Below are 57671 nucleotides of genomic sequence, written 5' to 3'. Positions count from 1 at the left end.
GGTGAAGTTGCGCAACCCGACGAACTTGGCTGCTGCCGGGTTGAGCAGGGAGTAATCATAGACGCTGTTGCGGGCCATGACGAGCAACGGCACGTACTGGAAGACCAGCAACAGGATCATGAACGGCGCAAGGAAGCCGGCCGCAAACAGCCAATCGCGCTTCTGCCGCTTCGTGGCGGGCTTTCGCGTCTTTGGTTTGGCCGAAGCCGTGGATAGGGTATTTGAGACCGACATTCTTGCGTCCAATGCTTAGCGATCGAGAACTCGCTGTACTTTCTTCTCGGCGTCCGCCATCAGGTCGGCTGGATTACCGCCGAAGGCCACGGCACGCAGAGCATCGGTAACGAGCTTGTCGTACTGGGCGAACTTCGGACCCGGAGGACGCGGCTGGCCCCACTCCTGCAGCTGGTCGACGAAGACCTTCATCGGATAGGAGTTGTAGGTCTCGAAACGTGGAAACAGGCTCTTCAGCGTCGGCAGGTTGCCGCGCTGGCTGACGTTCATGTAGGCGTATTCACCCGTGGACATGTCGACCACGAACTTTGCGGCGATATCGGGATGCTTGGAACGCGCCGTGGCGCCGATCGTGGTCGAGCCGGTATGAGCGATCGGGGTCTTGAAGTACGGGATCGGGGTGATGCCCCACTCGATCTTCGGATCCTTGATCAGCGCGCTGCCGGCTGCCGGCGTATCGATGTAGAAGCAGGCCTTGCCATCGAAGAAGGCGTTCGGAATGCCGACCTTTGGCGCGACACCTTCGGAATTGAACAGCGACTGGTAAAACTTCAGCGCTTCGATCGCTTCCGGCGTGTTCAGGTATCCCTCGACCGACTTGCCGTCCTTGGAGAGCGCCCAAAAGGTCTTGTAGGCGGAGCTCTCCGGATCGGCCTTCGGGTCGCCGGCTGAACGCTGGTAAATCAGGTCCTGATAGACGAGGCCGGGCTGGCCGTTGCCGAAGCGGGTCGGGCCGAGACCCCAAACGCTCGGTGCGCCGGCCGGGCCCTTTTGGCAGGCCTTGAAAGCAGCCAGTGCTTCCGGCCAGGTCCAGGCCTTGTCGAGCGTCTGCGGCGGCTTGATGCCGGTGGCTTCAACGAGCTTCTTGTTGTAGTACATGGCGACGGTGGTCTGCTCGATGCCGGGCGAATAGACTTCGCCCTCGTAGCTGTGCTCGGCCTTGGTCGCGGGCAGGATATCCTCGTCCCAGCCCTTCGGCAGGTACTTGGTGATGGGCAGCAGGATGCCGGAGGCGGCGTAGGACTGGGTGTTCGGACCGTCGTAAACCAGCACGTCAGGCGGATTGGAGCTCGCGGCCTGAACGGAGATCGTGTCAGCAAGCTGGGCGAAGGGAACTTCGTTGATCTCGAACTTGACGCAGGGATTTTCCTTCTGCCAGGCCTCCATCGGCGCTGGATAGGGGTAGTTTCCCGGCGTGCGCAGAATGCGCAGCGTCACGGTCTCGCCGGTACAGGCAGCGCTGTCCTGGGCAAATGCGCCGGTGCCGCCAAGCGCGGTGGCGCCAAGCAGGCCGGCGAGAAAGAGTATGCGGGCATTCATCAGCTGTTCTCCTTGGTTTTATGTCGTCATGCAGGCGGTGGCCGCGTCAGATGGCGCGGCCGGTATTCGGGTCGAAGAGGGACATGCGATCACGGGCGATGCGCAGCGACTGCGCCTGCCCCTCGGCGGCGGCGAGCTCCGGTGGCAGCATGGCGGAACAGGAGACGCCTTCCAGCGTGAAATGAACGAGCGTCGTCGGGCCGAGCAGTTCGGCCATGTCGACCGGTGCCGAGATTTCGGTTGCGCCGTCGGCCAGGAAATGTTCAGGGCGCAGACCGATCTCGACACGGCGGCCGGCGAAGGCCGCCAAGGCTTCGAGCTTGTCGGCGGGAGCGGCCAGCGTGGCGCCCGCGAACTTCAGCGTCGGCGTCTCGCCTTCCATAACGACGTCGGCCGGCAGGAAATTCATGGTCGGGCTGCCGATGAAGCCGGCGACGAAGCGGGTTGCCGGACGTTCGTAGAGTTCCTGCGGCGTTCCCTGCTGCTCGATCAGGCCCTTGTTCAACACCACCACGCGGTCCGCCAGCGTCATGGCCTCGACCTGGTCGTGGGTAACGTAAACGGTGGTCGCCTTCAGCCGCTTGTGCAGGCGGCGGATTTCCGCACGCATCTGGCCGCGCAGCTTCGCATCTAGGTTGGAGAGCGGCTCGTCGAAGAGGAAGACTGCGGGATCGCGAACCATCGCGCGACCCATGGCGACGCGCTGGCGCTGGCCGCCTGAGAGCTGCTTGGGCCGCCGCTCCAGCAGGGCTGAGATATCCAGGACCTTTGCTGCCTCCTCGACACGGCGGCGAATCTCTGCCTTATCCATGCCCGAAAGCTTCAAGCCGAAGCTCATGTTCTGCGCCACTGTCATGTGCGGATAGAGCGCGTAGTTCTGGAAGACCATGGCGATGTTGCGATCGCGCGGCTCCAGTTCGTCAACACGCCGGTCGCCGATCCAGATTTCGCCGTCCGTCAGTTCCTCAAGGCCCGCCAGCATCCGCAGTGTCGTCGACTTGCCGCAGCCCGACGGGCCGACAAGCACCACGAACTCACCGCTGCGAATGTCCAGGTTCAGGTTCTCGATCGTGTTCGCCGAGGCGTTTTCGTAAGTCTTCCCCACATTCTTGAGGGACACATCTGCCATGAGGATATTCCAGCCGTCTGTTTCAGGTGTCGTTCGTGCCCGAAGGCGTGAATGTGACATTATGTCATTTCAGTATTCGCGCAATAGATATTCGTATACACAAAATACGTTTTCTTAAATAAATGCGATATTGCCGATAAAATGGACTTCGTGCCTTTTCGATTTGCAAAGGTTGCGAATAAATTCCCCAAGTCGCTGATAGTGAGCAAAAAATTTCGATATTTTAGCAATGCACCTATGGACATGATGATAAATCGGCGTATGCAAGAAAGCGAAATATGTATTCACACAGGAGATGCAGGTGGAACTTAATCTTGCTGGAAAGACGGCGCTGATCACTGGAGCCTCGCAGGGCATCGGTCATGCCATCGCGAAGGTGCTGGCCGCTGAAGGATGTCACCTTCACCTCGCTGCGCGTAACGGCGCGGCGATGGCGGAGCTGAAGGCCGAACTGGCGCAGTATCCGGTAAACGTTACCGTGCATGAAGCCGATCTCGGCACGACCGAGGCCATGGTTGCGCTCGACAGGGCCTGCGGCGACTACGACATCCTGATGAACAACGCCGGCGATATCCCGGCCGGTTCGATCGAGGACGTTACCGACGAATCGATCCGCCGCGGCTTCGATCTCAAGGTGTTCGGCTACATCACGCTGGCACGCGAATTCTGGAAGCGCCGCAAGGGCCAAGGTGAGGGCAAGGGTGGCGTCATCATCAACGTCATCGGCAATTCCGGTGAAAACTGGGACGCTGCCTACTTCGCCGGCTCCACCGGCAATGCCGCTCTGATGAGCTTCACCAAGGCGCTCGGCGGCCGCAGCATGGACGAAGGCATCCGCGTCGTCGGCGTCAATCCGGGCCCGGTCGATACCCCGCGCATGTTCAAGATCATGAAACGCAAGGCCATCGACATGCTCGGCGACGAAAGCCGCTGGGAAGAACTTTACGACAAGTATCCGGGCAAGCGTCCGGCAACCGCCGAGGAAGTCGCCGATCTGTGCGTCTTCCTGGCATCGCCCAAAGCCGCTTATATCAGCGGCACTGTCGTCACGATCGACGGCGGCATTGCAGCGCGCGGCTCGGTGATCTGATCCATGGCCGACGCACGCACCCGCAACCGCTACTTCGACGATCTGTTCTCCACGCCTGACCTGGCGTGGATGGGGCAAAACACCAACCACGTGCCCGCCCATCCGGCGGTCGCGGAAGCCATGATCCGCTCGGTCGAAGCCGGCGAGTTCAATGCCTATGCCCCACCGATGGGCTTTGAGGCGCTGCGCAGCGCGATCGTTGCCGACCTCGGCGTCGCCGGAACCTCGGCCGAAGCGCTTGTCACCGAAGGCGGCGTCAATGCGCTTGCCATGATCTGCAAGGCGCGCGCAAAGCCGGGCACCACGCTTGTCACCACCGACCCGACCTGGAAGTGGCCCTGCATGTTCGCCGAACAGGCCGGCGCCGAAGTGGTGCAGATTCCGATCTACGACGCCTCGGTCAACTACAAGCTGACGCCGGACGCGCTGCGTGCCAACGTCGATGAGCGTTGCGCTATCATCTACATCGTCGATCCGAACAATCCGCTCGGCATCCGCTATGAGCGCGAAGAGATCGAAGCCTTTGCAGAAATCGCGCGCTCGGTTGGCGCACTTCTGATCCACGATTGCACCTATCGCGATTTCGCCGACGGCCATACGCCGGTGTTGCAGGTCGCGCCCGAGGGCACGGTGGTTTCGCTGTCGTTCTCCAAGTGGCTCGGTCTCGCAGGCATGCGTATCGGCGCTCTCGTCGCGGAGCCGAAGCTCGTCGACGAGTTCTCGGCCGCCTCCACCTCGGTGCTTGGCGCATCGGTCGTGGCCCAGCGCGCTGCGATGGCCGGGCTCTCGGTGAAGAATGAGTGGATGAAGGATGTGCGCCGCATCGACAGCGCCAACAAGGCGATGATCATCGAAGCGGCGAAAGCCACCGGCCTTTCGGTTCCGATCCCGGTCTCGCACGGCAATTTCCTGGTTCTCGAAACCGCCTCTACCGGCGTTTCTCCCGAGGCCATCGTCGAGGCTGCCCGCCGTAAGGGTGTAATGATCCGCCAGGGTCGCTATCACACGGCTGCTTTTGGCGATCGCTTCATCAAGGTTTCGACCTCGGTCCCGTCGGCTTGGGCCGAGCGTTTCTGCGAGGGCCTGCCGCGCTATATCGAGACCGCGCGCACGCTTAACGACGTACCGGCCCTTTTCTAGGGCCGGCATATCCATCGACGATACGAGGCAAGAGGCTTTCAGATGTACGCGACCGCCAAGGATGGAACAAAGCTTTACTATGAGACGGCAGGAGAGGGCGGAACGCCGATCCTGTTCATCCACGAGTTCGGCGGTAGCTACGATGCCTGGGAACCGCAGATGAGCTTCTTTGCGCGTCGTCACCGCTGCATCACCTATGCGGCCCGCGGCTATGCGCCATCCGATATTCCTGCGGATATGGAGATGTATTCGCAGGCCAACGCCGCCGACGATGCAGTTGCCGTCCTCGATGCGCTCGGCATCGAGAAGGCCCATATCGTCGGCCTGTCGATGGGCGGCTTCGCCACCCTGCATTTCGGCCTTCGCACGCCGGGGCGCGCGCTGTCGCTGACGGTTGCCGGTGCCGGCTACGGCACCGAGCGGGAGACGGCTGATTACTTCCGCAATACCTCTCTGAAGGTTGCCGATAATTTCGAGAAGGATCCTGCCGGGTTCTCAAAGATCTATTCGCTCGGCGCCAGCCGGGTGCAGTTTCAGAACAAGGACCCGCGCGGCTGGGCGGCCTTTGCCGAGCGCCTGTCGCATCACTCGGCTATCGGCGCCGCCAACACCATGCGCGGTGTCCAGTGCCGCCGTCCCTCCTTCTGGGATCTCGACGATCAGTTGAAGACGATGATGGTGCCAACGCTGGTCATGACCGGCGACGAGGATGACCATTGCCTGCAGCCTTCGATTTACTTGAAGAAGATGCTCCCGGCCGCAGGTCTCGCCATCTTCCCGAAAACTGGCCACACGCTGAACCTCGAAGAGCCGACGCTGTTCAATTCCCTCGTGTCCGATTTCATCGCCCAGGTCGAGCAGGACGCCTGGAAGGTGCGCGATCCGCGTGCCGATCCTGGTCAGGTGATGCGGACGGAATAAAAGACATGGCGCGGCCCGCAATCTCTCCCGATCGGCTCTGGACCCGCTTGATGGCGCTTGGCGAGGATGGCGCGCTGCCCGGCGGCGGCGTCAACCGGCAGGCACTGTCGGGTGAGGAGATACTGGCTTGGCGGCGGATCATTGCTTGGGGTGCCGAGGCTGGCCTCGAGCCTTCGACCGATCCGGCGGGCAATCTGTTTCTCACGCTCGAAGGATTACTTCCCCAACTGGCGCCTGTCGTCGCCGGCAGTCACATCGACAGCCAGCCGACAGGCGGTCTTTTTGACGGGGCCTTCGGCGTGCTCGCGGCCTTGGAGGCCGTGACCGCGATATCGGAAGCAGGCCTGACACCGGAGCGTTCCATCACGGTCGTCGGCTGGATGAATGAAGAGGGAAGTCGCTTCGCTCCCGGCATGATGGGCTCCGAACTCTTCGCCGGCCTGCGCACAACTGAGGACGTGATGGCGGTGCGCGATGCCGATGGCGTCAGCGTCGGCGATGCCCTTGGCGAGCTACGTGCAGCGTTCCCCGCGCTGCCCCGTCGCGCGCTCGGCTTTCCCATTCACGCCTATATCGAGCCGCATATCGAGCAGGCCGATGTGCTGGAAACGCAAGGCGCCGTCATCGGCGTCGTGTCCGGCATCCAGGGCAAGAAAACCTACGACATCACGATCACCGGCCGCGAGGCGCATGCCGGCACCGAACCGATGAGCCGCCGGCAGGATACGGTGCAGGCGTTCGCGCGCATGGCGACGCGGATGCATGATGCGATGGCTGACGAGGATGTAATCAAGTTCACCATCGGCCGTGTCGTGGTCGAGCCTAATGCGCCGTCAGTCGTCCCGGCCAAGGTCATCTTCCGCATCGATCTGCGCCATCCCGACAATACGGTTCTTGAAGCGTGCGGCGCCCGCCTCGAGGAAATCGCACGCGAAGAAGCCGGCGCCTGCCGGGTCGAGATCCGTCGCCTCGTCGATGCGCCTTCGAACGATTTCGACGAAGGGCTGAAGCAGGCGATCCGGGTTTCGGCGGACCGGCGTGGTTTGTCGCGCTTGGACGTTCTTTCCGCAGCCGGACACGATGCGCGGCAGATGGCGCCGCTGACACGGTCCGCCATGATATTCATTCCCTGCCGGGGCGGCATCAGCCACCACCCGGACGAATGGTCCGAACCGGATCATGTCGCAGCCGGGGCGTCCGTTCTTCTCGACCTGCTTCTGGAGGAAGCGGGTGTTTCGTTCAACCAAGGAGATGCATGATGAGCACAGCCAACGACATGGCCGAAATGCCGGTCCAACTGCCGCGTGAGCCTGCCAACGCGGCGGAGGCGCGCAGCCGCTATTTCAATTCCGGCAATGCCTTCAATATAAAGCTTCCGGCGGTGCCTGGGCACATCTTCATGGACGAGCCGGCTGAAGCGATGAAGATGGAGAAGACCGGCTTCATCAACTGCGACCAGTCCCAGAAGATGGAATGCGGTTTTGCCGCAACGACGCCGCTGATGCTGGCGCGCTATTGCGTGGTCAAGGCCGGTGAAACGCTGGATACGACGCTCGTGAATACGGCGTCGATCTGGTACGTCATCAAGGGCAGCTCCAGCCTCGTCGTCGGTGACGAGAAGGCGACGCTCGGCAGGGGCGATGTCTTTCTTCTGCCGGGTGGCGTCACGTCGGAGATCACCGCCAAGGATGATTGCGTCTTATGGGCTGTCGGCAACGATCCGCAGCTGAAGTTCGACACCTCCGCGCCGGTGACTGGCAAGGAAGCCGCGGTGCAGTTCGTGCATTATCCGGCCGATGAAATCACACATCAGCTCGATGTGGTCTACAGCTCGAACGCCAATGCCTCGACATCCGGTCACGCACTGATCTTCTCGGCCGAGAAGACCGAAGCCGCCCGCAACATAACGCCGACCATGACGCTCTCGCTGAACACGCTGAAGCCGAAGAGCGCGCAGCCGCCGCACAAGCACAATTCTGCCGCCATCACGCTGGTCGTTGCCGGCGATCCCGCTTACTCCCTGGTTGCCGAAGAGAAATGCGACTGGTCGCCCTGGGCAACGCTGGTGACACCCGCAGCCGCCAAGCACAGCCACCACAATGATGGCAACACCCGCGCCGAGTTTTTGATCGTGCAGGATGGGGGGCTCTACTATCATGCCCGCACCATGGGATTCGAGTTCTACTGATGCGGCTGATTATCGATACCGATACTGCAGGGGATGATACCTATTCGCTGCTGCTGGCGATGAAGACGCCGGGGTCGACGCTAGAGGCGGTCACCGTCTGCGTCGGCAACGTGCCCTTCGACCAGCAGGTGGAAAACGCGCTGGCGACCATCGAGGCCGCCGGCTTCTCCGGAAAGGTTCCGGTTTACTGCGGTGCGCGCCGGCCGATGGTCAAGCCGTGGGAAGCATCCACCATGCACGGTAACGACGGGATGAGCGGCGCCAACCTTCCGATCGCCCGCCAGCGGCCCGAGACGATGCATGCCGTCGATGCGATCATCGAGAAGGTGATGGCGGAGCCCGGCGAGATCGACATCCTCGCCCAGGCGCCGCTGACCAACATCGCGCTGGCGGTGATGAAGGAACCGCGTATCGCCAAGGCGGTTCGCCATCTCTGGATCATGGGCGGCACCGACAACTCGGTGGGCAACATCACGCCCTGCGCGGAATACAACTTCTTCATTGACCCGGAAGCGGCGAAGATCGTCTTCGAGGCGGGCTTCAACATCACGCTCTCGACCTGGACGCTCACCATGCGCTCCAGCCTGTTCGAAGCGGACCAGCTCGATGAAATCTTCGGCATGAAGACGCCGCTTTCGGAATTCTACCGCAAGGTTTCGGCCACACCTCGCCAGACCGCAGAGGCGCGGTATGGTCGCCCCATCAGCACGCATCCCGACTCCCTGACCTGCGCCATGGCGATCAATCCCGATCTGATCGAGATTGCGCGCGACGCGGTTGTCCGGATCGAGACCGCGGGCGAAATCACCCGGGGATTCTCCGCCGTTCATCCGCCGGTTCTCGGTAATCGTTGGCCGGAGTTCAAGGTCAACGCCCGCGTTGTCGAGAAGGCGTCGAACAATGGTTTCTTCGAGATGATGAAGCGGGCGCTCTCCTAGGTCCAGGCCTTCTTTGCCAACTTTCGAAGACCGGGGACGATTTCGTTCCCGGTCTTTTTTGGGCACCGGCAAATGATCCCTGCAAGCGAGCACGGGATCCGGTAGGGCGGATCGAAGATCCAGCGACGGGTCGATACGCCAAGACCTACGATTGGCTACAAGAGGCCAAGGCATCTCACCCTCCATAAGGCGAGCTGAACGTAAGGTGTAAAACACTACGGGCGCTCAACCCGTAAGGGGAGCGCCCGTATGTTGCTGCTAGCGACAAAAGCCAACTAAATGGCAGGTCGCTTGCCTCAGGCGGTCATGTATAGACCTTAACTTTTGAGCATCACGACCACCCGGAGCAGCTTCAATAGCTGAGGGTCCCACCCAAGGCTCTGAGCAAGTTCATCCGCAAGCTTGGCCTGCTGCCCGATGCGAAGTGGAACGGCGACGCCCTGTCCATTGATCCGGCCACGTTTCAGACGTTGAGGGCGATTATCGACGATCTGATCACACTGCCACAGACCGTCGAGATCACCGGCATCCCAAGGCATCAGTTCCGACCGGTAGCAAAAGCCGGTTTCATCCGAGAGTTCACAGGGCTGCCGATCAACGGAGTGGGAGGCCCCAAGTACCTCGTGAAAGAGGTGACCGAAATCGTCGAACGGTTCCGCGCGATGACGGCCGCAGCCTCCACAAGTGAGATGAAGACACTGATCGGTTATGCGAGGTTGAATTCTATCGACATCGGCAGCGTGCTCGCCTCCACGCTGCAAGGCGACATCTATCTCGCAGGTCTTGATCTTTCCAGAAACGGCCTACGAGCGCTGTATTTCGAGCCAGTCAAAGATCGGAAGCGAACATCGGAAATTTTGAACACAAGATAAAGCCATATTAATGAAATCGCTACGTTTTTCGAATTTACAACATCGGAAATTTCGCTCATCAGAAGCCAAAATTAAGATCGGAAGCGAACATCGGAAATTTTCTTGTAAAATGCGAGCTAAGGCTTTAAATTTATGACGGTTTCGGAGATGCCAAGATCGGAAATAAATATGGAAGAAGTCCCAACTCGAATTGAGCCAGCGTTCTTCGAGGAAAGCATCCCATCAAGTTTGTCTGATCTAGTCGTTGAAATCAAATCAGCTGTCAGCGGGTTAGGGAAAAATCTGCCTACGGAGTCAGTAGCTGAGTTGGCTGAACTTGTCCGCATTATGAACTGCTACTATTCCAACTTGATCGAGGGTCATAACACCCGACCGATTGATATCGAGCGGGCGCTGGCTGGAGCCAAGCTGGAAGAGGCGACCCGGCCACTTGCTCTGGAAGCAGCTGCCCACGTAGTTGTTCAACGGGAAATTGACCACCTGAGTTATGAGGGGACGCTTCCTGTCCCTACCTCCACGGAGTTTGTTTCTTGGGTTCATCGTCGCTTTTACGAGGAAATGCCGGATCAATTCCGCTTCGTGGAACACCACGATGGCAGCAAGGCTGAGATTGTCCCAGGTCAGTTCAGAACAAACGCAAAAGACGACGTGATCGTGGGTCGCCACAGGCCTCCCAAGTCGGACGTGGTCGCAACGTACATGCAATATTTCTCAAAACGCTATCAGGCTGCTCAAGCAAGCGCGACCAATCAGGTAATCGCAATTGCTGCCGCTCATCATCGATTCAACTTCATTCATCCCTTTATCGATGGCAACGGCCGGGTAAGCAGATTGATGTCGCATGCAATGGCGTCGCGGGCAGGAGTAGGTGGCAACGGATTGTGGTCGATCTCCCGTGGCTTGGCACGCGGCTTAACCGACAACGGCGAATACAAGCGAATGATGGACTACGCCGATTCAGAAAGGATGGGCGAAAGAGACGGACGTGGCAATCTGTCACAAAAGGCACTTCAAGATTATTGCGAGTGGTTTCTTGCGGTTTCTTTGGATCAGATCAACTTCGCAAAGGCAGTTTTCGATTTCGACACGCTGGAAGCACGGTACAGGAGGCTCGTCGAGGCAGTAAGCGACGACAAGTGGGCAGCAGATGTTATATCTGCGGTCTTACGCCATGGTTCGCTTGAGCGTGGCGACGTAAACTTGATCACGAAGACGACGGATCGAACCGCAAGGAAAACGACAAAGGAATTGGTAGATGCTGGATTTTTAAAATCGTCGTCGCCCAAAACACCTCTCCGTATCGCATTCCCGCTCAACTACCGAGAACGTCTTTTTCCAAACCTGTTCGCAGATGGAGAGGTGGTAGCTCCGAAGCAAACTATACCAACCTTCATCACTCGGATGCATCGGCAACAGGTCGAGGAGCCTTTTACCCCCGCAGAGGTTGTTGACATCGTCGCGGAAGTCGAGCGCCGGATCGAGGTTATTCCTAAGTTGGCAAAATCAACCGGGGCTGAGAAAGTGCTAGGGGACCATGCTGTAAAAGAGCTTGCTGAATTCGGTAAAGCAAAGGCGAATTGGAAGGCAGTCCACGAAAGAGCTATCAGCGAGGCTATTGGTCAGTTTGGTCGGTCACGCACCGAGGTGAAGATGGCTATTCATGAGCACAGCCCAGGTGCCGTCAGCGATGAGGACCGCGCTGAAGTAGCCAGGGCCGTGGATGAGATGGCTCCAGACTTGGTCCAAAAATACAATGCCAGTCTCCGGAAACCGAAGCGATAATTGTTTCGAGAAAAGCTGCTCAAATAGTAGGAGGGATCGCCCAAGAGGGCGGTTCTACGGCAAAAACCTCCAGCCGATATAGATAACCGAAAAGTACAACATTCCGAGCGCAATAGCGTCATTGCCAGACAGCCTCAGTGAGCCGGTCCGAACGAGGTTGTTTCGCAAGGCGAACGGGTAGCAAAGGATCAAAAAAACTGTCAGCGAAGATATGATGGAGACCGATCCGACCCCGGCCAGCAATCGATAAATAAAGGCAGCATTTCCAGCGAATTCATTCGGGCCGACCCACATTGCGAGACCTCCTGATATAGCTCCGAACATCCATAGTCCGAGAGCTATTCGAACCCCCTTGCAGCACAGGTGGTCGAGCGCCTTGGAAACTGTTGGTGAGATCATGACCGCTCCAGAATAGTGACACTTGTTACTATTGTGGCGGACAATTTCCGTCGGCTCAAATCCCCATTCCGCCTGGTTGTGAGGTTTCGTGACTCCATTCCGGCCCGATGTGGAGTTCATTCCGGAAAAAAGCCGCATCCCGGCACGAATTCAGCAGAAATTTCAACGATGACGATTCCGTATAGATGTGACGCTCATCATTAACCGAGTCGGGCAACCAACGTTTTGCAGCGCAGATATGCGCAGGCCGGAATGCTTAGTTTGCTGTCCAGGTAGGTGTCCTCTGCTTGGGTTCCCTCGCAGAGGGCTTAGCCTTCAGGAAATGGGGGCGGTCTTCTGAACGCGGCCCGGCCTTAGCCTCTTCGGCGTGGCAGCCGCTTTACCGGTCGGTTCGAGGACGATCGTCGCGGGGTTTGGGGTGTGGTCGAGATTGGCCCCAGTGGCCGCGTCAACGCCGATACCGATAACGCCGCCCAGGATGACGTTACCGTCATACCCTGCCGCTCCACCGCCTTGCACCTTCGTGGTGATTTCGACACTGCCGGTCTTGTAGCCTGGCTTTTCCGCAAAGGCGGTGAAGGCTGTTTTTCGCGCGACTGAGAAAGTGCATGGCGAAAACCTCGGCTCGAAGACGACGGCACACTGTCCCGGCGTATTTCGGTTAGGGTATAAGTCGAGCCCAACGTGTCGGCCGAATCTAGTATCCACACCAACGACGATCGGGTGCCTATCTCGTTCGACCTGGCATGTGTGCGCACCTGACCGGCGGCGGTACATGCGCTTGCTCGCCGGTAACCGTTCGCCGTTCCTGATTCAGCGCCAAGAGGTGGGCAATAATGGGCACTGGTTTCCGGCTCGTCCAATCATCCGGCGAAACAGTTGGATTATTCGGCCTCGATTTACGGGAGGCTGGATCACTCTGCCGCTGATCGCACACACGGGCCCAGTTGTCTAAAACGGGGGCGATAGTTGGTGAAGGTCCCACAGAGCTAAGCGCTGGGGGAGCTGAACGATAGCGAAGCCCACTTGATACTCATTCTCCTGTGGAGGTGAATGGTCGCCAATTTCGTTGGAGATGACGAGGCGTCGATGTGCATACGGCAGCGACCCGACCTGATCCCAGTCGGTCGCATAGGCCGCGACGACCCTGTCGCCCGATATCGTGACGCGGGTCGGCGACACCAGCTTCGACGCACATAACTCCAACGCAGCCTCAGTCATCGGACTGGGGACCATCAGGAACCTTTGCCTGAGACGTCAACTTCGAGGGAGAAATGAGTTTCTGTGTTGTAAGGAGGCTCGCCCATCGGCATGGCGGCTTTCGAGGCTTGGGGATGTATCATGATATAGTTGAGTGCTGCGACACCCGAGCATGGGCGTGACCGACGTCTACGTCAACGGTGACAGTGACCGCTTGCGCTCGTGAGTAGCGTCGGATTCGTTCCGTCGAGGCAAGACCAGCAAGGCCAAATCGGCCGCTTTCAGCACATGATACTGGATTTGCATAGACGCAGAGCTATTGCGACATCCAACACAGGACGAGGCCTGTGGACGCACGTCTGCCCGGCATCACCATTGCCGATAGTTCAAACCTTGATGCCTGGTGGCTAAAAAATACACACGTCGTGCACAACAAATAGCGCATTGAGAACACGAAGATCTATTTTCTGCATGCGAGAAATCATATTAATGTATAACAGCTCCATCAAGGCGGCGTTTTTAAGCACGGTTGCCGGCCCTTTCCTGGGCGAAGGTCTGTTTTTGAGCGAAAAACTACGGGGTTCTGCATCTGGCATGGTGCTTGCTTGTATTTCTTCGACGAAGATTTGCATACGTGACAGGAGTCGTGCTCATGATTGACAGGGTGATAACGCCAACGGAACTCTTCCCCCGTGGTCCGGCATCCGGTGCCATGGGGTTGATCGAGTTGCTGAGGCCGCAAAAGGCGCGGGCCGCCCTCCCGGCGCCTGCCTTGCTTGAATCCGCCGATGCGGTGGATGACGGAAAGCCACTCATCGAGTTGCGGAACGTCTCGAAGACCTTCGGTGCGACGAAGGCGCTGAGCGATCTTGAGGTGTCCATTCGCCCCGGCGAGCTGGTCACCGTGGTCGGCCCGTCCGGCTGCGGCAAGAGCACGCTCTTCAACATCCTTGCCGGTCTGGAAGAACCTGATGCGGGTAATATCCTGCGCCTCAAGGGCGTCAGCTCCACGGCTTCCGATCTGCTCGGCAAGGTGTCGTTCATGCCGCAGCGCGATCTGCTATTGCCGTGGCGCAATGTCATCGACAACGCCATCATCGCTCTTGAAATCGAGGGCATGCCGCGTGCGCAGGCGCGCAAGCTGGCGATGGACATGCTTCCCGAGTTCGGTCTCGCCGGCTTCGAGAAGCAGTATCCCAACCAGCTCTCCGGCGGCATGCGCCAGCGCGTGGCGCTGATGCGCACCTTCCTGTTCAAGCGCGACCTGATGCTGCTTGACGAACCGTTCGGCGCGCTCGATGCGCTCACCCGCACGATGATGCAGCGCTGGCTGCTCGATGTCTGGCAAAAGTACAAGCGCACCGTGCTGTTCATCACTCACGATGTCGACGAGGCGATCTTCCTCGGCGACCGCGTGCTGGTCATGACCGCGCGCCCGGGCAAGGTGAAGCTCGAACAGGTTGTCGACCTGCCGCGTCCGCGCAAGGCCGACATCGTCACGTCTCCCGAATTCATTGCGCTGAAGAAGACCCTTCTCGAGGCGATCGAGGAGGAAAGCATGAAGTCTTTCCAGGTCGCTTGATACTGATTGAAGCATGAGGAAACAGATTATGACTGACCACTATTCGGGTCGCCCGGCCCATATCGCCGAAGACGAATGGAAGGCGCGCGTCGATCTCGCCGCCTGCTACCGCATGGTTGCCCGCCTCGGCATGGACGATCTGATCTACAACCACATCTCGATGCGCGTGCCCGGCCACGAGGATCAGTTCCTTCTGAACCCCTACGGCTTCCTGTTCGAGGAGATCACCGCGTCGAGCCTGGTGAAGATCGACATAGAGGGCAACAAGCTCGACGACACGCCCTATACGGTCAACAAGGCGGCCTTCGTAATTCACGGCGCGCTCCACAAGTCGAGCCACGATGCCGTTTGCGTGCTGCACACGCACTCCGATTCCAGTGTCGCGGTATCGTGCCAGAAGGACGGCCTGCTGCCGCTCAGCCAGTTCGCCATGCGCTTCTATCAGCGCCAGGCTTTCCACGCCTATGAGGGCGTCGCCATCGATCTGGCGGAGCAGGAGCGCCTTATCAGCCATCTCGGTGGTAACAAGGTGATGCTGATGCGCAATCACGGCATCCTCACCATCGGCCGCACGCCGGGCGAAGCCTTCATGCTGCTCTACTATTTCGAGCGCGCCGCGCGCATCCAGCTCGATCTTCAGGCTGCGAGCGCTTCGGGTGCCGAGCTCGTCATCCCCCCGCACGATGTCTGCGAGAAGGCGGCACGCCAGTTCTGGGAGAGCAAGGGCGACATTCTTATTGCCGGCGAACGGGAGTGGCCGGCGTTCCTGCGCCAGCTGGACAGGGAAGGCTCTGACTTCCGGCAGTAAGCGCATCAATGGGAGGGCAATGACAAGTCGCGACGATAAAAGAGGGTTTCATGCTTAACAGACGTAACGTGATCGCAGCATTCGCTGCCGCCGCCATAACGCTTCCGGCACTCGGCATGGGTGCCGCTCCGGCCGCTGCGCAGGAGATGGTCGATGCCAGCCTGCGCCTAAAGTGGCTTACACAGGCTCAGTTCGCCGGCTTCTATGTCGCTCTGGAAAAGGGCTACTACAAGGATGAAGGCATCAACCTTACCATCAATCCTGGTGGACCGAACCTTCTGACCGAAAACCTCGTCGCGACCGGCGCCGATACGTTCGGCCTCTCCGGCGGCACCGACAGCGTGTTCGCCGGACGCGACAAGGGCCTGCCGATCGTCTGCATCGGCGTTGCCCACCAGCAGACGCCGTTCGTCTTCGTTTCGCACAAGGACGGGCCGGTTCAGAGCGTTGCCGATTTCAAGGGCAAGAAGATCACCACCTGGTTCACCGGCGCCAACCACGTGCTTTCGGCCATGCTGTCGAAGGCCGGCATCGATCCGAAGCAAGCCGATATCCAGCCGCAGCAGGTTTCCGTCACCCCCTTCGTCGATAAGCAAGTCGATGTCGTGACCGCAACCCGCTACAACGAGCTCTACGTCATCAACCAGCGCGTCGGTAAGGAAAACCTCAACCTCTTCGTGCCCGAGGAGAGCGGCGTCTCCTTCCCGCGCGATACGCTGATTGTTTCAGAACGGACCGCCGCCGAAAAGCCTGAACTCGTCGAGAAGTTCCTGCGCGCCAGCGTCAAGGGCTGGAAGGAAGCCTTCGCCAACGAGAAGGAAGCGATCGACATCATCATGAAGATCGCCCCTACGCTCGACCGTGCCCAGCAGGAATTCATGCTGTCGGAGATCAAGACGCTGATGACGGCAGGCAAGGCTTCGACCGACGGCATCTTCACGATCGACAAGGCAGCCGTCGGCTCGGCCAACGATCTGCTCGCCAAGTATGGCGTGATCTCCAAGCCCGTCGATCTCGACAAGGCGTTCAACGCCTCCTTCATCGACAAGATCCCGGCCGAGGAACGACGCCTGTGACTGGAATGAATGCATCCGCGACAAGCCTGCCCGTCATTACGACGGGCAGGATATACGCGGCGGTAAAGCCTATCCTGTGGCTGGCCGTAGGGTTGCTGGCGATCGAAGTGATCGTCATGGCGTTCGGCATCCGCCCCTATTATCTGCCTCGTCCAAGCGCCATTGCCGCAAACATCATGGCGACGCCCGGCGCCTATCTTGCCGGATTGTGGCGGACCTTCCTTGAGACGGCGCTCGGCTTCGTCGCCGGCAGCCTGTTCGGCGTGGCGATAGCGGTCGTCTTCCATCGCTGGACGGCGCTTCGCGAGCTGTTTTTTCCGCTCTTCATCGTCTCGCAGACCATTCCGGTCATCGCCTTCGGCGCCGTGGTCGTGCTCTGGTTCGGCAACACGCTGTTCGCCAAGGCGGTGATCTCCTTCTACGTCAGCTTCCTTCCGGTGACGGTCAACGCCATCCTCGGCTTTTCATCGGTCGATCCGAAGCAGGTTCAGCTGATGCGCAGCTTTGGCGCCAGGGACGGGCAGATATTACGGCGTATCTATCTGCCGGCCGCCTTGCCGCAGATCTTCGTCGCGCTGAAGCTCGCCTCTTCGCTGGCCCTCGTCGGTGCGATCGTGGGCGAATGGTTCGGCGACACGACCGGCCTCGGCGTACTGCTGCTGCAAGCGATGTACAACGAAAACGTCGTCGGCATCTGGGCAACCATCGTCGTCTCCGCCTGTCTCGGGATGGGGCTCTACGGCGTTGTGTCCTGGGCGGAGCGCCATATCGTTTTCTGGGGGATCGAGAAATGAGCACTCAACGCACGGACAACCTGCGCCAGATCGGGCGCGGCATCGCGGGCGCGCTGCTCATCGCCGTCATATGGGAACTGTCGGCGCGCGGCTTCAATCTGCCTGCCTATGTGCTGCCGTCGGTCTCCAGCATCCTTTCCGGAATGGTATCGGATGCGCGCAATCTTCTCGATGCCACCGCCTTTACGGCGGGTGAGGCCATCGCCGGATATGTGATCGGCTGCGCCATCGGCATGTCGCTCGCCGTCCTCGTTACCATTATCCCGGCTGCGCGCGGCGTCGTCCTGCCGCTGGCGACCGCCATCAACTCGGTCCCCGTCGTCGCCTATTCGCCGCTTGTCCTGCTCTGGTTCGGCATGGGCATGACCTCGAAGGTGGTGATGGTGGCGATCGCCGTCTCTTTCACGATCTTTCTCAGCACCATCGCCGGGCTCGACCGGATCGACCGCAAGACCGTCGATCTCATCCGCTCGTTCGGCGCCGGACAATTTGCCATCGTCTGGCGGTTGCGCCTCCCGACCGCGTTGCCGCTGATCATTGCCGGCATGCGCGTCTCGACGGTGCGCAGCGTGCTGGTTGCCATCGTCACCGAGATGCTCGGTGCTTACGGCGGCCTCGGCTGGGTCATTTATCAGGCGGTGCTGCAGATCGACTTCGTGAAGGTCTGGGCCGCCATCATCGTCGCCTCGACGATCAGCCTCGTGTTCTTCGGCGCGATCAGCTTCGTCGAGCGGCGTTACGTCTTCTGGAGATAAGCACAGCATGACACGCAAGATTCACTTCGGCCTGTTTCTTCTCGGGACCGGCAGCCATGTCGCCGGTTGGCGGATGCCTGGAGCAATCGACAGTTTCCAGAATATTGACCAGGTTCGCGCGATCGCGCAGGACGCCGAGCGCGGTCTGTTCGACCTGATCTTCATGGGCGACAACCTGCACGCAGATCCAGCCGCCCACCCCTCCTACACGGCGCGGCTCGAGCCGCTGACGCTGCTATCGGCCATTGCCGGTGCGACGAAGCACATCGGGCTCGGTGCCACCGTCTCGACCACCTACAGCGACCCGTTCACGGTCGCCCGCGTCTTTGCGTCACTTGATCATCTCAGCGGCGGTCGTGCGGCCTGGAATGCGGTGACGACGGCAAATCCGACGGCGGCGGCGAATTTCGGCACCATCCATCCCGATCATGCCAAGCGTTACGAGATCGCTGAGGAATTTTTGACGGTTGTGCGTGGTCTATGGGACTGCTGGGCGGATGACGCGATCGCAGCCGATCGTGAAACCGGGCTTTATATCGATCCGGCCAAGGTTCGCTGCCTCGATCACGAGGGCGCGCATTTCAAGGTCAAGGGTCCGCTGAATATCGGTCGCGCGCCGCAGGGACAACCGATCATCCTGCAGGCTGGCGGCTCAGGCCCTGGTCAGGAACTGGCGGCCAAATCGGCGGATGTCGTCTTTTCGGTCACTCAGGATCTCGACGAGGCGCGCACTTTCTACCGGTCCGTCAAGGATCGCTTACCGAGCCACGGGCGCACCGAAGACAGCATGGTCGTGCTGCCCGGAGTGATGCCAATCGTCGGCCGCACGGAGCGCGAGGCGCACGACAAGCTCGCAGCGTTGCAGGGCTTCATCAGCGAAACCAATGCCCTGTCGCTGCTGTCAGATCGTTTCGGTATCGACATGAGCGTCTACGACCTTGACGGTCCTGTCCCCGCCGATCTGAAACCATCCGACAACTACCACGCCTTCGCCAAGGTCATGCTTGACAAGGCACGCCGCGAGGATATGCGACTGCGGGACGTCTATAACCTCATGGCCGCCGCACGCGGGCATTGGGTACTCTGCGGGACGCCCGAGCATATCGCCGACACACTCGAGACCTGGTTTACAACTGGGGCCGCCGACGGTTTCAACGTCATGCCGTCGCACTTTCCCGATGGCTTGACCGATTTCGTCGACATGGTCGTGCCGATCCTGCAGCATCGCGGCCTTTATCGTACCGAATATGAGGGCATAACGCTGCGCGATCGCATGGGCTTGAAGCGACCGGAACGGATTTAGGAGCCGGAGATGGGGATCATGGGTCACAATTTCGAGACCGTGGAAAGCACTGTGTTCCGCCACGGCATGTCGCGCCTCGGCGCGGCGGTTAACATCGTCACGACGCGGGCCGTCGACGGACCTTGCGGCTTTACTGCATCGGCGGTGTGCAGCGTCAGTGATACGCCCGCTACACTTCTAGCCTGTATCAACAGGACGAACTCCTGTTTTCCGGCATTTGAGACCGCGCGTTTCTTCTGTGTCAACACACTCGCCCCGAGCCATGAAGCGCTGTCCAACCTTTTCGGCGGCAAGACGGCGATGACCGAACGCTTTGCAACGGGCAACTGGGTGGAAGGCAAGACCGGCGCGCCGGTGCTTGAGGACGCTCTTGTCAGTTTCGAATGCGAGCTTGCACACGCGGTTGATCAGGGGACACACCGAGTATTGTTTGGGCGCGTACTTGGCCTGTGCGCTGGCGGGAACGAGGAGGCGCTTCTTTATTGCGCGAGGCGATACTTGAAGGTCGGCGCTCCAAGCTAGTCAAGGCAAGTTTGCTTGATCCAAGCCAGGATGTTGCCTTTCCATGAGGTTCGTCATCTTATGTCTCGGCCAGTGTGGTGGGGAGACCTATGGACAGCACGCATCTATTTGAACTTGTGATCGCCATGTTTGTGGCAATCATCGCGCTTCATTACATTGCGCATCGGTTAGGATTGCCTCCATCCGTGGCGCTTCTGGCCGGTGGTGCACTTCTCGCCTTCCTTCCGGGCCTCCCGGCGATCACTGTTGATCCAGAACTTGTACTGGTGATATTTCTTCCGCCCCTGCTGTTCGACGGTGCTTGGTCCATCGCGGTCGAGCGGCTGCGTCGTCACATGCTCGGCATTGCCTCGCTTGCTATCGGCGCTGTATTTTTCACCACTGCTGTGATCGCCGTCGTCGTCCACCTTATGATGCCTTCACTGCCGTGGGCCGCATGCGCGGCATTGGGTGCAATTGTTTCGCCGCCCGATGCCGTGTCAGCGCGCGCGGTTCTCGAGCGCGTCAAGCTGCCCCGCCGCCTCCAGATACTGCTTGAAGGCGAAAGTCTACTCAACGACGCAAGTGGTCTCGTGCTCTTCCGGTTCGCCGTGGCAACCGTGGCAACCGGGACCTTCAGCGCGTTTGATGCTGTTGGCACATTCACGCTGCTGGCTGCAGGAGGTGTCGCCGTTGGCGTTGTGGTGGGAACGATCTGGGTCAAGCTCATTCGTCGGTTGCGAGATGATTACCTGATCATCGCCTCCACGGCATTGCTTTCCTGGGTTTCCTACCTTCTTGGTGAGCAGCTCCACGTGTCCGGCGTCATCGCCACCGTCACGACCGGCCTGATCGCGTCCTGGCATCATCACACCGTTTTTTCGGCTGCGACGCGTATGCGCGGAACGTCGTTCTGGACGGTGGTCATTTTCCTAATGGAAGCTGCAGTTTTCATCTTGATCGGCCTGTCTCTGCGGGACGTCATCGAGCGCGGCGGCGGCTTCGGTGCGGTGATTGAATCGATGGCGTTTCCGGCTGTCGTTGTTCTTCTTGCGCTGGTGCTGGCGCGCTTCATGTGGGTGTTTGCCGCCGATTTCATTGTCCGCCTGTGCAACTCGGCTGGCCTTGCAAGGACCCTTCCTCTGGGGTTTGGAGGTGCATCCGTGCTTGGCTGGGCAGGTGTTCGTGGTGTCGTCACGCTGGCGCTCGCGCTGAGCTTGCCAGAAGACTTTCCCGAGCGGGACTTCATTTTGATCACGGCCTTCGTGGTGATCGCCGGCACGGTGCTCATACAGGGTACGACGCTCGGCAGGGTTATCGCCTGGGCGGGTCTCAGGGAGGCGGAAACAGAGCGAGCGCCGATGACCATGAGCCAGGCGGAGGCCGCGATGGCGCAGGTGCAGTTTTCGACCGTTCAGGGTCTGGCCTACGATGAGGCCGGCACGTTGATCCATCCGCAACTGCTGAAACGATACGAACACCGCGCAACCGCGATCATCGACTATGCGGCCCGTACGGAAGACTATGCACCGATGCTGCAGGCACATTTCGACGTGGTTCTCGCGGCTGTTGCGGCCGGCCGCAGAGAACTCATTCGTCTTCATCGCGCGGGTGAGATCGATGACGAGACCCTGCGTGAGCTCGAACGCGACCTCGATCTTGAGGAACTGAGCTCGATCTCGGCGAAGGCGTGAGACAAGGATGATCAGGGTCGCTCATACGCCCCTTGGAACAGGCAGGCTTTGTAAGAGCAGCAAGATTGTTATAGCGTTGACAAGGCGATCATGCGCTCCGATGCCGTGCAAGATCGGGATGATATTATGAAGTTCGAGGGAATGTTTTATGAAGGCTATGTATTACGAAGCGTTCGAGCAGACGCCTGAGATCCGGACGCTTCCCGATCCGGAGCTAACCTTCGGGGGCGTGGTAATCAAGGTCGGTGCAACGGGACTTTGCCGCAGCGATTGGCACGGCTGGAAGGGGCACGATCCGGATATCCAGCTGCCGCATGTACCCGGTCATGAACTGGCCGGCAAGGTGGTAGCAACAGGTAAGGGTGTCATGCGCTTCAAGGCCGGCGATCGCGTGACCGTGCCTTTCGTCTCAGGTTGCGGCCATTGCGCGCAATGCCATTCCGGCAACCAGCAAGTCTGCCCGAGCCAGTTCCAGCCCGGCTTCACTCACTGGGGATCGTTCGCCGAGTATGTGGCGATCGACTATGCCGATACCAACCTCGTTATTCTTCCGGAAGACATCGACGATGCGACAGCTGCCAGTCTAGGCTGCCGGTTCGCCACTTCTTTTCGTGCTGTTGCCGATCAGGCACGTACCGGCCCCGGTGACTGGGTGGCGGTGCATGGCTGCGGCGGCGTCGGCCTCTCGGCAATCATGATTGCCACTGCGCTTGGCGCCAACGTCGTTGGTATCGACCTGACCGAAGACAAGTTGGCACTTGCTCGAAAATGCGGCGCAGTCGCGACCGTCAATGCTGCCAGCGTGCCAGATGTGGTGGAGGCCGTGCGTGATATCACAAAGGGCGGCGCGCATGTCTCGATCGACGCGCTCGGTCATCCGACAACTTGCTTCAACTCGATCAAGAACCTTCGCCGCCGCGGCCGCCATGTGCAGGTCGGCCTAATGCTCGGCGAACACGCGACGCCGCAGATCCCGATGGCGCAGGTGATCGGCCATGAGCTGGAGATCTATGGTAGCCACGGCATGCAAGCCTGGAGATACGATGCCATGCTGGCGATGATCACCTCGGGCAAGATGGAGCCCCGCCAGCTAATCTCGAAACGGATCGGCCTTCAGGAGGCCATTCCCGAGTTGATGACAATGGACAAGATCGAAACCCCTGGTATCGCAGTTATCACGAGCTTCTAGGGTCACTGTGCAACGAACGTCTGAAGGCTGCCGTCAGAGGATGCAACGCTTGGCGCGTTTGCGGATTGGGGGTGCCAACACTCAAGCGGTTGATTGTTGTTGCGTACCGACGCCTCCGATCACTCGCCTCGGAACTCGAGGTAAGCTGGTGACCAATGCGCGAACACGGAATTTAGGCGAGCAATCGTAATGGCATTCCATTGGGAACAGTTTGATCAACAGTGCGATTTCACAAGGCCACTACTTCATGGCTGGCAAAACTCTGAAATTGGCTTCGGGCCCGTGCGAGAGCACGGAGCCTGCTGAGAACAGCAAGTTTCGACCCGAAACTGATCGCGGCACGCAACGTCAAGGGCTACAAGGCTTGTGCTAGTGTCATCGCCTCGTCGCCATGCAGTCTTGGTGTTCTTCTACTAGGCAAACTCCTAAAATGTGAAGCTCTTCAAGACATAGTCCGGGTATCCACCGTATTGTTGGGACAGCCCAGCCAGATCATCGTCGGTTTTATCTGCCAGAATCCCTGTGCGAACAAGCGCGGACTTGAGGCCGGCGTTCTTGGCGCCGAGAATGTCGTGTTCGATGCTATCTCCGATGCACAAAACGCGGCCACGGTCTGTAATGTGTGCAAGGCGCAAGGCGCGCTCATAGATCTCCGGATACGGTTTGCCGAGCCAAGTGACTGCGCCGCCCATCTCCTCGTAGAGCTTGGCAAGACTTCCAGCACCCGGTGCGATCCGCCCTCCATTCAGTTTATGGATGTCGGGATTTGTGCAGTAGCAGGGTGTCTGTCGTTCAGCCGCTGGCCGAAGAATCTCTCGATATTCATCCATCGAGATACGCTCTGCTTCGCTACCCGAAATGAAAACGACGTCAGCATCGCGAGCGGTATCTGAAGACACCAGTCCTAGACGGTCAGCCAGATTGCGATCTCCGCCGCTCGAGACAGTGAAGCAGCGTACGGATTTAGCGATGGGCGCAGTCGCACGCGAAAGAAGTTCAAACGCGACATCGCCGGAAGTCACGAACTCTTCGAAGCTATCCGCCGCAAAGCCAAGCCTAATCAGTCGCTCGGAATTGTAGTCGCCGCTTCGACCGGAATTCGAAAGGATTATGATCCGGGTTCCATGCGACGCCAGCGTCGACAATGCGGAGATGGCGCCTTCGTACGGCCCTACGTCGTCGCGGAGTACGCCGAATTGATCAACGAAGAACACATCATAAGCCTGCGCCAACGCTGCAAGGTCTGTTTGAGACGGGCTAAACATGCTCACCTCTATTAGCTAGAACAAGCGCAGCCGCCCCGACAGCCGCCTCGACAGATTTAGCGGGCAATAGCTCGACTCCCATTGCGCGGGCTCTCATGGCGCTCCAAACCGGATTTCGTGCGCCGCCTCCCACCGTGCGTAGGCTGGTCAACGTCGGAGAACCCAGTTCACGCAAGCGATCGTAACCCAGGCGCTCGATGTCCGTCATTCCCTCGAGCAGCGCCTGAAGGAAAGCGGCATCATCGGCAGGCCTGGGCTCGAGCCTTGGCAAATAATTGGGATCGCTTATTGGAAAACGCTCGCCTGGCCTAAGAAGCGGGTAGAGACCTAAACCCAGTGGCTGGTCGGGATTGATTGTGCCTGTCAGGCCTGCCAAGCGGTCATCCCCAATCAATGCACGCAAGACGTTCCCACCGCTGTTCGATGCGCCGCCCACCAGCCAGAAATCGCCTACCCGGTGTGAATACACACCGTACTCCGGTGTATTGATTGGTCGATCCGACACCAACTTCAGTACGATCGTCGAGCCGAGTGCAGTGACGGCATCGCCCATAGCCGATGCGCCGGTTGCGAGAAACGACGCACATCCATCGGTGGTACCTGCATGAAACCAAGCCGTTGCTGGGATCCCCAGTTTACGAAGATACCCCGACACGTGAGCAATTCTTGCGCCCGCGCGGGAAACCTCTGGCAGTCTCGTCGTGTCCATGCCGGCCGCTTCGACCCAGGCTGGCCAGTCCTCCGAGTCGAGGTCGAAGCCTGACTTGAGCGCGTTGTTTTCATCACTGGGACGCCCCGGGCATCCCAGCTTCATGAGGATCCAATCCGCCTGGTGTACCACAGCATCGACGCTTCGCTCGCGCGATAGATAAATGGCGCGGGCCAAACCGGAATTCGGACCGATCGCCGTTGCGCTCGGAGGAGCGTGTTTTGAGATGCGGTTGACGATCTCGGCGTCAGGGCACGGCTCATTGTACATGAGTACCGATCCTGTAGCCTCGTTCGAAGCGTCCAACGAAAGAACGGAGCCGGATGTCCCGTCAACGGCGATACCCTCGACCGCGCTGAGATCTGTACCTTCAGAAAGGTGCTCGACAGCCTCTTTGACCCTAAGCCACCAGGCAGCCGGTTGCCGGAGTTCTTCAGTCGATCTGAACGGCGCCGCGGCGAACGCCACAGAGTTACCATCGGCGTCTACCGCAGCGGCACGAGCGCCAGATGTTCCGATATCGATGCCGATGGCGGCAGCTGGTCCGGAATTCGCTGTCACGCTGTCTGCCTCGCCGATCCACGATCGAGCGCCTGTCGATACTGCTCGGCTTCCCAGTTGGTCAGCTCGTATTCATCGCTTTCGGACAGGTAAACCACGTTGGTTTCACTGGGGATGCGGCCAACCACCTCGGCCAGGCAGCGTGCCATCACTTCACCGCCAGCGGTCAACGAGCTCGACAACAGAACGCCTTTGTCTGGGACAATCAGCATCTTCGGCACGTCTCGCCCCTCGTTGTGCAAGGCTGCTTGGAAATCCGCCGCGCTTTGACCGTCCTGCAGTACGCCGATCTCAGTACCGAGGAAGATCACGTGGTCGGGATAAAGGGATCCCCCCAAAGCGATTGCCCGGTTCACCTCGGACAATGCGACCGCATGACTGTCGTGGTCTCGCGCAGGATGGAATCCGGATCCTTCGGCAATAGCGTCGAGTGTCGCGTGATCGGGGCTGATCGTCTCGCGTGTGACCCCAGCCAGTGCTTTCGTAACGCGCTCAATCCTGTCCGCAACTTCCTCGAGGGTGTCACCACATACGATGATCCCGTGATTGAACAGGATCAAGACATCCGGTCGAGACGCAGCCGCCTTTTCGATTTCTCTCGCCAACGGGGTTCCGGGGCGTCGGTAGGGGATGGTCACCCATGTGAGGTCCGCAACGGTCCGCATCCGACGCGCCAACTCTTGGTCGCGGTTCTCAAGAACGGCGAGTGCGATGGCATTGACACAGTGATAGTGAGCAACGATGGGGCTTTTGAGCGCTGCGTGGAAGCTTGTCTCGATGGAAGGCCTGAGCCCGCTCGAGTTCAGCTCGCTTACCACGAAATCCGTTGATTTTTCCGCTCGAGGGTCTCCGTCACGTAGTGCCGAGACGAGTGGGTCGACAACCACTGGAACCATAATGTCCTCGGCCTCGGCTTTGGCGAGCCAAGTACCAGAAGCCTTCACCCACATGACACCATCATCTTTGATTGACGTGTTTCCACCAGCGCCTTGGGTCTTCAGGATGTCGCTTCCGATCTCGCCGGAAAGCCGGAGGAATCCCTTGAACACGTCGGTCTCCCTAAGGTCTGGTTGGTCCATGAATGCCTCCTCCTGACGATTGACGCCCTATGATGAGCGACCTTTGGCGTAACCATATAAATGTGATCGAATATCGTCAACTGTGAAGAATTTACGTCTTAGCATGTTGCGATTGGTGATTGTGTGTGATTATAGTTCGTCATAGACGTTAGGGAGAAACGTCAGTGGAGGAATATAGTTGAACGATTCCGATCGCCATCGCCTGATCACGGAGATGCTTCAAGAAAGGCCGTTCGCATCCGTGCGCGACCTTCAGGAGCGGCTCGGTGTTTCTCCCGCAACGATCCGACGTGACATCGACAAGCTCGATGAAATCGGCGTTGCCCGAAAAGTATACGGTGGCATCTCCGCAAACGAGTCAGCAGCTTCTGGTCGCCTGTCAGCGCGGCCATACGATGAGAACCGCGACATCGCGGTTGATGCCAAGCGCGCTATCGCCGAGAAAGCTGCGAGCCTCGTGCGGGACGGAGACTCGATCATCGTTCACGCGGGTTCAACGTGCTACCAGTTGGGACTGCAGTTGGCCCGGCGCAATGTTCGCCTCTATACTAATTCCATGCCGCTTGCCGCCTATCTCGGTGAGCACGGCACTTGCAGCCTCATCCTGGCTGGCGGGGTTCTATATAGAGAGCCTGGTATTATCCACGATGCGTCGGCTGGCGCGCCGGACTTCTTCGCCTCTCGCTTCTTCCTCGGCACGCAGGGTATTAGCGGCGAAGGGCTTTTGGAGTCGCACCCGCTTTTGACCAAGGCGATCGGCGAACTGAGCAGTTGCGCGGACGAGATCGTCTTGCTGGCGGATAGCCGGAAGCTCTCCATTCAGCCTCGCAACATTGTCCTGCCGCTTTCGCGTATCGGGATGATCGTCACCGACGACGGCCTGTCGGATGCCGGCGCGAAAATGCTCGAAGACGCGGGGATCACGATCATGATCGCAGCGGTCGGGGGGCAGGGATGACGTCTGGAAGCGCCGTTGCTGTCTTCGATCTGGGCAAGACGAACTCGAAGCTTTTCGTGTTCGGCGCAGATGGAGCGATGCTTGCGCAATCCAGGACAAAGCCGGTCTGGAGCGAGCGCGACGGCATTCGTGTGCTCGATGATGAAGCGCTCTTTGCATGGATGACAAATGCATTGCTGCGCGCTGTTGACGATCACGCGGTCGGTCACGTCATGTTTTCAGGACATGGCTGTACCTTCGCCCTCGTCGATGGTGACCACCTGACGCACCCTATCCTCGACTATGAGCAAGATCCACCAGAGATGCTTGCGCAGCGCATCGACATGTTGGCTCCAGCCTTCAGTGAGACCTACTCGCCCAAACTCCCTCTCGGCTTCAACTACGGCCGGCACATTCTCTGGTTGGAGACGGCCAAGCCGGAAAGCCTGGGGAGAGCCGACGCGATCCTGGCATATCCGCAATACTGGTCCTGGAGATTTTCCGGCAGCAAGGTGTCGGAAGTCTCTTACATCGGTTGCCACTCTCATCTCTGGGCACCTCTGAACGAAGACTTTAGTAGCTTGGTAGACCGTCAGGGCTGGCGAGAGAAGATGCCGGCGTTTGTACGCGCGGGTGCTGCTATCGGAAATTGGCGAAGCCCGCTCCAAGGTGGTAACCGCGCCGAAGTCCAAGTTCACAATGGCGTTCACGACAGCAACTCGGCGCTCTACTATTATCGCTCGGTCGGGTTCGACGACTTCACGCTCGTGTCAACCGGGACATGGGTCGTCATCTTCAATGCGGCTTGCCCGTTGGATGCCCTCGATGAGCATCGTGACATGCTGGCCAATGTTACCGTCGATGGACAAGCTGCCCCTACAATCCGTTTCATGGGCGGAAGAGAGTACGAGCTCGCGAGCGGCGGTTGGAATAAGCCCGTTAGTGTTGATGCGCTGTCGCAAGTGATTGCAAAGGGCGTCTTCGGTCTGCCGTCTTTTGCCCCAGGTGGTCCGATGCAGGGGTTCAACGGCCGCTTCGTAGGGCCGCTTGTCGAGGGTGAGGAGCGGGCAGCTGCCGCACTTCTCTACGTCACCTTGATGACAGACTTGTGCCTCGATCTGATAAGGTCGGAAAATTCGATCGTCATTGACGGCGGCCTGGTGAAAACAGGTCTGTTTGCCGAGCTTCTCGCTGGGCTCCGTCCCTCGCAGGACGTTTACTCAAGCGCGACCGCTGAGGGAAGCGCTTTCGGAGCCGCTGCGCTCGTCTTCGAAACCCTCGGACAATCTCCATTCGCAAACGAAACGACACAGACAGAACCACTGCCGCTCTTCGGGCTTGAGGCCTATCGCAAAGCTTGGAGATCATTGATCGAGATCGAAGAGGCTGAGGTCGTGCGGCCACGCAAGGAGTTCCACGCATGACAACTGAAGGGAACACGGAGCGCGATCCTGTGCTCGAGATGCGCAACATCAGCAAGACTTTCGGGAGCACCAAGGCTCTGACCAAGGTGTCGCTCACGGTCTACCCGGGAGAAGTTCATGCGCTGATGGGAGAAAATGGCGCTGGGAAGTCGACGCTAATGAAGGTCCTGTCCGGCGCATACACAGCTGATCCAGGTGGCGTTGTTTTGGTGGACGGCAAGCCGATCGTGGCAGGAGATCCGATTAAGGCCAAGGCAAACGGCATCTCGGTAATCTATCAGGAACTGTCGCTCGCCCCTAACCTCACCGTTGCCCAGAACATGTTTCTCGGAGCCGAACCTTCTCGCTATGGCGTCGTGGACAAGGCACAAGCCCGCAGCCGTGTAGAGCCAATCCTCAAGCAGCTCGGCATTTCGTTCGGGCCGTCGCAACTTGTCGCCGCTCTCTCTTTGGGTGAGCGCCAAATGGTCGAGATCGCACGAGCTTTGACGACCAACGCGAAGATCATCGTGATGGATGAACCGACAACTTCGCTGACGTCGAGGGAGACTGAACGCCTGTTTGAGGTGATCGCCGGCCTGAAGGCGCGGGGGATTGCTATTATCTATATCAGCCACCGCATGGAAGAGATCTACGCGCTAGCCGACCGGGTGAGCGTGCTGCGCGATAGCGCGTATGTCGGCACGCTTGATCGCAATGATTTGTCCGCCGAAAAGCTCGTGGCGATGATGGTGGGTCGCGATCTGTCGTCCTTCTACAAAAAGGAACACCGTGCGCCTCTGCAGGCGGCCAAGACTGTCTTGGCCGTCAAGGACATGGGCGATGGCCGACGCGTGCATGGCTGCTCCTTCGATGCAAGGGCTGGCGAGGTCTTGGGTATCGCTGGCCTTGTAGGCTCAGGTCGAACCGAGCTCGCGAGGCTTGTTTTTGGAGCAGACAGCAAGACATCTGGAACAGTGACCCTCGACGGGCGAGAGCTAACCATCGGTGGACCACGTGATGCCATGGATGCCGGGATTGCTTACCTGACCGAGGATCGAAAGGGGCTTGGGCTCTTCCTCGATATGACGATTAACGAGAACATCAACATCGGCGTTATCGGCAAGGATGCGGGTCGTGGAGGCATACTGAACTTTGCTGCTGCAAAGGAGCGTGCCACCCGGGCTATCAAGTCACTCTCCATTCGCACGCTGAGCGCAAGCATAAACGTCGGAGCGTTATCGGGTGGCAACCAGCAGAAGGCTCTTATCGCGCGTCTTCTCGAGACCAAACCCAGGGTAATCATCTTTGATGAGCCGACGCGTGGCGTCGACGTCGGTGCCAAGTCGGAAATCTACCGGATTATCGACGAACTCGCGCAAAGCGGGATCGCCATCGTGGTGATTTCGAGCGACCTGCCCGAGATCATCGGCATTGCCGACCGTGTGCTTGTCATGCGCGAAGGCCGCATCGCTGGCGAGGTTCATGCAACGCCCGATCACCCGATAAGCCAAGAGGCCGTTATGGCCTTCTCCACGGGATCGGCATCCAAAGTAGCCTGAGGCCTGAAACCATAGACGACGGGATTACATCATGACCTCTACATCGACCGATCACACAAACGCCAGCAAGGCAAAATTCAGGTCGACATTGACCGCACTTGGAATGCTGCCCGTTCTTGTCATTCTGGCAATCGGTTTCCATCTTTTGAGCGGCCGCTTCCTCAGCGTGAACAATCTTTCAATTGTCACTCAGCAGGCCTCGATCAACACGGTGCTTGCCGCGGGCATGACTTTCGTGATCCTGACCGGCGGTATCGACTTGTCGGTCGGCTCGATCCTGGCAGCATCCGCAATGGTCGGGGTCATCGTTTCGCTTTATCCCGAGATCGGGATGCTAGGTATTCCGGCGGCGATTGGCGTGGGCCTCGCATGCGGCGTGGTCAATGGTGTCATCATCTCGTTTCTAAAGCTGCCACCGTTCATCGTGACGCTCGGCTCGTTGACGGCGATGCGTGGCATAGCCCGGTTACTCGGTAACGACACGACGGTCTTCAACGCCGACCTCCCGTTCGATTTCATCGGCAACGGCTCACTGTTCGGAATCCCGTGGCTCGCGATCATCGCGCTCGCCACCATTGTAATCTCCTGGTTTATTCTGAAGCGAACCGTACTCGGTACTTGGATCTACGCAGTGGGCGGCAACGTCGAAGCCGCACGGTTGACGGGCATCAAGGTGCCACTCGTCCTACTTTTCGTCTACTCGATGTCTGGCCTTCTCTCGGGCGTCGGTGGGGTGATGTCCGCGGCCCGCCTTTATGCGGCAAACGGCCTGCAGCTCGGTCAGGCTTACGAACTGGACGCGATCGCAGCGGTTATCCTTGGGGGTACCAGCTTCGTCGGCGGTGTCGGCTCGATATGGGGCACGCTGATCGGGGCTCTGATTATCGCAGTGCTGTCGAACGGTCTCATCCTCGTCGGGGTCTCCGACATCTGGCAGTACATCATCAAGGGACTTGTCATCATCGTTGCTGTGGCGCTCGACCGCTATCGGCTGAAAGGGCTTAGCCGCACATGAGGTGCGGCTCAAGAAACCGGGATTACCGGAGCAATGGCGCGGGGAGCGCCAAAATGGAGGAAAGTATGCGTCTGTTTTCTAAACTGCTCGTCGGTACCGCGCTCGCGGCTGCCGTTGCAATGCCCGCCTCTGCCAAGGAACTTCAGAAGATCGGTATCTCGGTCGGTCTTCTCGGCAACCCGTTCTTCGTCGCCACGATCAAGGGCATCGAAGACCGCGCCAAGGAAATCAACCCCAATGTCCAGGTAACCTCCGTCTCAGCGGACTACGACCTCAATAAGCAGGTCTCGCAGATGGATAGCTTCGTCGCGGCTGGCGTCGACATCATCATGCTGAACGCCGTCGACGCCAAGGCTATTGCGCCAGCGGTAAAGAAGGCGCAGGCAGCAGGTGTGATCGTTGCAGCATTCGACGTCTCCGCGCCCGGCGCTGACGTCACCGTAATGACGAACAACATCAAGGCAGGCGAGGAAGCCTGCAAGTACATCGTCGATCAGCTTAAGGGCAAAGGCGACGTCGTCATTATCAACGGCCCAGCATCGTCTTCGATCATCGACCGCGTCCAAGGTTGCAAGAACGTCCTGACGCAGAGCCCAGACATCAAGATCCTTTCAGACGACCAGAACGCGCAGGGTTCGCGCGACGGTGGCCTGGCCGTCATGCAGGGGCTTCTGACCCGCTTTGACAAGATCGACGCTGTCTTCGCGATCAACGATCCGACAGCGATCGGTGCGGAGCTTGCTGCCAAGCAGCTGAACCGGAACGAGTTCTTCTTCACTGCCGTTGACGGCGCGCCGGATATCGAAAAGTCGCTTGCCAGTGGAAACTCGATGATCAAGGCATCGGCTTCCCAGGACCCTTACACTATGGCGGGTGACTCGCTGAAGATGGCGGTCGACTTGTTCAACGGGAAGAAGCCAGCAGAGGCTACCGTCCTCCTCGATCCTCAGCTGATCACGGCAGACAACATCAAGGACTACAAGGGCTGGACTGCAGCTCGTTAAGGTCTCCTCCCGGTGCCCCGTCGGAACCTCCGGGTTTTGGCGGGGCTCATTCTACAATGAAATCAGGAAATTGACGTCATGTCCAAAATCGGTGTCCACTCGTTTGTCTGGAGTGCGGGATCTTCGAAAGATGAGATCGAGAGGACCCTTGCGCGGTCGCACGAACTCGGTTTCAAACTCGTGGAATTTTCCTACCTTGACCCGGAGCAGGTCGATGTTAAGTGGCTTGCGTCCCGCCTTCGGGAGCTTGGCCTCGATATCGCGGTAAGCATGGGGCTGCCTGCAAATGGCGATATCTCCAGCGACGATCCGTCGATCGTTGTCAACGGTGAGGCCATCCTCGATCGCGCCGTGGCGCTCGTTCGCGATCTTGGCGGCACCAAATTAGCAGGCATCTTGAGCTCGGCCCATGGTAAGCAGGAACACTCGTTGTCTCGAAAGGGGTGGGATCGGAGCGTCGGTACGCTATCGAAAGTCGCTGATCGAGCAAAGGCTGCGGGCGTGACCTTGAACCTTGAAATCGTCAACCGGTTCGAGAGCAACATGCTCAATACTGCGGCGCAGGGACTGGCATACATCCGCGACACCGGCGCATCGAACGTCTTCCTGCACCTGGACACCTTTCATATGAGTATCGAGGAGGCGGATGTCGGCCTAGCAATCCGAAACGCCGCGGATAAGATCGGTTACGTTCATATCGGGGAAAGTCATCGCGGCTATTTGGGAACCGGTAACATCGATTTTGCCTCGATCTTTGACGCTCTCGTTGCGATCGGATGGAACGACTATGTCACGTTCGAATCGTTTTCGACGACCATCGTCGACAAAGACCTGTCGCTGAAGACCGCGATCTGGAGAAATCTCTGGGATGACAATGTTGCCCTGGCAAAACATGCGCTTACGTTTATCGAATTGGGACTGGAGACGGCGCGGCTTAAAGCTGACTTGGTAAGGGTGGCGCATTTGCCGCCAGCACACAGTTGACCTCGAACTCGGCAAAGACTTGCAACTATGCTTGTCTATCACTGTGGAACAGAGGCCGCGATCTGCTCAGGACCTCGATGTCTGGCAGCTCGGATACTGTCCACGGCATCTTGCCCCATCGGCGATCGGCGGCGACGTCGTCAGTAACCTCTCGTGTTACTGGCAGGCTGTCTAAGCCGGACGGTTAACAGGCAACGACTAAACTCGCCTGGCGCTACCGACACAGCGAGAGCCACGAGTGTTGAAAGCGTCTGTTAGTCGTATCGTGAACAATCGATTGCTGAAGTGTTTCCGTTGGTCGGTCGTGCGTCCTCGAAGGGATGTTCGCAGGTGAAGTGTGTAGGGCGTAGTCATTTCTAGATTCCGCCACGACTGACTATATGGTGCGTTTTCACAAAGGCGCCGATCAGTTGATGTTGGCGGCACAAATAGGCGTAGCTTTCTCTGGTGGTGCAGGGTTATCCAGTTTGTACTGGCTGATGCGCGGTTCGAGCTCTTCCTTGCTCCAGAAACGCGGAGTGCCGATTGCTATCAGGCAGCTGGCGTTCCAGTACGTTCCAGACCCGTTGAGCGATTTGCCCGCGGCCAAAGTCTTTGACACCGCTGCAATGTCTCGAGCTTCTGGGTAGATGTAGACCGTCGTCGGGTTGTCTTTAACCGTCGAGAGAATTTGAGGCGCGTCAAAAGGCGACCAGGTTGTGCAGCCATTGCTCCGCCCACCTTCATAGTTCACAAGTTTGCCGAACGGCACATATCCATCCGAGTTCGCATACGGGCTCCCTGGCTTCTTCAGCATGCAAACGCCCGAGATGAGCGACGCCGGATGTCCGCCGATCGCTCGCTGCCTGGCATTGGCCGTATCGCCCGCTCCGTCGAATTGAACAAAGGAGCGGGTGAGCGGAGATTGTTGGCCCGACGCATTCTTGTAGTAACCCTTGAAAGAAGTCTTGATCTCACTTGTGAGGTAAGCCCCTCCGGCAGTTAGATTGGAATCCTGCGCGTTGCCGAAATTCTTAGCGCATTGCCGTCCATTGGAAAAATCCACGACGCCAGTCAGTTTACGCCCGCTCCCATGACCCGACGATGCGACACGAAAAATCTGCTCTGCCTCGCAGATTGTGTAGAAGCGACCGCCTGATTTCTCTCTAGTCAAATGGTTCGGCCGGGTCGCATCCATCGCGAAGTAACAAGCGTTCTTCACTTTGCCTTCGCTGACCTTGGCCAGATAGAGCGCTCGTGCACGTTCCAGCACAATCTGGGCAATTTGACCGTCACCTTCGCCGACGTGGCTAGTCAGCCAAGTGGGAACTTGCATGCCCGCCGTCGCGGTGAGTGATGCGCCGAAAACGCTGGTGATAGAGATTCCGACAAGCGCAAAAAGGCGCGTAGCAAGTGGCAAGGTGGGCCTCCTGAAATCTGGCTTCAATAGGGCCTAGCGGTCCAGAGAATAGGGGCGATCATCGCCGTGAAATGGTTAACAGAGCATTGTCAGCCGAGTTGCGACGTGCTGAGCATAATCGGCTATTTCAGCTAGTGTACCCGATAAAGCGGCTCACAGTATTCTGTGACTGCGCATTTCACTTCGCTTGACGCTTACAGCCGCCGCCAGTCGCGAATGGTACGCTCGCTGCAGTCCGGGATCCATTTGATGCCTGAAATTCTGGTCCATCATCAGGAAAGGGCGTTTCAGCGTGCGTTCGACACGGGCGGGCGTCCTTGCGATCTACTCGCGCGTTTTGCCGGCGAGACCCAGCCCCCCAAACTTGTCGACTGATCTGCCCAACCATCCAAACGATCCGATTTGGGCAAGTTGCTTCACCTGAGGGACCCCGGTGGCGCGACCTGAGGGTGGTTGAGTATCTTTCGAAGTTCGTCACTACCCGCACGCCCAAGCAATCTCTTTACCGACTGCCAAAAACTGGCGCGCGATTGACACGTGCCCAGCGGGCGGTATTATATAATAAAAACGCATATAGCATAATAATGGAACAATGAACCGGGAGAATTGAGATGAAGCTAAGGCACGCCTTGGTATTGGCAACCGCGCTAATAGCCCTGCCATCCATTGTTGCAGCTCAGGAGAAGGGTGGCGTCATCAACGTAGCCACTATTGGCGAACCGCCAACGCTGGATCCCATGACGTCAACGGCCGACCTCGTTGGTATCGTCACACAGCACATTTTCGAAACGCTCTACACGTTCGACAAGCAGTGGAATGTTACTCCGCTGCTCGCAGAAAGCCTGCCCGAAGTCAGCCAAGACGGTAAGACGTACACGATCAAGCTGCGCACCGGGATCAAGTTTCACGACAATACCGACATGACGTCTGACGATGTCGTTGCATCGCTTTCGCGATGGGAGAAAATCGCCTCAAGAGGCAAGCAGGTCGCAGGCTTCATCGAAACTATTACCGCTGCAGATCCGGCAACTGTAAAAATCGTTCTCAAGCAGCCCTATGCGCCGCTGACATCGCTTCTCGCGTTCAACAACTCGGCGGCCATCATCATACCCGCCGAGAAGCAGGACGAGCCAATGAAGGACTTCATCGGCACCGGGCCTTACATGCTCAAGGAACGCAAGGCTGATCAATATATTCAGCTCGTGCGTTTTGACGGCTACAAGTCGCGCAACGAAGAGAGCACCGGCTATGGGGGCGCACGCCACCAGTACCTCGATGAAATCCGCTTTGTGCCGGTTCCTGATGCCAACACTCGCGTCGAGGCGGCTGTTTCAGGACAGTATGATTACGCAGATTCAATTCCGGTGGAATCGTTCGACAAGCTGAAAGCCTCGAGCGCTTCGCAGCCTGTCATTCTCAAGCCCTTTGGCTACCCGGTCTTTGTCTTCAATACAAAGGAAGGCGTGGCCAAGGACGTCGCGGTGCGTAAGGCAATCCGTCAGGCTTTGAACATGGAAGACATGCTCGCTGCCGCTTTCGGTAGCACGGATTTTTATGCCCTGGACGGGGATATCTATCCGAAACCCTTTGCATGGAGCACCGATGCAGGGGTTGAAGGAAACTATAATATTGCTGATCCGGAGGGGGCCGCAGCAGCGGCGAAGGACGCCGGCTACAACGGTGAGCCGATCCGTATTTTGACAAGTCGCCAGTATGAATTCCATTATAAGATGGCGCAGGTTGCCGCGGAGTATCTCAAGCTCGCTGGGTTCACCGTTGATTTGCAGGTGGTCGACTGGGCTACGCTGACCCAGCGTCGAACCGACGCGAAGCTTTGGGACATCTACATCACCCATAGCCCGTTCCTACCTGAGCCTGCACTGATCGGTTCCCTTTCACCGAGTTCGCCAGGATGGTGGGATACGCCGGCCCGCAAGGCAACTGTTGACGCGTTTACTTCCGAAGTCGATCCGCAAAAGCGTGTCGCACTGTGGGCTGAGGTGCAGAAGGCGATGTACGATGAGCTGCCCTACATGAAGATCGGCGACTTCAATGCAGTTTCAGCAAAGTCAACGAAGCTCGAAGGCGTCGATCCGGCTCCTTGGCCCTATTTCTGGAACGCTTCGATCAAGAAGTGATCATCAATGCGGGGGTGTCTGCCAATAGGGCGGACCTCCCTTCTTGCTCGCGGCATCACGTCTGAGGCCAAATCCATGATCCGATATATTCTCCAGCGACTAGCCGGAATGATCGTTGTGATGTTTCTCGTCGTTACGATCGTCTTTATCATCGTTCGGGTGACGCCCGGTGATCCGGCTGCCGTGATGCTGGGCCCTGACGCAACCGCTCAGGATATTGCGGACCTGCGCAGCCGACTGGGGCTCGATCAGTCGTTGATTGTCCAATATACCTACTACGTCGGGCAGCTGCTCAAAGGTGATCTCGGCCAGTCGATTTTTCTCAACATGCCTGTCACATCGGCCCTCATGGACCGCACTGAACCGACATTTTTTCTGACGATCTTTTCGCTATTGATCGCCAGCGTCATAGCACTCCCGATCGGCATCTACGCCGCATATAGACGTGGGTCTTTTATCGACCAAGCTGCAACGACGCTCGCGATGCTCGCGGCCAGCATACCGAGCTTCTGGCTCGGACTGATATTGATGCAGACCTTCGCCGTACGCTTCAACATCTTCCCGGTATCGGGCTATGGTGGCCCCGGCTCCACCTTTTTGGAGCGGATGTATCATCTTACTTTGCCAGCGATCGCCTTGGGTATCGTTTCCTCGGCCCTGATCTTACGGTTTACCCGCGCGTCGATGCTCGATGTGCTTGGTGATGACTATATTCGCACGGCGCGCGCCAAAGGATTGGTGGAGCGCCGCGTCATCCTCAAGCATGCATTGAAGAACGCGCTAATACCCATCCTGACGGTTCTCGGTTTGACCGCTGCCGTGTTGGTCTCAGGTGCCGTCGTAACGGAGACCGTCTTTGGCCTTCCTGGCGTCGGAAACCTTGTGGTGACAGCGGTGTTGCGACGCGACTATCCCGTCATCCAGGGTGCGCTGCTGGTGATAGCCGCGCTTTATGTTTTGATCAATTTCGGGATCGACATGCTCTACCTGCTCGTTGATCCGAGGGTGCGCTACTGATGACCGAGATCACGATACAGTCGTCCAACAGTCACAAGCGTAATTTCGTGCGTCGCCTGTTCAAGCGTAAAACCGTTGCCGCTGGTATCCTGATCCTGGCAATCTTCGTACTGCTTGCAGTGTTCGCCCCTTGGATAGCGCCTTACTCTCCATCGAAACTCTCCATCGTCAATCGCCTTAAACCGCCGAGTGGAACATATCTGCTTGGTACGGATGAATTCGGTCGGGATGTGCTCTCGCGTACGATTTTCGCTGGACGGCTGTCATTGCTTGTCGGTGCAGCGGTTGTCGCCCTTTCAGCTCTCATCGGCGTTACGCTCGGGCTACTTGCAGGCTTCTTCAAGAAGCTCGACACGCCGATTGCCCGTTTGATCGATGCGATGATGGCATTTCCCGATATTCTTCTTGCGATTGCGTTGGTCGCGGCACTCGGGCCTTCGCTTGCAACTGTCATCGTGGCGCTTTCTGTGGTCTACGCGCCACGCCTGGCGCGGATCGTCCGCGCCTCGACGCTGGTCATCCGTGAGCTTCCATATGTCGAAGCTGCTCAGGCACTTGGAATATCCACGTTCCATATCATGACCCGGCATGTCTTGCGAAATCTGCTTTCGCCGATCCTCGTTCAAGCGACGTTCCTCTTTGCCAGCGCCATGCTCGCTGAGGCGGGGCTGTCGTTTCTTGGCCTCGGCGTTAGTCCGGAAATTCCGACCTGGGGCACAATGATTGCCGCGGGACGCCAGTATATCGGTCAGGCCGACTGGATGACCCTGTTCCCAGGCATCGCCATCATACTGTCCGTCCTGTCGCTGCAAATGGTCGGCGATGGAATGCGTGACATGCTCGATCCAAAACTTCGAAAGGACTTGTAGATGAACGATGGCAAAAAGCAGAGCGCGCTGCTCCTCACCAACGTGAAGCCGATGGCCTTCGGCGCAATCGCGCCAGGACAGAAGACCGATATTCTGGTGGACGGAGATGGACGGATTGCCGCTATCGGACCTGATCTTAGCGTCTCACAGGATGTGACGCGGGTAGACGGCAAAGGCGCGTGGATTTCTCCTGGTTGGGTCGACCTTCATGTTCACATCTGGCACGGCGGTACCGATATTTCGATCCGCCCATCTGAATGCGGCGCTGAACGCGGCGTCACGACCCTCGTTGATGCTGGCTCGGCAGGTGAAGCCAACTTTCATGGGTTCCGCGAATACATCATCGAACCCTCGAAGGAGCGCATCAAAGCGTTCCTGAACCTTGGCTCGATCGGTCTTGTGGCCTGCAACCGCGTCACCGAACTGCGCGACATTCGTGACATCAACCTCGATCGTATTCTCGAATGCTATGAGGAAAACCGCGAGCATATCGTTGGTCTCAAGGTCCGAGCGAGCCACGTCATCACGGGGTCATGGGGTGTCACACCTGTCAAGCTCGGCAAGAAGATTGCCAAGATACTCAAGATACCGATGATGGTCCATGTCGGGGAACCGCCCGCCCTTTACGACGAGGTCCTGGAGATCCTGGGGCCGGGGGACGTTGTCACACATTGCTTCAACGGCAAGGCCGGTTCCAGCATCATGGAAGATGAAGACCTCTTCAATCTTGCCGAGAAATGCGCCGGAGAGGGTATTCGTCTGGACATTGGTCACGGCGGCGCGTCCTTCTCGTTCAAGGTGGCTGAAGCCGCGATAGCGCGAGGCTTGCTGCCGTTCTCGATCTCCACGGACCTACACGGACATTCGATGAACTTCCCAGTCTGGGACCTGGCGACAACGATGTCGAAGCTGCTCAGTGTCGGCATGCCGTTTGATAAGGTCGTCGAAGCGGTCACGCACGCGCCTGCGTCGGTTATCAAGTTGCCCATGGACGGTCGCCTCAGCGTCGGTGAGCGCGCGGATTTCACGATCTTCGATCTGATCGATGCCGACATCGAGGCCACCGATTCCAATGGCGATGTCTCAGTGCTCACGCAGGTGTTCGAACCGCGATACGCGGTAATTGGACGAGAGGCAATTGCGGCAAGCCGCTACATCCCGCGCGCGCGCAAGCTCGTGCGCCACAGCCACGGTTATTCATATCGCTAAGTCGAACGATCAATACGGACAGGAGTCCTTGTGAACACGTCTAGTGTAACGGCCACGTCGATAGGTTCGCCTTACGAAAGGCTATTGGCGCTCGGTATCGAGCTTCCGCCAGCACCTCCACCCATTGCCAACTTCGTCACTCATGTCCTGGAGGGAAATATCCTTTACCTTTCGGGCCAAGGTCCGCGCGAGGCGGATGGCTTTATGCATCTGGGAAAGGTCGGGGCTGAAGTCGATGTTACCGATGCGTATGCGCACGCGCGCCTGACGGGCATTAATTTGCTCGCCGTCATGCACCACGCATTGGGCGATCTGTCGCGCGTGAGAAAGGTGGTGAAGCTGCTGGGAATGGTCAATGCCGCACCGCTGTTCGAGGAGCACCCCAGCGTCATCAACGGCTGCTCCGATCTCCTCATCGGCGTGTTCGGTGAAGAAGTTGGCCAACATGCGAGGTCGGCTGTCGGCTTTGGCTCGCTACCGGGAAACATCACTGTTGAAATCGAGGCGATTGTCGCCTTGCACGAATGAAGGAGGAGAGCCTAGTGATTGCGCCATCCCATAACCTTCTCAATTCGCTCAGCGGACTCGCGAACGTGCGCCGTGTAGCGGCTTTCGTCAGAGAAGGCCTTCTGCTCGGGAAGAACGATGGAGATCGTTGCGACGCACTGGCCATCCCGATCACAGATCGGCGACGCTATGCAGGCCACTGCGTAGTCGGATTCACCAGCTTGGATCGACAGTCTCGATTGGAATGCAGCCCCGGCCGACGACGCCAAGACCTCCGGGTCCATCTCCGCTCGTCCGGTCGGAGAAGACTTCGCGCAGCGCCTGAAAAGTTCGATGCGTTCTTCTTGCGGCAAATGCCCAGCGAGAAGGCGACCCGACGCAGTCCAATTCAAGGGGACGCGCGTACCGATGCGCGACGCTACCTGAAAATGGCTCGGTCCGTCCGCCATTGCGAGAACAAGCATATGGTCTCCGTCACGGCCGCAAAGCTGAACGGTCTCACCGGCTTCTCGGCAAAGATCATGCATCTCGTGCGTCGCGACGCTGATGAAATCAAGGGAACGGGCGTAGGCAAGGCCGTAATGGTAGAGCCGCGCACCGAGCCAGAGCGAACCGTCCGGCTGGCGCATAAGCATGTTCTTCTCAACGAGATCATCAACGATCACGTAGATTGTGGAAAGTGGGGCTTTCAGGGCCTTGGCGATCGCGTAGCTGCCAGCCGGCCCGCCAGTTTCGTAAAGGTAGTCGATGATTTGAAGCGCGCGATCAATCCCGCTCACTCTGGATCGGCGCGTCGCGTTCTCTTGGATGCTGTCGGTTTCGGCGTCCGGGTGGGCCGCAGGTGAAGAATTACGTCCCAACTACACGCTCCTCATATCTGGATGCGTGTATATTACATTATTATGGCATAGCCGTCGATAGGGCAAATCACTGCTTCCGTCCTCACGCGGCCATGGAAATTGGAGAAACCCATGTCAGATGATATTCGCAGCGCGCTCGGCCTTCGCCCGGTGATCAATGTATCGGGCACGATGACCAGCCTCGGGGCGTCCATCGTTGTTCCCGAGGCCATCGCGGCCATTTCCGCCATATTGCCGCAGTTCGTTGAAGTGAACGACCTTCAGCGCAAGGCGAGTGCCATCATCGCGAGGCTTACGGGCGGTGAGGCTGGCTTCGTTACCGCGTCTTGCTCCGCCGGGATTTCGCTGGCGGTCGCGGCAACGATTACCGGCAACGATCTTTTGGCAATTGAAAAGCTCCCCGATGTCAGCACCGACAAGAACGAGGTGCTTGTTCAAATGGGCCATGTGGTAAGCTATGGTGCACCCGTCGACCAGGCCATCCGGATCGCTGGCGGCAAGGTGGTCTTTGTGGGTCAAGCGACCTCGACACATCGTTACCACATGGAGAATGCGATCACCGACAGGACGGCAGCAGCTGTTTTCGTGGTGTCACACCACGTCGTCGACTATGGCTTGTTGAACCTGAAAGAATTCGTCGAAATTGCCCACGCCAAAGACGTTCCCGTGATTGTCGATGCAGCATCGGAATACGATCTGCGGATATTCCTTGAGCAGGGTGCCGACATCGCGATCTATTCGGGTCACAAATTCCTGGGCGGTCCTACCTCGGGGATTGTGGCTGGCCAAAAAGAACTCGTTCGGCATGCTTTCCTTCAAAATATGGGTATCGGGCGAGGCATGAAGGCCGGGAAGGAAAGCATTGCTGGTGTCATGGCGGCACTCGAGGCTTGGGAGACGCGCGATCATGAAGGTGTCCGCGAGCGGGAAACCAGCTATCTTCAGCTATGGAAGCAGGCCCTGGACGGTCGGCCTGGCGTCACGGCGCTGATCGAGCCGGATCCCACGAACAATCCGCTTGAGCGAATGCGTGTCATCGTCGCCCCGCAAGAGGCTCACATCACTGCATGGGATCTTTCGGACGCGCTGGCGCGCGGCAATCCGCCGATCATCGTTCGCGACCACGAAGTCGAGCATCGGTACTTCTACCTCGATCCATGCAATCTGCATCCGGGACAAGAGAAAGTCGTCGCCCAGCGGCTCGCCGAAGAGCTCGATAAGGCGCGCGCGTCCAATGAGATCATCGCGACCCCGCTCGAAAATCGCAGCAGACATCGTTTCGACGCCGCGCTGCGCTGGCCTGACTAACCACCAGATCTCATCGGAATTTGAAGAGGCAATATCATGACAGGCTCCCAGGCACAGGCGAGACAGACCGATGGTACGGTACTGTCGGTGGAAAACCTGACCACATCGTTCCTCGTTGACGGTGCATGGAAGTCCGTGGTGAGAAACGTTTCCTTTGGAGTTGCGCCAGGTGAGACTGTCGCGGTCGTCGGGGAATCCGGCTCAGGCAAGAGCGTTACGGCACTTTCCATAATGCGTCTGCTGGAGGCGGATTCCAGCCGTATAGAGGGGAGCATCTCTCTTGGTGGACGAGACCTGCTCAGCTTGCCTGAAATTGCCATGAGGCAGGTGCGCGGCAACGATGTGGCGATGATCTTCCAAGAGCCGATGACATCGCTGAACCCGCTCTTTACAGTTGGAGACCAGATATCAGAGGCGTTGTTGTGCCACTCGTCTATGTCGAAGGCCGAGGCTAGGTCTGAAACAATCAGGCTACTCGAGAAGGTTCGGATCCCTTCGGCAGCATCCCGCTTCGATGAGTATCCGCATCGCCTCTCAGGAGGAATGAGGCAGCGGGTGATGATCGCGATGGCATTGGCGTCGAAGCCCAAGCTTCTGATTGCCGACGAGCCGACAACTGCTCTCGACGTCACCATTCAAGGCCAAATTCTAGACCTCATCAAAGTCCTGCAGGAGGAGGAGGGGACATCGGTCCTCTTCATTACCCACGACATGGGTGTCGTCGCAGAGATCGCCGATCGAACGGTTGTCATGTACCGGGGCGAGGAAGTGGAGACTGGGGCGACACCAGATATTTTCCGACGCGGCAAACATCCTTATACGCGCGCGCTATTGGCTGCGGTTCCGGTACTTGGTGCAATGAATGGACGAGACAGGCCGCTGCGCTTCCCTGTCGTCGATCCACAGACAGGTCAGCCCGATGTGCCTGCCGATGTTGTCGACACTGCTGCGTCGGGCGAGCGGCCGGTCCTTGAGGTCAAAAACCTGACCAAGCGTTTCGACATTCACACTGGACTTCTCGGAAAACTTACCGGGCGCGTACATGCTGTCGAGAACGTTTCGTTCAGTCTGCATGCTGGCGAGACATTGTCTCTGGTTGGCGAATCCGGATGCGGAAAATCGACCACCGGTCGCGCAATCATGCGGTTGATTGAACCGCAAAGTGGATCAGTGCGGGTGGATGGCAGGGAAATCCTCGGCCTCAACAAGGATCAGATGCGCGAGATGCGCAAAACCGTGCAAATGATATTTCAGGATCCGTTTGCAAGCCTCAATCCTCGAATCCGGGTTGGAGATGCAATTGCTGAGCCATACCTCGAGCATCGTATGGGGACTAGCCAAGAGGCAAAGGCCGTGGTCGCTGAACTGCTCTCGAAGGTTGGCCTGTCGCCGGATATGGCGACAAGATTTCCGCACGAATTCTCGGGCGGGCAGCGGCAACGTGTTTGTATTGCGCGAGCGCTGGCATTAAGGCCGAAAGTAATCGTCGCGGATGAAAGTGTTTCTGCGCTCGACGTCTCCATCAAGGCACAGGTGATAAACCTCTTGCTCGACCTGCAGCAGAGCCTGAACCTATCGTACCTGTTTATCTCTCACGACATGGCGGTAGTCGAGAGAGTGAGCCACAGGGTAGCAGTGATGTACTTGGGTGAAATCGTAGAGATCGGACCTCGGGCGGCTGTTTTTGGCAATCCCCAGCACGAGTACACCAAAAAGCTGTTGGCAGCTGTCCCGATCCCGGACCCTGACCGTCGACATGAAAGAAAGCTGGGCCTTAGCGAGGAACTGAAAAGCCCGATCCGACCAGTGGCCTTCGAGGTTCGGCCGCCTGATTATCGTGAAGTTTCGCCCGGCCATCTTGTGGCAATCCAATAGGCGAGATGCAGTGCGCGCAATGAGGTGTCGCGGTCGTCAACGCAAAAAAACGACCTTATGCTTGACTTCGACACTTCCAAGCCAATCCCCCAAGGTGGCATTGCGGCCCGAGCCTCGCTCTCACCAATGTTCAACCCACCCGTAGCATCAATATTGCCGCAGGAAGATCGCATGATGATGTGATCCCAATAATGATCATGGTGCCTTGTGTTCCCATGTAGCCTTCCGGCGCTTGACGGCTTGTTTTATAGATACCGCCTTCTCGGCTGCCGGATCAGCCGACTGAGGAAGGCCTTTAGCTTGGGGCGCCGGCGGCTCCTTAAAAAGCGGCCGGTTACTCATCGTCCTCATGTTTTGATGCCCCCGTTGCGGCGTGTCCCGATCTGCCGCGCTTGTAAACTCTGTTAGCAAGTCGTCGGCAGCGCTGGCCGATCCGGGACGCGGAGCAAAGCGTCAAATTAGCGTTGCGAAACCCATGACTTCGGACGATCCCTCCTGGAAATCCTCAAAAATCAAGGCAGGCGCGATGAACGGTAACGTCGCTCTTTACTCGTCAAACTCTCCTGGTCGTCGAAGACCAGGAGGGCTGTTCTTGCCATCGACAATTGCATCCAGACGCCTAGACTGCGCAGACCAACTTCGCACTTGCATTTAAACACGATCGTTCGTAAATAAATCGCCGAACAGGAGCGTGCGATGGGCCGTACCAGGAAAATCACCGAAGACGACATCCTCGATGCTGCCGAGCGCGTCGTCGTGCGACTGGGTGCTGTGGGCCTTTCGATCGATGCCGTCGCCCAGGAGGCTGGCGTCAGCAAGGCGCGGGTGGTCTACGACCATAAGTCCAAAAGCGGATTGCTAGAGGCGCTTGTCGATCGCAAGTTCAAGGCTGATGTGGCGCATGTCGAAGAATGCGTACAGGCAGCCGGCGATACCCCGCACCCGGAGCTTTTTGGCCGCATCGCGTCAGCCGAAAGCACGCTTGACGATACAGACCGCGCCGTTGCGATGGCGGTTAGCGCTTCGATGGCAAGTGGCGACAAGCTGCAGGAGACGATGCGGGAGTGGTGTGATCTTGATCTGAGAAAGATGGCGGAGGGAGCCAAGCCCAAAGCGGCGCTCATGGCCTATCTCGCGCTTACGGGGTTCTTTTGTACCGAGCTTTTCACATTTCATACGTGGCCGGACGTCGAACGGCGCGAAATTCTCGACGGCATAAGATCCATCTATCTCTCTTACGTAGAGAAGACATGACGCACCCTGGTGGGGCGATGAAATTCAAGAAGGAATATCCAATGCAGCGTAGTAGAACGGCGCGCCTGAACCTGTGCCTTATCGCCACCACTTTTCTCGTTGCCGCCTCCGGGGTCACGTTGGCCCAGGAAGGATCAGCGATGCCACCGCCGGCAGTTGCGGTCATAGAACTTAAGGGCAGGGATGTGCCTGTCATCAACGAGCTTCCCGGCCGCATTGCCGCGACCCGTATTTCGGAAGTCAGGGCGCGCGTCTCCGGCATTTTGCAGGAACGTGTCTTCGAGCAGGGGGCAACGGTGAAGAAGGACGACGTCCTTTATCGCATCGATCCACGCCTGTTCAAGGTTCGCGTAGCGAGCGCCGAGGCCGCTCTTCAACGCGCAAAGTCCATCCAGGACAATGCCAGGCTGCAGCTCGAGCGCCAAAAGAGCCTTCGTGACCGTAATATCGCATCGGGTATCGATTACGACACCGCAGCCGTCAATCTCGCTCAGGCAAGCGCGGATGTCGCATCTGCCGAGGCGGGCCTGGATGAGGCGAAGATCAATCTTGAATACACGGATGTTCGGGCGCCAATTTCGGGTGTGATCGGTGGCGCTCTCGTTACCGAAGGCGCGCTGGTGACTGCTGACGGAACGTCCAACCTTGCATTGATCCAGCAGGTCAACCCCGTCTATGCCGATTTCACACAATCGGCGCAGGAACTGCTGAACCTTAAGAGAGCCGTTGCTGCAGGTACACTGGCCAGTACTGCACCGGGCGAAGCGCGTGTCGAACTGGTCTTCGACGATGGCTCGCTCTACGCCGAGCCGGGCAAGCTGCTATTCGCGAACGCCAATGTCGATTCCAACACTGGGCAGGTGACGCTGAGGGCGGAGTTCCCCAACACGTCGAACGACCTACTGCCTGGAATGTATGTCCGCGTGCGGATTGAGCAGGCCGTCAAGCACAATGCCGTCACCGTTCCCCAGCGTGCGGTCATCCGTGATGATACCGGGCAGGCGCAGGTTTACGTGCTTGGTGCCGATAATGTCGCGGAACCTCGCAAGATCACGCTCGGGCAAGCGCAGGGCTCCGAATGGCTGGTCGAAGGTGGTTTGAAGCAGGGCGAAACAGTGATTGTCGACGGCGTTCAGAAGGTCCAGCCCGGTGGGAAGGTGGCGCCCGAAGCATGGAAGCCTGCCGATCCAGCGGCGAGTTCGTCTCAAGAGCCCGCGAAGGCACCGGAGTAATCTATCATGGCACAACTTTTCATCCGCAGGCCTATTCTGGCCTGGGTCTTCGCGTTGTTCATTTCCATCGCCGGGATCATCGCCATCCCGTTTCTGCCAATCGCGCAGTACCCCAAGGTGGCACCGCCACAGCTGACGATCTCCACGGCATATCCCGGCGCATCGCCGCAAGAGATCTACCAGGGCGTGACACGCCAGATCGAAGATGAACTGAACGGCGTTGCCGGCCTGATGTATTTTGAATCCACCTCGGACAATTCCGGCTCGGTCAGTATCAATGCAACCTTCAGGGCGGGGACCAACATCGATCAGGCGTCGGTCGATGTGCAGAATGCGATCCGTCGCGTCGAGGCAAGACTGCCCGCTACCGTGCGAACGCAAGGCGTGACCGTGGAAGAAGCAAGTTCCGGCTTCTTGATGATCGTCTCAATGACATCGACCGACGGCAGTCGCGACGAGGTAGAACTCGGCGATTACATCAATCGCAGCGTCATCGGTGAAATCCGACGGATTGATGGTGTCGGTCGCGCCCAGCTTTTTGCCGCGCAGCGCGCACTACGTGTCTGGATCGATCCCGACAAGATGGTGGGCCTCAACATCAACACGGATGACATCAACGCGGCGATTACCGCGCAGAACGCGCAGGTGGCGGCCGGGCAGATTGGAGCAAGCCCCAACCCCATCACCCAGGATCTAACGGCCACCGTCCTCGTCCAGGGGCAGCTGGGGACGCCCGAGCAGTTCGGCGAAATCATTCTGCGGGCCAATCCCGATGGCTCTTCGGTCCGACTGAAGGATGTCGCCCGTATCGAGCAAGGCGCGGAATCCTACAATTTTACCAGCCGGCTCAACGGTCAGCCGTCGGCTGCACTCGGCATTCAGCTATCGTCGACCGGCAATGCTGTCGCGGTTTCCGCCGCCATCAAGGCCAAGATGGATCAGCTGAGCCGCTTCTTCCCGAAGGGCGTCGAGTATAGCGTTCCCTACGATACCAGTCCGTTTGTCTCCGCTTCGATCGAGAAGGTAATCCACACCCTGCTCGAAGCGATCGTCCTGGTCTTTATCGTGATGTTCGTGTTCCTGCAGAACTTCCGTTACACCGTCATTCCGACGCTTGTTGTGCCGGTGGCGTTGCTCGGCACCTGCGCCGTCATGTATGCGACGGGGTTTTCGATCAACGTTCTGACCATGTTCGCGATGGTTCTTGCGATCGGCATCCTGGTCGACGACGCAATCGTCGTCGTCGAAAACGTCGAACGCATCATGGCGGAGGAGGGGCTGTCGCCCAAGGCGGCAACGCGCAAGGCGATGGGGCAGATTACCGGCGCAATCCTGGGGATCACGCTTGTTCTATCCTCGGTCTTTATTCCGATGGCCTTCTTCCCGGGATCGACAGGCATCATCTACCGGCAGTTCTCGCTGACGATGGTTGTCTCGATCCTGTTCTCGGCCTTCCTGGCATTGTCGCTGACGCCTGCTCTTTGCGCGACCTTCCTGAAGCCGATCAAGGGCGGTCACCACCAGAAGGGCGGCCCCGGTGGTTGGTTCAACCGCAAATTCGAGCAGTTGACCAATGGATACGCCGCATCGGTAACCGGTATGGCGCGCCGCGCCGGCCGCATGATGGTCGTCTATCTCGCGCTCGCCGTCGGGCTTGGCTACCTCTTCGTCAACCTGCCGACGTCTTTCGTGCCCGACGAGGACCAGGGATTCCTCATCGTCGATATTCAGGGACCGCCGGAAGCAAGTGCAAACCGTACGATCGAGTCCATCCGGAAGATCGAAACGATCTTCAAGGCGGAGCCGGCCGTTGCCAACATCGTGGCAATTCAGGGCTTCAGCTTCTCGGGCAATGGCGCCAATGCGGGACTTGCATTCGTCACGCTCAAGGACTGGTCGGAGCGCGGCGAGGGCAACTCGGTACAGGACATTGCTAACCGTGCCAACATGCAGCTCTTTGCGCTGAAGGATGCGACCTCCTTTGCGCTGTCGCCGCCGCCAATCGAGGGCTTCGGCACAACCGGCGGCTTCTCCTTCCGTCTTCAGGATCGTGCTGGTCTCGGACAGGCGGCGCTTGCGCAGGCAACTGCTGAACTGATGGCGAAGGCTGCACAAAGCCAGGTCGTCACAGGCGTCCGCATGGAGGGACTGCCGGATGCCGCGCAGGTTCTGTTCGTCATCGACCGCGAGAAGGCCAACACATTCGGTGTGACGTTCTCGGACATCAATAACGCGATTACGGCCAATCTTGGGTCTTCCTACATCAATGACTACCCGAATAGAGGACGCATGCAGCGCGTGATCGTGCAGGCGCAGGATCGCAGCCGTCTGCAGATCGAGGATGTGCTGAAGATCAACGTTCGCAATGCGAGCGGTGGCATGGTGCCGCTTTCGTCATTCGCGATCGCGCAATGGCAGAAGGGCCCGCCGCAAATCGTCGGTTACAACGGCTATCCCACCGTGCGTATCTCCGGTGCGCCGGCGCCGGGGCAATCGACCGGCGCGGCCATTGCTGAAATGGAGCGTCTGGCGTCTGAACTGCCAGAAGGCTTCGGCTTCGAATGGTCCGGCCAGTCCTTGGAGGAAATCACATCAGGCAGCCAGGCTCCGTTCCTGTTCGGGCTTAGCATCCTGTTCGTATTCCTGCTCCTCGCGGGCCTCTATGAGAGCTGGTCCATTCCCATCTCGGTCATCTTGGTCGTGCCGCTCGGCGTGATCGGCTCGGTGCTGGCCGTGATGCTGCGCGACATGCCGAACGACCTCTATTTCAAGGTCGGATTGATCGCGATCATCGGTCTATCAGCGAAGAACGCCATTCTCATCGTTGAGTTCGCCAAGGATTATTACGCCGAAGGCAGGTCGCTGCTGGATTCGGCCGTCGCAGCCGCAAAGTTGCGTTTCCGCCCGATTGTGATGACGTCACTTGCCTTCACACTCGGCGTCGTCCCCTTGGCGATTGCGACGGGACCAAGTGCCGCCAGCCAGAACGCCATCGGAACGGGCGTGCTCGGCGGCATGATCTCCGCGACCATCCTCGCGATCTTCTTCGTGCCCGCCTTCTTTGTCTTCGTCTTGAAAGTGATGCGGACGAAAAGGCCTGTCGAGGAAGAGGACGTTGAAGAGACACGTGGCTGATGCTCCACGTCCAGTGCGCGCGGCGAAGGCCGCGCGCACAGACTTTCCTGCTGCCAGGTGGAGTAGAGAGCTATCTGTTACGATCGTGCGAGACTTGGATATGCCGGCGCTGCGCCACCCACAGGAGGAACGCCAATGTGATCAGGCCCATTGCGCCTGACATGATGGCCGTCCAGCCGGCGAACTCCCAAAGAAAGCCGGCCAGCAGGGAGCCGACCGCGCCGCCGAGGAAATTACACGACACGAAAGCAGTGTTGAGGCGGCTGCGGGCTTGCTGCTCCACCGAGAAAAGGCGGGTTTGGTTGAGAACGTTGTTGCCCTGGATCGCCACGTCAAAGAGCAGCACCGCGATGGCGACCGGTATGATGCTGGTGGACCCCGTGGCGCCAATGCCGAGCGAGACCAGTGCCAATATAAGCGCAGCCCCTGTGCCGGCTGCGGAATAGCCATTGTCGTGCAGCCAGCCGACGCGTCGCGCGGCAAGCGAACCGGCCAGGCCGACGATGCCCATGGCGCCGATCTGGCTGAGCGAGTAAGAAAATGGCGGCGCACTCAGCAGGAACGTGAGGCCTGTCCAGAACATGGTGAATGTGCAAAAGCCAATGGTGCCGATGGCCAAAGTGACCTGCACTGATCTGTGTTTGCGGACGACGGCAGGCACCGAGGCAAGCAGCCGACCGTAAGCAATAGGCGGCCTTTTGCTTTCAGCCGGCAGCACGCGCGTCAGCAGAACCGAGAAAGATGCGGTTGTCGCCGCGGCGAGAAAATAGACGGCGCGCCAGCCGAAGGCGTCCGCGATGACGCCGCTGATCGTGCGTGAAAGCAGGATGCCAATCAAAATGCCACCAACGATCGTTCCAACCGTTCGCCCACGCTCCTCTGCGCTCGAAAGGTCGCTTGCGAGCGGAATGAGCAATTGCCCCGCAACCGTTGTCAGGCCGACAGCGGTAAGAGATGCCAGCAGTACCGTGTAAGATGGTGCCAGCGCGGTTGCCAGCAGCGCCAGGGCCGAGAGGAACATGATGAGCGGAATGAGCTTGCGCCGGATCACGACGTCACCGAGTGGCACGATCATAACGATACCCAGCGCATATCCGATCTGCGTCATCGTCACCAGGGCACCGGCCGAACCGATTGGCACATCGAGCGATTTCGCGATCGTGGCAAGCAGAGGCTGCGCCCAGTAAAGGTTGCCGACTGCGGCACCGCCGACGATCGCAAACAGCCAGGTCATCCCGACCGAGATTTGTTTCGGCGCTGATGTAAGTTCAGGGGTAGACATATCATTTCCTGGAGAGCAGGTTGAGGGGAGGCCTGCCAAGCGCTCGGCTAGTCTTTAAGCTCGCGGGTCATCTAGATCATAGTTGCTCGGAATCCGAGAGCGGCGAATAATTGTTGTGCCGTCTTGTTTTGGTGAGCCGTGGAGAGGACAACGCGTTGGGCGCCGCGCGCCTTGATTTCAGACAAGATGGTGACGATGAGCAAACGCCCGATACCTTCGCGCCGACGGGAGGCGTCGACGAAGAGATCGTGTACGACCCCTGCTGGACCGCGCAAGGACATGTAGTCATGACCTTCCATTTCTCCGTAGACGTAGCCGAGCAATATACCGCCTTGCTCGGCGACAAAAAGCATTGCGTTCGGATCGCTGATCTTCCTTTCCAGAAAACCGGTATAATTCGCTGGCGTAGTTCTGGTTGTTTCAATGAAGCGCTGAGGGTCAAGTTTGTGATGAAGTGCTACAAGAAGCGTTCCAAACGCCCCCAGAACCTGGACGTCCAGCGGCGACGCGGTTCGAATGACGAGATCATTTGACGCTGAGACGGCTCTGTTCATTGGTTTCTGAAACCCTTGCGATCGCCGGCGGACGCGTCGGCGACGCTCTATCCTATATTGTTCAAGACCTTCCGCCAGCCGATCTTCGCTCAGTGCTATCTGTGCGGCGTGGTCACGCACCGAAAAAGAGGTCTGTACCTTCGAAATCTCATGAGGTCTGTGGTCATTCGCCGGGACGGCCCGCAAAGTAGTCTTCGTCGGAAACCTTCTCCATCCAGGTAACCACGCTGCCGTTTTGCGCTTCTGCGACAGCGAAGTGGCTCATAGCTTCGTCTGCCGATGCGCCATGCCAGTGCTTTATCATTGCTGGTATCCACACGACGTCACCTGGCCGGACCGTTTGGACAGGCGCGCCCTCCTTCTGCACCCAGCCCGTTCCGGAGATGATGAAGAGTGTCTGGCCTACCGGGTGCGTGTGCCACGCCGTGCGCGCTCCCGCAGGAAAAGACACGGTTGCGCCGCTGACGGTCGACGGGCTGTCACTCCGGTAAAAGCCGGAGGTTTCGACATCGCCTGTGAAGTATGCTTCCGGTGCACGCGCCCGGTCCCGGCCGGCCGGAGTGACCTTGATCTCAGTCGATACCTCAAACGACTTGGCTTCGCGTGTCTCAAAAACGCTCTTGAGAACCGGCACGGCCGACATCGCTCTCGGCCAGCCGGCGTAGAAAGCGACGTGCATGACGACCTCTGAGGCTTCACCTTTGGTCAATCCGTTGTCCATCGCGCGGTTCGCGTGGAAGGGGAGTTGTTCAGCTTGCCCCATGGCGATGAGTGCTGCCATCGTTACGAGGCTGCGATCACGTGCGGTGAGATCGGGCCTCTGCCAGAGATCACCGAACAAAACGCGGTTCGTAAGAGCGGCAAGCGCCGGTGCCGTCGGGGAGACATGGGCATTGACAGCGGCGGTGCGCATCCCTTCGGAAGCAGCCTCAAGTTCGATCCTTTTGCCGTCGCTGTCTTCTACCGGGGCTACGCCTCGTTCCTCGAACACTTTTTGGGTTTCCATGACGGCTGAGACCGCGTTGGGCCATCCGGAATAAAAGGCAAGATGGGTTATCAGCTCCCCAATTTCGGCGGGCGTGACGCCGTTGTCCAGCGCCCGGCGCACATGTCCGCCGAGCTGTGGCGTCTTTCCGGTCGAGACGATCGCGGAGACCGTGACGAGGCTGCGATCGCGCAGCTCAAGTTCGGCCCGCTCCCAGACCTCACCGAAAAGAACGTCGTCCGTGAAGTGCCCCAAGCCCGGGGCGACTTCATAGACGGCCGACGGGGCAACGCGCTTGCGCTCCTGCGCCTCGGTTACGGTCGTTGCGAGCGCTGTCATTGCGACACTGGCGGCGATGTTCTTCATCTCATTATCTCTCTGCTGATGACCCCTTGAACGTGGTGACTGCCATGCGTCGGATTAGGCCGTCAGTCCCGGATGGGTCTATATTCGCGGTTCATGGTTTGGACTGCTCAGGCTCCGGGCATTTGCGACATCGCGATCTCGGACCTCGGTCTGTTTGAAGGAAACATATGCTCACCCGTCCACGACGATTAGGCGTTCAGTTCCGGATGAGCCTATGTCCTGAATTCATGAGTGGCGCGTCGCCCGTCTGTCGTCAGAAGCGCTCAGGGTCGTCGCGGCTCTCTCATGGTATCCCGGGCTCTTCAATGTCGTCGCTGTTCGATGTCTGGTCGCTCGCGGTGTGGGCGTGCCGCAAGGCGTGCTGAAGGAAGCCGCCGCCATGACGAGCTGCGCTGATCGCGCATCATGCCAGGTCTCGAGAAAGCCACTTCCTATCAATATCTTGCGTGCGACTTGGGAAGACGGAAGCAGCGTCTGGAGGCCCGAGGCCGATTGACCGGGTTGGATCCCCTGGGAAAAGTCAAATCTAGTTTTGAAGAAATCCACCAGCTAAAAGGATAGTCTGCCACTCGATCGAAGTAGGTAGCACCGTTTATCGCGACTTTCGAATATAGTTAAAGCTAACTGAAGAATATGATCTTCGAAGCGGCAATCCATTCAAGTAGTCGAGAGGGGCATCCATGTATCGCAGCGCGCACCGGTGGGTTTCTCGTTCCATGTTGACGGATCTATTCGATCCCCGTTGGTGGCTGACGACCGGCGGAACGGCGAAGGCGCGCGTTGCCGCGCCGAAGGCCGAGGAGGCAACCGGGGTTGTCCCCGCGCCGACACAGGCGGTCGAGCAGGGCACGCATGATCTTCATATCGACAAGCCCGGCGACGGAGCCGCCCTTAGCGATCGCAGCTCCGATGAAAGCGGGGATGTCGTAGGCGATATGGAAGGCCATGCCGACGAAGGCTTGCAGCTGCGGGAACAAGGTCCCGTAGGCGTCGCCAGGAGTGCGGCAGATGGCAGGCGCGCGACGGTTTCAAGAACTGTCGCAGCGCCCGGGTTTGTGAGCGCAGTTGCATTTGGCCAAGGGTCGGGCGTTGGATCGTCGTTGCACGGCGCGCATTTTGCGCGCGGTTCTATGGGCACGGATCCGCTTGCACCATTTTTGCGCCAAGGCGGGGCGCCAGGAGAGCGTGGTGCCGGCGCTTCGACCGGCGGAGGCCGCGATTCCGGCCATGTCGTGATCCTGGATTCGGCTCCATCGGGTCAGACGACTGCACATGTCACCGGTTCGCAGTTTCTGGCGTTCGGCATGCCGTTCAGCGTTTGCGGATGCGGCTATTACACGTCGCCGACCCGAATTCTCGATCTCGGGAAGGATAGCGGTATTCTGCAGGCCGACGGCCAGTTGCCGGGAACCCGGCTGGTCGAGGGACCTGATTACGTTGCAACGGGCAAGGCTGTCATGGGCGCTTCGGTCAGCGATCCGCTGCTCGATCGCAACCTTTCGTTTGCCACGACATGGACCGGAACCGCAAACTGGAACAGCGCCACGGCTCAAAACGGAACCTTGCCCGGCGGTGGAGAGGCGGGGACTGGTGGAACGAAGGGCACGGGCATATTGACCGGATCCGTGACGACGGCGCAGCTGACCCAGAAAACCGCAACGCAGAGCTTTGCCGCGACCGGTTCATTTGCAGCCACAGCCGCGGCAACCGCCAGCAATGCGATTGTGCTTGAGAACCAGAAACAGGGGAACCCTGAAAGCGAATGGGGCATCGACGGAGCCGGCAGCTCCAACATCGAAGGTTTCGCGACAGATATCAGTGTCGACAACGGCAAGACGATCAACTTCAAGATCAACACGGATTCCAGCAACTACCGCATCGATATCTACCGCCTTGGCTATTACGGCGGCATGGGCGCGCGCAAAGTCGACACGATCCAGCATACAGGCGTGCAAAATCAGCCCGATCCGCTGCGAAACGCGGCAACTGGCACGGTGGACGCCGGTAACTGGTCGGTTTCGGCTTCCTGGACGGTACCCGATGATGCGGTCTCTGGCGTCTATATTGCCAAGCTTGTGCGACAGGACGGTACCTTCGGCGAGAACCACATTCCGTTTATCGTTCGCGACGACGACAGCCACAGCGACGTTGTCTTTCAGACCGCTGATCAGACCTGGCAGGCGTACAACGGTTGGGGCGGTGCAAACTTCTATGGAGGCAACGGCCCGGCGACTGGCCAGGGCGCTGGTCGCGCCTATGCCGTCAGCTACAACCGCCCGATCGCCACACGTGGAGGCGTCGGCACCTTTGCCGGTCCGCAGGATTACCTGTTCGGTGCCGAATATGCCGGCATCTACTGGCTGGAACAGAACGGCTACGATGTATCCTACATCTCCGGTGTCGACGCCGATCGCTACGGCAGCCTGCTTCTCAATCACAAGACCTATATCGATGCTGGGCATGACGAATATTGGTCCGGCCAGCAGCGCACCAATGTGGAAGCCGCGCGCGACGCCGGCGTCAATCTCATGTTCTGGAGCGGCAACGAGGTCTACTGGCGCACACGTTGGGGCAATGCCTATAGTGCCGACGGCACGGCCTACCGCACGCTGATCTCCTACAAGGAGACGTGGTCGCCAGGCGCCAGCATCGACCCGTCAAATGAGTGGACAGGTACGTTCCGCGATCCACGCTTGAGCCCGCCGGCGATCGGCGGCGGAAATCCGGAGAATTCGCTCACCGGGCAGTTGTTCAAGGTCGATGACGTCGGCAACAATCTTCAGGCGATCACTGTCACTTACGACGATGCGAACTTGCGCTTCTGGCGCAACACCAGCATCGCTAATCTCCAGCCCGGCCAGACGGCAACGCTCACCAAGAATTACCTCGGCTACGAGTGGGACGAGGCTGTCGACAATGGGTTCGACCCCGCCGGCCTCGTGAAGCTGTCATCGACGACGCTTCCTGTCAGCACCTATCTGCTCGACTACGGCAATACGACGGGCAATGCGGTCTCGACCCATAATCTGACCCTGTATCGCGCACCGAGCGGCGCGCTGGTGTTCGGCGCCGGTACAGTCTACTGGACCTGGGGTCTGAGCGACAACCACGACAATCAGGCGACACCGACCGATTCCCGGGTTCAGCAGGCAATGGTCAACCTCTTGGCTGATATGGGTATCCAGCCCGGCACGTTGCAGGCCGGACTGATTGCGGCAACCGGTTCGACCGACCGCACCGCGCCAACTTCGATTATATCTGTGCCATCGACGGCGGTTGTCGGTTCGGCCATCACCATTAGTGGCACTGCCGTCGATGCCGGCGGTGGCGTTATTGCCGGGGTAGAGGTCTCGACAGATAACGGAGCAAGCTGGCATCCAGCCGTTGGTGACGAGAACTGGACCTATACATGGTCGCCGCAGGCCGCGGGCACCTATACCATTCTGTCACGAGCTGTCGATGACAGCATCAATCTCGAAACACCATCGGCAGGACGTACGGTCTCAGTAAGCGGTGCGAGCTTCACTTCGCTTTTTTCCGGTTCGACGCCGGCGGTCGTTAACACCGACGATAACTCCGCAGTTGAACTTGGGGTCCGGTTCCAGACGTCGGTGGCGGGTACCGTAAGCGGCATCCGGTTCTACAAGGGCACCCAGGACACGGGCACACATACCGGCTCTTTATGGTCCAGCACAGGTGTCCAGCTTGCAACGCTGACCTTCACCAACGAAACGGCGAGCGGCTGGCAGACAGCGTATTTCACCAGTCCGGTTTCGTTGACGCCAGGACAGGTCTATACCGCGTCGTACCACACCGACACGGGTCGCTATTCGTCTACCACCAACTACTTCACGTCGGCGGTCACTAGCGGTCCGCTCACGGCGCTTGCCAGCGGCAACGGTGTCTACCGCTATGGAGCGACCAGCCTGTTCCCGACTGCCACGTTCAGCGCGGAGAATTACTGGGTCGATGTGATGTTTAATACTGGCTCTGCGCCGGCGAACACAGCGCCGACGGCGGTTGCCGATACGGGTGACGCGACGGAAAAGGGCGGCATCGGCAATGCGTCCGGAGGCCTTGCTGCTACCGGCAACGTTTTGACCAACGATACAGATCCCGATGCAGGTGACACCAAGACGGTCAGCGCGGTGAGCTTCGGTGCGACAGCGGGCACGCTCGGCACGGCACTCAACGGCACTTATGGCAGCCTCGTCTTGAACGCTGCCGGCACCTACACCTACACGATC

44 protein-coding genes and 1 pseudogene (1 of these 45 running past the window's edge) are annotated in these 57671 nt (G+C 58.7%); 34 read left to right on the top strand and 11 right to left on the bottom strand.

Annotated elements, in window-relative coordinates:
• The 3 genes in view from QTL96_RS23040 to ugpC are tightly spaced (at most 46 nt apart) and all read right to left on the bottom strand, a layout consistent with a single transcriptional unit that may run on beyond the window.
• Nucleotides 1-234: the beginning of a sugar ABC transporter permease gene (locus tag QTL96_RS23040; protein WP_051961529.1), read on the bottom strand. It extends 705 nt beyond the left edge of the window; only the first 234 of its 939 coding nucleotides appear in the window; it begins with the start codon at nt 232-234; its stop codon lies off the left edge, out of view.
• A 15-nt stretch (nt 235-249) separates the two neighbouring features.
• Nucleotides 250-1554: an extracellular solute-binding protein gene (locus tag QTL96_RS23035; RefSeq protein WP_289729347.1), complete on the bottom strand. Its 1305-nt coding sequence runs from the start codon at nt 1552-1554 to the stop codon at nt 250-252.
• A gap of 46 nt (nt 1555-1600) precedes the next feature.
• Entirely contained in the window at nt 1601-2683 is a 1083-nt protein-coding gene (gene ugpC, locus QTL96_RS23030; RefSeq protein ID WP_289729346.1) for a sn-glycerol-3-phosphate ABC transporter ATP-binding protein UgpC, read from the bottom strand.
• Between the two features lie 301 nt (nt 2684-2984).
• Here ugpC and QTL96_RS23025 point away from each other — a divergent pair, with 301 nt between their 5' ends.
• The 17 genes from QTL96_RS23025 (at nt 2985) to QTL96_RS22945 (ending at nt 22915) form a co-directional block, all read left to right on the top strand.
• A complete protein-coding gene (locus QTL96_RS23025) occupies nt 2985-3773 on the top strand; it encodes an SDR family oxidoreductase (RefSeq protein WP_112820047.1) in 789 nt (262 codons plus the stop codon).
• A 3-nt stretch (nt 3774-3776) separates the two neighbouring features.
• Nucleotides 3777-4913: a pyridoxal phosphate-dependent aminotransferase gene (locus QTL96_RS23020; RefSeq protein ID WP_289729345.1), complete on the top strand. Its 1137-nt coding sequence runs from the start codon at nt 3777-3779 to the stop codon at nt 4911-4913.
• Between the two features lie 42 nt (nt 4914-4955).
• Nucleotides 4956-5834: an alpha/beta hydrolase gene (locus QTL96_RS23015; RefSeq protein ID WP_289729344.1), complete on the top strand. Its 879-nt coding sequence runs from the start codon at nt 4956-4958 to the stop codon at nt 5832-5834.
• Between the two features lie 5 nt (nt 5835-5839).
• A complete protein-coding gene (locus QTL96_RS23010) occupies nt 5840-7093 on the top strand; it encodes a hydantoinase/carbamoylase family amidase (protein ID WP_289729343.1) in 1254 nt (417 codons plus the stop codon).
• Entirely contained in the window at nt 7093-8022 is a 930-nt protein-coding gene (locus tag QTL96_RS23005; protein ID WP_289729342.1) for a cupin domain-containing protein, read from the top strand. Before QTL96_RS23010 ends, QTL96_RS23005 begins: the two co-directional genes overlap by 1 nt.
• Entirely contained in the window at nt 8022-8960 is a 939-nt protein-coding gene (locus QTL96_RS23000) for a nucleoside hydrolase (RefSeq protein ID WP_112819835.1), read from the top strand. Before QTL96_RS23005 ends, QTL96_RS23000 begins: the two co-directional genes overlap by 1 nt.
• A 470-nt stretch (nt 8961-9430) precedes the next feature.
• Nucleotides 9431-9832 (top strand): hypothetical protein, encoded by a 402-nt coding sequence (locus QTL96_RS22995; RefSeq protein ID WP_289729341.1) that lies wholly within the window; start codon nt 9431-9433, stop codon nt 9830-9832.
• A gap of 168 nt (nt 9833-10000) precedes the next feature.
• The gene (locus tag QTL96_RS22990) at nt 10001-11614 is read left to right on the top strand and encodes a Fic family protein (RefSeq protein WP_289729340.1); all 1614 of its coding nucleotides are present in this window, start codon (nt 10001-10003) and stop codon (nt 11612-11614) included.
• Nucleotides 11615-13865: 2251 nt separating this feature from the next.
• Nucleotides 13866-14795 carry an ABC transporter ATP-binding protein gene (locus QTL96_RS22985; RefSeq protein ID WP_289729339.1) on the top strand — a complete coding sequence of 310 codons (930 nt, stop codon included), beginning with the start codon at nt 13866-13868 and terminating at the stop codon, nt 14793-14795.
• A 28-nt stretch (nt 14796-14823) separates the two neighbouring features.
• Nucleotides 14824-15603, top strand: a complete 780-nt coding sequence (locus tag QTL96_RS22980; protein WP_112819826.1) for a class II aldolase/adducin family protein — start codon at nt 14824-14826, stop codon at nt 15601-15603.
• 50 nt (nt 15604-15653) lie between these two features.
• Nucleotides 15654-16679: an ABC transporter substrate-binding protein gene (locus QTL96_RS22975; protein WP_289729338.1), complete on the top strand. Its 1026-nt coding sequence runs from the start codon at nt 15654-15656 to the stop codon at nt 16677-16679.
• Between the two features lie 5 nt (nt 16680-16684).
• A complete protein-coding gene (locus tag QTL96_RS22970) occupies nt 16685-17473 on the top strand; it encodes an ABC transporter permease (protein WP_289729395.1) in 789 nt (262 codons plus the stop codon).
• Nucleotides 17470-18228, top strand: a complete 759-nt coding sequence (locus QTL96_RS22965) for an ABC transporter permease (RefSeq protein WP_037185338.1) — start codon at nt 17470-17472, stop codon at nt 18226-18228. Before QTL96_RS22970 ends, QTL96_RS22965 begins: the two co-directional genes overlap by 4 nt.
• Before the next feature lie 7 nt (nt 18229-18235).
• Entirely contained in the window at nt 18236-19531 is a 1296-nt protein-coding gene (locus QTL96_RS22960) for an LLM class flavin-dependent oxidoreductase (protein WP_289729337.1), read from the top strand.
• Between the two features lie 18 nt (nt 19532-19549).
• Entirely contained in the window at nt 19550-20053 is a 504-nt protein-coding gene (locus QTL96_RS22955) for a flavin reductase (RefSeq protein ID WP_289729336.1), read from the top strand.
• A gap of 89 nt (nt 20054-20142) precedes the next feature.
• Nucleotides 20143-21726 (top strand): Na+/H+ antiporter, encoded by a 1584-nt coding sequence (locus QTL96_RS22950; protein ID WP_289729335.1) that lies wholly within the window; start codon nt 20143-20145, stop codon nt 21724-21726.
• 148 nt (nt 21727-21874) lie between these two features.
• Nucleotides 21875-22915 (top strand): zinc-dependent alcohol dehydrogenase family protein, encoded by a 1041-nt coding sequence (locus QTL96_RS22945; RefSeq protein WP_289729334.1) that lies wholly within the window; start codon nt 21875-21877, stop codon nt 22913-22915.
• Nucleotides 22916-23340: 425 nt separating this feature from the next.
• Here the strand turns inward: QTL96_RS22945 and QTL96_RS22940 are convergent, their stop codons facing one another.
• From QTL96_RS22940 to QTL96_RS22930, 3 genes are read right to left on the bottom strand one after another with little or no spacing between them, the layout of a single operon-like run.
• A complete protein-coding gene (locus tag QTL96_RS22940; RefSeq protein ID WP_289729333.1) occupies nt 23341-24180 on the bottom strand; it encodes a TIGR01459 family HAD-type hydrolase in 840 nt (279 codons plus the stop codon).
• Nucleotides 24173-25450 carry an FGGY-family carbohydrate kinase gene (locus QTL96_RS22935; RefSeq protein WP_289729332.1) on the bottom strand — a complete coding sequence of 426 codons (1278 nt, stop codon included), beginning with the start codon at nt 25448-25450 and terminating at the stop codon, nt 24173-24175. Before QTL96_RS22935 ends, QTL96_RS22940 begins: the two co-directional genes overlap by 8 nt.
• Nucleotides 25447-26529 (bottom strand): class II aldolase/adducin family protein, encoded by a 1083-nt coding sequence (locus QTL96_RS22930; protein WP_289729331.1) that lies wholly within the window; start codon nt 26527-26529, stop codon nt 25447-25449. Before QTL96_RS22930 ends, QTL96_RS22935 begins: the two co-directional genes overlap by 4 nt.
• Before the next feature lie 178 nt (nt 26530-26707).
• Here QTL96_RS22930 and QTL96_RS22925 point away from each other — a divergent pair, with 178 nt between their 5' ends.
• The 6 genes from QTL96_RS22925 (at nt 26708) to QTL96_RS22900 (ending at nt 33434) form a co-directional block, all read left to right on the top strand.
• Nucleotides 26708-27487, top strand: coding sequence for a DeoR/GlpR family DNA-binding transcription regulator (locus tag QTL96_RS22925; RefSeq protein WP_132668612.1), 780 nt, complete (start codon nt 26708-26710; stop codon nt 27485-27487).
• A complete protein-coding gene (locus QTL96_RS22920; protein ID WP_289729330.1) occupies nt 27484-28890 on the top strand; it encodes a carbohydrate kinase in 1407 nt (468 codons plus the stop codon). Before QTL96_RS22925 ends, QTL96_RS22920 begins: the two co-directional genes overlap by 4 nt.
• Entirely contained in the window at nt 28887-30431 is a 1545-nt protein-coding gene (locus QTL96_RS22915) for a sugar ABC transporter ATP-binding protein (RefSeq protein WP_289729329.1), read from the top strand. The genes QTL96_RS22920 and QTL96_RS22915 overlap by 4 nt, the downstream gene beginning before the upstream one ends.
• A gap of 31 nt (nt 30432-30462) precedes the next feature.
• On the top strand, nt 30463-31446 hold the full coding sequence (locus QTL96_RS22910; RefSeq protein ID WP_112819800.1) for a ribose ABC transporter permease: 984 nt from the start codon (nt 30463-30465) through the stop codon (nt 31444-31446).
• Between the two features lie 65 nt (nt 31447-31511).
• Nucleotides 31512-32450, top strand: a complete 939-nt coding sequence (locus QTL96_RS22905; protein WP_112820045.1) for an ABC transporter substrate-binding protein — start codon at nt 31512-31514, stop codon at nt 32448-32450.
• Between the two features lie 78 nt (nt 32451-32528).
• A complete protein-coding gene (locus QTL96_RS22900; RefSeq protein ID WP_289729328.1) occupies nt 32529-33434 on the top strand; it encodes a sugar phosphate isomerase/epimerase family protein in 906 nt (301 codons plus the stop codon).
• A 406-nt stretch (nt 33435-33840) separates the two neighbouring features.
• On the opposite strand, the gene QTL96_RS22895 is transcribed toward QTL96_RS22900, so the two are convergent.
• Nucleotides 33841-34797 (bottom strand): hypothetical protein, encoded by a 957-nt coding sequence (locus QTL96_RS22895; protein ID WP_289729394.1) that lies wholly within the window; start codon nt 34795-34797, stop codon nt 33841-33843.
• A gap of 647 nt (nt 34798-35444) precedes the next feature.
• Here QTL96_RS22895 and QTL96_RS22890 point away from each other — a divergent pair.
• The 5 genes from QTL96_RS22890 to QTL96_RS22870 all read left to right on the top strand — a co-directional run bounded on the left by QTL96_RS22890 (nt 35445) and on the right by QTL96_RS22870 (nt 40594).
• Nucleotides 35445-36971: an ABC transporter substrate-binding protein gene (locus QTL96_RS22890; RefSeq protein WP_289729327.1), complete on the top strand. Its 1527-nt coding sequence runs from the start codon at nt 35445-35447 to the stop codon at nt 36969-36971.
• 75 nt (nt 36972-37046) lie between these two features.
• Nucleotides 37047-37988 carry an ABC transporter permease gene (locus QTL96_RS22885; protein ID WP_289729326.1) on the top strand — a complete coding sequence of 314 codons (942 nt, stop codon included), beginning with the start codon at nt 37047-37049 and terminating at the stop codon, nt 37986-37988.
• Nucleotides 37988-38857: an ABC transporter permease gene (locus QTL96_RS22880; protein ID WP_112941237.1), complete on the top strand. Its 870-nt coding sequence runs from the start codon at nt 37988-37990 to the stop codon at nt 38855-38857. Before QTL96_RS22885 ends, QTL96_RS22880 begins: the two co-directional genes overlap by 1 nt.
• Nucleotides 38858-40066: an amidohydrolase/deacetylase family metallohydrolase gene (locus tag QTL96_RS22875; RefSeq protein WP_289729325.1), complete on the top strand. Its 1209-nt coding sequence runs from the start codon at nt 38858-38860 to the stop codon at nt 40064-40066.
• A gap of 30 nt (nt 40067-40096) precedes the next feature.
• The gene (locus QTL96_RS22870; protein ID WP_289729324.1) at nt 40097-40594 is read left to right on the top strand and encodes a RidA family protein; all 498 of its coding nucleotides are present in this window, start codon (nt 40097-40099) and stop codon (nt 40592-40594) included.
• Between the two features lie 11 nt (nt 40595-40605).
• Here the strand turns inward: QTL96_RS22870 and QTL96_RS22865 are convergent.
• A pseudogene (locus QTL96_RS22865) lies at nt 40606-41364 on the bottom strand (IclR family transcriptional regulator); the annotation flags it as partial.
• 180 nt (nt 41365-41544) lie between these two features.
• On the opposite strand from QTL96_RS22865, the gene QTL96_RS22860 reads away from it, so the two are divergent.
• The 5 genes from QTL96_RS22860 (at nt 41545) to QTL96_RS22840 (ending at nt 50237) form a co-directional block, all read left to right on the top strand.
• Nucleotides 41545-42741 (top strand): aminotransferase class V-fold PLP-dependent enzyme, encoded by a 1197-nt coding sequence (locus tag QTL96_RS22860; protein ID WP_113199677.1) that lies wholly within the window; start codon nt 41545-41547, stop codon nt 42739-42741.
• 36 nt (nt 42742-42777) lie between these two features.
• Entirely contained in the window at nt 42778-44616 is a 1839-nt protein-coding gene (locus QTL96_RS22855; RefSeq protein WP_289729323.1) for an ABC transporter ATP-binding protein, read from the top strand.
• 696 nt (nt 44617-45312) lie between these two features.
• On the top strand, nt 45313-45870 hold the full coding sequence (locus QTL96_RS22850; RefSeq protein WP_112941243.1) for a TetR/AcrR family transcriptional regulator: 558 nt from the start codon (nt 45313-45315) through the stop codon (nt 45868-45870).
• A gap of 41 nt (nt 45871-45911) precedes the next feature.
• Entirely contained in the window at nt 45912-47102 is a 1191-nt protein-coding gene (locus QTL96_RS22845; RefSeq protein WP_289729322.1) for an efflux RND transporter periplasmic adaptor subunit, read from the top strand.
• A 6-nt stretch (nt 47103-47108) separates the two neighbouring features.
• Nucleotides 47109-50237: an efflux RND transporter permease subunit gene (locus QTL96_RS22840; RefSeq protein WP_289729321.1), complete on the top strand. Its 3129-nt coding sequence runs from the start codon at nt 47109-47111 to the stop codon at nt 50235-50237.
• 70 nt (nt 50238-50307) lie between these two features.
• Here QTL96_RS22840 and QTL96_RS22835 read toward each other — a convergent pair whose 3' ends face one another.
• From QTL96_RS22835 to QTL96_RS22825, 3 genes are all read right to left on the bottom strand, one after another.
• A complete protein-coding gene (locus QTL96_RS22835) occupies nt 50308-51519 on the bottom strand; it encodes an MFS transporter (RefSeq protein ID WP_289729320.1) in 1212 nt (403 codons plus the stop codon).
• Nucleotides 51520-51590: 71 nt separating this feature from the next.
• Nucleotides 51591-52073 (bottom strand): GNAT family N-acetyltransferase, encoded by a 483-nt coding sequence (locus tag QTL96_RS22830; RefSeq protein WP_289729319.1) that lies wholly within the window; start codon nt 52071-52073, stop codon nt 51591-51593.
• Nucleotides 52074-52236: 163 nt separating this feature from the next.
• Nucleotides 52237-53424, bottom strand: a complete 1188-nt coding sequence (locus QTL96_RS22825) for a carboxymuconolactone decarboxylase family protein (RefSeq protein WP_289729318.1) — start codon at nt 53422-53424, stop codon at nt 52237-52239.
• A gap of 680 nt (nt 53425-54104) precedes the next feature.
• Between QTL96_RS22825 and QTL96_RS22820 the strand changes: the two genes are divergently transcribed.
• Nucleotides 54105-57671, top strand: a 3567-nt coding sequence (locus QTL96_RS22820) for a N,N-dimethylformamidase beta subunit family domain-containing protein (protein ID WP_289729317.1), incomplete at its 3' end; no start/stop codon positions are given.

Source organism: Rhizobium sp. S163 (assembly GCF_030380805.1).
Taxonomy (GTDB): Bacteria; Pseudomonadota; Alphaproteobacteria; order Rhizobiales; family Rhizobiaceae; genus Rhizobium.
Note: the sequence above shows the minus strand (reverse complement) of the source record. Positions and strands in the feature narration are given on the sequence as shown.

Coding starts and splice junctions, on each gene's coding strand:
- QTL96_RS22835 (WP_289729320.1), bottom strand. CDS start 51,519: ATGTCTACCCCTGAACTTACATCAGCGCCGAAACAAATCTCGGTCGGG.
- QTL96_RS23010 (WP_289729343.1), top strand. CDS start 5,840: ATGGCGCGGCCCGCAATCTCTCCCGATCGGCTCTGGACCCGCTTGATG.
- QTL96_RS22975 (WP_289729338.1), top strand. CDS start 15,654: ATGCTTAACAGACGTAACGTGATCGCAGCATTCGCTGCCGCCGCCATA.
- QTL96_RS22905 (WP_112820045.1), top strand. CDS start 31,512: ATGCGTCTGTTTTCTAAACTGCTCGTCGGTACCGCGCTCGCGGCTGCC.
- QTL96_RS22855 (WP_289729323.1), top strand. CDS start 42,778: ATGACAGGCTCCCAGGCACAGGCGAGACAGACCGATGGTACGGTACTG.
- ugpC (WP_289729346.1), bottom strand. CDS start 2,683: ATGGCAGATGTGTCCCTCAAGAATGTGGGGAAGACTTACGAAAACGCC.
- QTL96_RS22970 (WP_289729395.1), top strand. CDS start 16,685: ATGAATGCATCCGCGACAAGCCTGCCCGTCATTACGACGGGCAGGATA.
- QTL96_RS22990 (WP_289729340.1), top strand. CDS start 10,001: ATGGAAGAAGTCCCAACTCGAATTGAGCCAGCGTTCTTCGAGGAAAGC.
- QTL96_RS22985 (WP_289729339.1), top strand. CDS start 13,866: ATGATTGACAGGGTGATAACGCCAACGGAACTCTTCCCCCGTGGTCCG.
- QTL96_RS23005 (WP_289729342.1), top strand. CDS start 7,093: ATGAGCACAGCCAACGACATGGCCGAAATGCCGGTCCAACTGCCGCGT.
- QTL96_RS22825 (WP_289729318.1), bottom strand. CDS start 53,424: ATGAAGAACATCGCCGCCAGTGTCGCAATGACAGCGCTCGCAACGACC.
- QTL96_RS22910 (WP_112819800.1), top strand. CDS start 30,463: ATGACCTCTACATCGACCGATCACACAAACGCCAGCAAGGCAAAATTC.
- QTL96_RS22850 (WP_112941243.1), top strand. CDS start 45,313: ATGGGCCGTACCAGGAAAATCACCGAAGACGACATCCTCGATGCTGCC.
- QTL96_RS22955 (WP_289729336.1), top strand. CDS start 19,550: ATGGGTCACAATTTCGAGACCGTGGAAAGCACTGTGTTCCGCCACGGC.
- QTL96_RS22830 (WP_289729319.1), bottom strand. CDS start 52,073: ATGAACAGAGCCGTCTCAGCGTCAAATGATCTCGTCATTCGAACCGCG.
- QTL96_RS22940 (WP_289729333.1), bottom strand. CDS start 24,180: ATGTTTAGCCCGTCTCAAACAGACCTTGCAGCGTTGGCGCAGGCTTAT.
- QTL96_RS22880 (WP_112941237.1), top strand. CDS start 37,988: ATGACCGAGATCACGATACAGTCGTCCAACAGTCACAAGCGTAATTTC.
- QTL96_RS22875 (WP_289729325.1), top strand. CDS start 38,858: ATGAACGATGGCAAAAAGCAGAGCGCGCTGCTCCTCACCAACGTGAAG.
- QTL96_RS22915 (WP_289729329.1), top strand. CDS start 28,887: ATGACAACTGAAGGGAACACGGAGCGCGATCCTGTGCTCGAGATGCGC.
- QTL96_RS22840 (WP_289729321.1), top strand. CDS start 47,109: ATGGCACAACTTTTCATCCGCAGGCCTATTCTGGCCTGGGTCTTCGCG.
- QTL96_RS22860 (WP_113199677.1), top strand. CDS start 41,545: ATGTCAGATGATATTCGCAGCGCGCTCGGCCTTCGCCCGGTGATCAAT.
- QTL96_RS23035 (WP_289729347.1), bottom strand. CDS start 1,554: ATGAATGCCCGCATACTCTTTCTCGCCGGCCTGCTTGGCGCCACCGCG.
- QTL96_RS22890 (WP_289729327.1), top strand. CDS start 35,445: ATGAAGCTAAGGCACGCCTTGGTATTGGCAACCGCGCTAATAGCCCTG.
- QTL96_RS23015 (WP_289729344.1), top strand. CDS start 4,956: ATGTACGCGACCGCCAAGGATGGAACAAAGCTTTACTATGAGACGGCA.
- QTL96_RS22960 (WP_289729337.1), top strand. CDS start 18,236: ATGACACGCAAGATTCACTTCGGCCTGTTTCTTCTCGGGACCGGCAGC.
- QTL96_RS23020 (WP_289729345.1), top strand. CDS start 3,777: ATGGCCGACGCACGCACCCGCAACCGCTACTTCGACGATCTGTTCTCC.
- QTL96_RS22920 (WP_289729330.1), top strand. CDS start 27,484: ATGACGTCTGGAAGCGCCGTTGCTGTCTTCGATCTGGGCAAGACGAAC.
- QTL96_RS22845 (WP_289729322.1), top strand. CDS start 45,912: ATGCAGCGTAGTAGAACGGCGCGCCTGAACCTGTGCCTTATCGCCACC.
- QTL96_RS22965 (WP_037185338.1), top strand. CDS start 17,470: ATGAGCACTCAACGCACGGACAACCTGCGCCAGATCGGGCGCGGCATC.
- QTL96_RS22945 (WP_289729334.1), top strand. CDS start 21,875: ATGAAGGCTATGTATTACGAAGCGTTCGAGCAGACGCCTGAGATCCGG.
- QTL96_RS22885 (WP_289729326.1), top strand. CDS start 37,047: ATGATCCGATATATTCTCCAGCGACTAGCCGGAATGATCGTTGTGATG.
- QTL96_RS22950 (WP_289729335.1), top strand. CDS start 20,143: ATGGACAGCACGCATCTATTTGAACTTGTGATCGCCATGTTTGTGGCA.
- QTL96_RS22980 (WP_112819826.1), top strand. CDS start 14,824: ATGACTGACCACTATTCGGGTCGCCCGGCCCATATCGCCGAAGACGAA.
- QTL96_RS22900 (WP_289729328.1), top strand. CDS start 32,529: ATGTCCAAAATCGGTGTCCACTCGTTTGTCTGGAGTGCGGGATCTTCG.
- QTL96_RS23000 (WP_112819835.1), top strand. CDS start 8,022: ATGCGGCTGATTATCGATACCGATACTGCAGGGGATGATACCTATTCG.
- QTL96_RS22930 (WP_289729331.1), bottom strand. CDS start 26,529: ATGGACCAACCAGACCTTAGGGAGACCGACGTGTTCAAGGGATTCCTC.